General features: G+C 48.4%; 45 protein-coding genes (1 of these 45 only partly in view). 32 read left to right on the top strand and 13 right to left on the bottom strand.

Annotated elements, in window-relative coordinates:
• The first annotated feature begins 541 nt into the window (after positions 1-541).
• The 4 genes from IB222_RS25015 to IB222_RS25000 all read left to right on the top strand — a co-directional run bounded on the left by IB222_RS25015 (position 542) and on the right by IB222_RS25000 (position 3,637).
• On the top strand, positions 542-1,615 hold the full coding sequence (locus tag IB222_RS25015) for a hypothetical protein (RefSeq protein ID WP_022652149.1): 1,074 nt from the start codon (positions 542-544) through the stop codon (positions 1,613-1,615).
• Positions 1,616-1,632: 17 nt separating this feature from the next.
• Positions 1,633-1,833 carry a hypothetical protein gene (locus IB222_RS25010; protein ID WP_022652148.1) on the top strand — a complete coding sequence of 67 codons (201 nt, stop codon included), beginning with the start codon at positions 1,633-1,635 and terminating at the stop codon, positions 1,831-1,833.
• Entirely contained in the window at positions 1,830-2,549 is a 720-nt protein-coding gene (locus tag IB222_RS25005) for a hypothetical protein (RefSeq protein ID WP_015063095.1), read from the top strand. Before IB222_RS25010 ends, IB222_RS25005 begins: the two co-directional genes overlap by 4 nt.
• Before the next feature lie 266 nt (positions 2,550-2,815).
• The gene (locus IB222_RS25000) at positions 2,816-3,637 is read left to right on the top strand and encodes a hypothetical protein (RefSeq protein WP_149384807.1); all 822 of its coding nucleotides are present in this window, start codon (positions 2,816-2,818) and stop codon (positions 3,635-3,637) included.
• Positions 3,638-3,651: 14 nt separating this feature from the next.
• On the opposite strand, the gene IB222_RS24995 is transcribed toward IB222_RS25000, so the two are convergent.
• Positions 3,652-4,497, bottom strand: coding sequence for a Dam family site-specific DNA-(adenine-N6)-methyltransferase (locus tag IB222_RS24995; RefSeq protein WP_015063093.1), 846 nt, complete (start codon positions 4,495-4,497; stop codon positions 3,652-3,654).
• A gap of 339 nt (positions 4,498-4,836) precedes the next feature.
• Here IB222_RS24995 and IB222_RS24990 point away from each other — a divergent pair, with 339 nt between their 5' ends.
• The 5 genes from IB222_RS24990 (at position 4,837) to IB222_RS24970 (ending at position 13,529) form a co-directional block, all read left to right on the top strand.
• Positions 4,837-5,991: a hypothetical protein gene (locus IB222_RS24990; protein ID WP_022652146.1), complete on the top strand. Its 1,155-nt coding sequence runs from the start codon at positions 4,837-4,839 to the stop codon at positions 5,989-5,991.
• A 265-nt stretch (positions 5,992-6,256) separates the two neighbouring features.
• Entirely contained in the window at positions 6,257-7,933 is a 1,677-nt protein-coding gene (locus tag IB222_RS24985) for a DUF4942 domain-containing protein (protein ID WP_015063091.1), read from the top strand.
• A 14-nt stretch (positions 7,934-7,947) separates the two neighbouring features.
• On the top strand, positions 7,948-8,124 hold the full coding sequence (locus tag IB222_RS24980) for a hypothetical protein (protein WP_022652145.1): 177 nt from the start codon (positions 7,948-7,950) through the stop codon (positions 8,122-8,124).
• A gap of 245 nt (positions 8,125-8,369) precedes the next feature.
• The gene (locus IB222_RS24975) at positions 8,370-10,757 is read left to right on the top strand and encodes an Ig-like domain-containing protein (RefSeq protein WP_022652144.1); all 2,388 of its coding nucleotides are present in this window, start codon (positions 8,370-8,372) and stop codon (positions 10,755-10,757) included.
• 315 nt (positions 10,758-11,072) lie between these two features.
• Positions 11,073-13,529, top strand: a complete 2,457-nt coding sequence (locus tag IB222_RS24970; RefSeq protein ID WP_022652143.1) for an Ig-like domain-containing protein — start codon at positions 11,073-11,075, stop codon at positions 13,527-13,529.
• Positions 13,530-13,852: 323 nt separating this feature from the next.
• On the opposite strand, the gene IB222_RS24965 is transcribed toward IB222_RS24970, so the two are convergent.
• Both IB222_RS24965 and IB222_RS24960 read right to left on the bottom strand, forming a co-directional pair.
• Positions 13,853-14,248 carry a DNA-binding protein gene (locus tag IB222_RS24965; protein ID WP_223203170.1) on the bottom strand — a complete coding sequence of 132 codons (396 nt, stop codon included), beginning with the start codon at positions 14,246-14,248 and terminating at the stop codon, positions 13,853-13,855.
• Entirely contained in the window at positions 14,238-14,510 is a 273-nt protein-coding gene (locus IB222_RS24960) for a hypothetical protein (protein ID WP_022652138.1), read from the bottom strand. The genes IB222_RS24965 and IB222_RS24960 overlap by 11 nt, the downstream gene beginning before the upstream one ends.
• Positions 14,511-14,618: 108 nt before the next feature.
• Between IB222_RS24960 and IB222_RS24955 the strand changes: the two genes are divergently transcribed.
• Positions 14,619-14,777, top strand: coding sequence for a hypothetical protein (locus IB222_RS24955; RefSeq protein WP_022652137.1), 159 nt, complete (start codon positions 14,619-14,621; stop codon positions 14,775-14,777).
• Positions 14,778-14,823: 46 nt separating this feature from the next.
• Here the strand turns inward: IB222_RS24955 and IB222_RS24950 are convergent, their stop codons facing one another.
• Positions 14,824-15,150, bottom strand: a complete 327-nt coding sequence (locus tag IB222_RS24950; RefSeq protein WP_015063087.1) for a hypothetical protein — start codon at positions 15,148-15,150, stop codon at positions 14,824-14,826.
• A 188-nt stretch (positions 15,151-15,338) separates the two neighbouring features.
• Between IB222_RS24950 and IB222_RS24945 the strand changes: the two genes are divergently transcribed.
• Positions 15,339-15,854 (top strand): hypothetical protein, encoded by a 516-nt coding sequence (locus IB222_RS24945; RefSeq protein ID WP_015063086.1) that lies wholly within the window; start codon positions 15,339-15,341, stop codon positions 15,852-15,854.
• A 587-nt stretch (positions 15,855-16,441) separates the two neighbouring features.
• Here IB222_RS24945 and IB222_RS24940 read toward each other — a convergent pair.
• Both IB222_RS24940 and IB222_RS24935 read right to left on the bottom strand, forming a co-directional pair.
• Positions 16,442-17,323, bottom strand: a complete 882-nt coding sequence (locus tag IB222_RS24940; RefSeq protein WP_015063085.1) for a RepB family plasmid replication initiator protein — start codon at positions 17,321-17,323, stop codon at positions 16,442-16,444.
• A 458-nt stretch (positions 17,324-17,781) separates the two neighbouring features.
• The gene (locus IB222_RS24935; protein ID WP_015063084.1) at positions 17,782-20,202 is read right to left on the bottom strand and encodes an Ig-like domain-containing protein; all 2,421 of its coding nucleotides are present in this window, start codon (positions 20,200-20,202) and stop codon (positions 17,782-17,784) included.
• Positions 20,203-20,426: 224 nt separating this feature from the next.
• Between IB222_RS24935 and IB222_RS24930 the strand changes: the two genes are divergently transcribed.
• Positions 20,427-20,894: a DUF4165 domain-containing protein gene (locus tag IB222_RS24930; protein ID WP_015063083.1), complete on the top strand. Its 468-nt coding sequence runs from the start codon at positions 20,427-20,429 to the stop codon at positions 20,892-20,894.
• Complete coding sequence (locus IB222_RS24925; RefSeq protein WP_071787996.1) at positions 20,888-21,292, top strand: Ig-like domain-containing protein; 405 nt, start codon at positions 20,888-20,890, stop codon at positions 21,290-21,292. Before IB222_RS24930 ends, IB222_RS24925 begins: the two co-directional genes overlap by 7 nt.
• 519 nt (positions 21,293-21,811) lie before the next feature.
• On the opposite strand, the gene IB222_RS24920 is transcribed toward IB222_RS24925, so the two are convergent.
• The 7 genes from IB222_RS24920 to IB222_RS24890 all read right to left on the bottom strand — a co-directional run bounded on the left by IB222_RS24920 (position 21,812) and on the right by IB222_RS24890 (position 26,105).
• Positions 21,812-22,510, bottom strand: a complete 699-nt coding sequence (locus IB222_RS24920) for a hypothetical protein (protein WP_022652135.1) — start codon at positions 22,508-22,510, stop codon at positions 21,812-21,814.
• A gap of 84 nt (positions 22,511-22,594) precedes the next feature.
• Positions 22,595-22,894 carry a hypothetical protein gene (locus tag IB222_RS24915; protein WP_032610385.1) on the bottom strand — a complete coding sequence of 100 codons (300 nt, stop codon included), beginning with the start codon at positions 22,892-22,894 and terminating at the stop codon, positions 22,595-22,597.
• A gap of 35 nt (positions 22,895-22,929) precedes the next feature.
• On the bottom strand, positions 22,930-23,184 hold the full coding sequence (locus IB222_RS24910; protein ID WP_022652133.1) for a hypothetical protein: 255 nt from the start codon (positions 23,182-23,184) through the stop codon (positions 22,930-22,932).
• 51 nt (positions 23,185-23,235) lie between these two features.
• Complete coding sequence (locus IB222_RS24905) at positions 23,236-23,499, bottom strand: hypothetical protein (protein ID WP_022652132.1); 264 nt, start codon at positions 23,497-23,499, stop codon at positions 23,236-23,238.
• Positions 23,500-23,599: 100 nt separating this feature from the next.
• Entirely contained in the window at positions 23,600-23,941 is a 342-nt protein-coding gene (locus IB222_RS24900; protein ID WP_032610383.1) for a hypothetical protein, read from the bottom strand.
• A gap of 462 nt (positions 23,942-24,403) precedes the next feature.
• Entirely contained in the window at positions 24,404-25,180 is a 777-nt protein-coding gene (locus IB222_RS24895; protein WP_149384806.1) for a hypothetical protein, read from the bottom strand.
• A gap of 148 nt (positions 25,181-25,328) precedes the next feature.
• A complete protein-coding gene (locus tag IB222_RS24890) occupies positions 25,329-26,105 on the bottom strand; it encodes a hypothetical protein (RefSeq protein ID WP_022652129.1) in 777 nt (258 codons plus the stop codon).
• Positions 26,106-27,074: 969 nt separating this feature from the next.
• On the opposite strand from IB222_RS24890, the gene IB222_RS24885 reads away from it, so the two are divergent.
• From IB222_RS24885 to IB222_RS24795, 19 genes are all read left to right on the top strand, one after another.
• Positions 27,075-27,386 (top strand): hypothetical protein, encoded by a 312-nt coding sequence (locus IB222_RS24885; RefSeq protein ID WP_230145874.1) that lies wholly within the window; start codon positions 27,075-27,077, stop codon positions 27,384-27,386.
• A 63-nt stretch (positions 27,387-27,449) separates the two neighbouring features.
• Positions 27,450-27,746, top strand: coding sequence for a type II toxin-antitoxin system RelE/ParE family toxin (locus IB222_RS24880; RefSeq protein WP_015063076.1), 297 nt, complete (start codon positions 27,450-27,452; stop codon positions 27,744-27,746).
• Positions 27,747-27,754: 8 nt separating this feature from the next.
• Complete coding sequence (locus tag IB222_RS24875) at positions 27,755-28,936, top strand: hypothetical protein (RefSeq protein ID WP_022652127.1); 1,182 nt, start codon at positions 27,755-27,757, stop codon at positions 28,934-28,936.
• A gap of 390 nt (positions 28,937-29,326) precedes the next feature.
• Positions 29,327-29,704 (top strand): hypothetical protein, encoded by a 378-nt coding sequence (locus tag IB222_RS24870; RefSeq protein ID WP_015063074.1) that lies wholly within the window; start codon positions 29,327-29,329, stop codon positions 29,702-29,704.
• A gap of 135 nt (positions 29,705-29,839) precedes the next feature.
• Entirely contained in the window at positions 29,840-30,274 is a 435-nt protein-coding gene (locus IB222_RS24865; protein WP_015063073.1) for a hypothetical protein, read from the top strand.
• 63 nt (positions 30,275-30,337) lie between these two features.
• Complete coding sequence (locus tag IB222_RS24860) at positions 30,338-30,595, top strand: hypothetical protein (protein ID WP_022652126.1); 258 nt, start codon at positions 30,338-30,340, stop codon at positions 30,593-30,595.
• A 115-nt stretch (positions 30,596-30,710) separates the two neighbouring features.
• The gene (locus IB222_RS24855; protein WP_022652125.1) at positions 30,711-31,346 is read left to right on the top strand and encodes a hypothetical protein; all 636 of its coding nucleotides are present in this window, start codon (positions 30,711-30,713) and stop codon (positions 31,344-31,346) included.
• 61 nt (positions 31,347-31,407) lie between these two features.
• Entirely contained in the window at positions 31,408-32,019 is a 612-nt protein-coding gene (locus tag IB222_RS24850) for a hypothetical protein (protein ID WP_022652124.1), read from the top strand.
• On the top strand, positions 32,006-33,274 hold the full coding sequence (locus tag IB222_RS24845; protein WP_022652123.1) for a DNA methyltransferase: 1,269 nt from the start codon (positions 32,006-32,008) through the stop codon (positions 33,272-33,274). Before IB222_RS24850 ends, IB222_RS24845 begins: the two co-directional genes overlap by 14 nt.
• A gap of 175 nt (positions 33,275-33,449) precedes the next feature.
• Positions 33,450-33,758, top strand: coding sequence for a hypothetical protein (locus tag IB222_RS24840; RefSeq protein ID WP_022652122.1), 309 nt, complete (start codon positions 33,450-33,452; stop codon positions 33,756-33,758).
• 76 nt (positions 33,759-33,834) lie between these two features.
• Positions 33,835-34,281, top strand: coding sequence for an antitoxin Xre/MbcA/ParS toxin-binding domain-containing protein (locus IB222_RS24835; RefSeq protein ID WP_022652121.1), 447 nt, complete (start codon positions 33,835-33,837; stop codon positions 34,279-34,281).
• A complete protein-coding gene (locus tag IB222_RS24830) occupies positions 34,278-34,736 on the top strand; it encodes an RES family NAD+ phosphorylase (RefSeq protein ID WP_022652120.1) in 459 nt (152 codons plus the stop codon). The genes IB222_RS24835 and IB222_RS24830 overlap by 4 nt, the downstream gene beginning before the upstream one ends.
• Positions 34,737-35,338: 602 nt before the next feature.
• Positions 35,339-35,671, top strand: coding sequence for a hypothetical protein (locus IB222_RS24825; protein ID WP_022652118.1), 333 nt, complete (start codon positions 35,339-35,341; stop codon positions 35,669-35,671).
• Positions 35,672-35,727: 56 nt separating this feature from the next.
• Entirely contained in the window at positions 35,728-35,991 is a 264-nt protein-coding gene (locus IB222_RS24820) for a hypothetical protein (protein WP_058658227.1), read from the top strand.
• Between the two features lie 229 nt (positions 35,992-36,220).
• A complete protein-coding gene (locus IB222_RS24815; RefSeq protein ID WP_015063028.1) occupies positions 36,221-37,027 on the top strand; it encodes a hypothetical protein in 807 nt (268 codons plus the stop codon).
• A 46-nt stretch (positions 37,028-37,073) separates the two neighbouring features.
• Complete coding sequence (locus tag IB222_RS24810; RefSeq protein WP_015063027.1) at positions 37,074-37,520, top strand: hypothetical protein; 447 nt, start codon at positions 37,074-37,076, stop codon at positions 37,518-37,520.
• Positions 37,521-37,697: 177 nt separating this feature from the next.
• Positions 37,698-40,079 (top strand): phosphoadenosine phosphosulfate reductase family protein, encoded by a 2,382-nt coding sequence (locus tag IB222_RS24805; RefSeq protein WP_044713534.1) that lies wholly within the window; start codon positions 37,698-37,700, stop codon positions 40,077-40,079.
• A 181-nt stretch (positions 40,080-40,260) separates the two neighbouring features.
• Positions 40,261-40,755, top strand: coding sequence for a hypothetical protein (locus tag IB222_RS24800; RefSeq protein WP_015063025.1), 495 nt, complete (start codon positions 40,261-40,263; stop codon positions 40,753-40,755).
• 57 nt (positions 40,756-40,812) lie between these two features.
• A protein-coding gene (locus IB222_RS24795) for a hypothetical protein (protein ID WP_149384805.1) crosses the window boundary here: on the top strand, positions 40,813-40,923 show its 5' end (the start). Its footprint extends 114 nt past the window's final position; only the first 111 of its 225 coding nucleotides appear in the window; its start codon is at positions 40,813-40,815; its stop codon lies off the right edge, out of view.

Here is a 40,923-nt window from a genome sequence, read left to right as displayed (position 1 = left end):
TTAAACTTACCCACCATGTTTTTCCCTTTCTACATTTAGCTGTGAATAGATTATTCGTCCAAATGCTTTTCACGCATTAAACTAAATGCCTTTTCAATTCAAGTAAATGCTTTTCTTATTCGATCAAATGCTTTTCGCATGCACCTGAATGCCGGATCATTGCTATTTCTTTTAAAAATCATCACGTTACAATGGTCGTGATCTTTATTGTTCTCTATTGATCTCTATTGATCTAAAGAATTGATCTATCTTGTGGAAAACGGGGATAAATTCCCTCTGAGAAAGAGCTCTGGCCCTACAAATTTAGGATTGGATACAAACCCTGTATAGAATGCAGCCGGGAAAAATATCAGTTAGCATGAAGTTATTAAGAAAGATAAATTCAAACTATTCAGATTTTCTTTTTAATTTAATTTTTAAAACAGCCTATTTTTGAATTAGTAAGATACCTAACCACTAAAAGAAATTTTGTTTTTTATGCCTTCAGAGTTGTTTGAATCTTAGAGCATTAATGTATCATGTAATAAAAAAAGGTGCTTATATGAATCATTGCGACTATCAGATTATTGAAATCAGCCCAAAAGATCTTATTATCGAGCCTGGATTTAATCCACGGGAAGCGGTAATCGGTGATCTTTGTTACGAACAGGAGCCAGTAAAATCGGCAATTATTTCTCTCAAGCAAGCCTATAAAGAGGGGCGACGTGTTGATTTAATTAAGGTAGTAAAGAAGGACTCCAAGTACGTTGTCCGGCAAGGGCATTGTCGTTACAGAGCATTATTGCTTGCTCTCGCGGAAGGAGCTGACATCCAGCTCTTTTCAGTCGTACTTATGCACTACAAGGATAAAATCGAAGAATACCTAGAGAACCTTGATGGTAACAGGAATAACAGTCTCAATCCCGTTGCACTAGCTTACGCACTCGCAGAGACCCTGAAGCTTGGCTCTACCGTTGAATCCCTTGCTATGCGCTATCAGCGGTCTGGCACAGCGATTCGCAATCAGCTTAAAATCCTTGATATGCCTTTAGAACTGCAACGTTTAATCAGCCTAAACCTTATTAAAAAAACACTCGCGATTGAAATCATGTTGAAGTATTCCAATGATCATGCAAAAGTCCTTGCACACTTGGAGTCCTGTTCTTTTTTAGTGCCATCTTCTGGCGTACTTGATTTATCGAAACCAACAACCGTTGAAACAGCAACAAACAGTGAGCCACTCGAAGAACAGGAAAAACCTCCTGTACATATTAACCCTAAAGACATTAAAACAAAGTCTATCACTCGCAGTTCGTTAGGTATTAAACGTCTTTCACATAAAAAAACTGAACGGTTAAAAAATGAATTTATTGGTTTGATTGATAATGTAGGGTCAACAATGTCAGACAATAATAAACTGACAGAATTAATTTTAGACGGACAGCATTCTAATTTATTTATGAACGTCAGTAACACTTTAATCACAAAAACAAATGAAAGTGTAAAGATCACTTTAGATGAAGCAAAACTTCAACTTGTATTAAGTCTTCTAAATGATGAAAATACTGCAATCATCATTCCAAAATCTAAGGTTACAGAACTGAACGAAATTCGTGACCTTTTGACAAATGAGTAGATAGCTGAGGATAATTTATGGACAAGATTGTACATTTTACCGTCATTAATACTTTTAACGATTTACTTATTGCGAAAGCCTCGCTCGACCGTAACATTGTTGAGATCAACGCTGGTAAGCGCTTTGATCATTTTGAAGAAGGACATGATCAGTATGTACAGAAAGTGACTGACGCTTTACTTATCGTGGAGGGACGTCTGGAGAACCTTAAAAAATGAAACATTCAATTTTTTTTACTCACGATGGTTATTTATTGCCAGCGGTCGTAAAGCCTTTCCACGGTAACGATGGGCACTATTATGCCATGATCACACGTGAATGCTTTGCCTGCGGAGGGACAGGAGAAATCGCAAACGCCGTCTGCGTGACATGTAATGGAAGCAAAACGTCACCGGCCACAGAGGAAAAACTGGTACTGAAAGAGGGCATCGAATTTCTTGAAACTATCCCGGAATTTCGCTGCAATCCCGATCTAGACGCTTGGAAACGTAGGCACAGCGGGCACCTGGCATTGTTACAAGCCGATAATTCTAAGTTTGCAGTAAGCATTTCACAGCAGTTAAACAACAATCTCTTTTTAACAGTTCGTCAGTTAGAATCTTTCTACTCAACTTACCAACCCGTTTCTAAAGATTTGCCAGAAAACGCTGATGTACCTGTTGAGCATTCTTTCAGCATTGGTGATGTAGTGAGTATTGATATCATTTTTACAGAAGTGCGAGCTGCTTTTTCAAAAGGCTCCCACAGCTACTTTTTTACTTTTACAGGCAAAAAGCAGAATGATGGATTCGCATTAACAGGTAATGTGCAGGATCATGTTTTATTGGGGCATAGCTATCATCTTTCTGGAAGGGTGAGAAAGATCCACTATTTTGACTCTGTGCCCTACGCATTACTGACGGTATTTAAATTAACCACAAAGCCTAGTGCGTAGTGAACAGAACTCCCAAATACAGGGTGTTTATTCATTAGCCACAGGCTTTCTGCACTGTCGTGCCGACTCACTCACGTCAAATTTGTTGCTCACGCATCGGGTTTTTACCCGGTTTTAAACTCCGAAAAATATGCCTATTTCTTTAAATTCAACACCCGTTATTAACTAATCTTTTAAATTAAAAATGATAATCTTATTAATTATATATTTAATTTTGTTCTCCTTAACATTCAGGTTAAGGCGATTTTGTTAAAACGGAGTGATGTATGCAAAATGATCTTGGACTTGGGTTCATCTGCAAGTCAGCAAGAGCGTCAGCAAAAATTATATCCCGGAAAGTTACTTTTCCGCTAAATGGCTCGAATACTACAAAACTTACCCTAACGGGACTACAGTGTCATCCATCCTGCCGGTTTCCGTTTTACCAGCTGTCTATGCTAATCCACAACCAGCTCGCTGATCATGCCGCCAACGTTGTCGATGAAAATGCTCCGTTCACTGTATCCATTAACATACATGAATGGCTGAGTCGTGCCAGAGTGGCATTTATTGATTATCACGGTCTGCGTAATACCGATAAAACAGCAATGATCACATTGGATCATCTGGAAGAATTACTTACTCACTTGTCGACTACATTGGCCGTATATATCCCGTATTCAAAGAAGCGCCTGAACTTTAGCTTTCTGACGTCCTTTACACTGATCAAAACATCACAGTCTTATACTTTGATGTTCCCTGGTGTGCTGCGGCCGATCTTGGTGTTACTTGGGGGGTTAATTCAGGAATTTATGACCGAGAAGTTATTGAAGAGACGTAATACCCAACTTGTCATTTTTGAATATTTGCGAAAGTCTCGGCGCCATTCCCATAAAATTACCGATATTGCTAACGCTCTTCAGTTGCAGACGGTGAACGTACGAATCATGCATGTTCTTACCCAACTTGCAGATCTGGGGCTTATATCGTTTATTTGTGAAGGTAAGAGAGGGGAGCGGTCCATCGAAGAGCTTCAGTTTATTCCTTATGCCAGTCGGGACCATTCCGAAGTTTTGAGCTTTGAGGAATGGATAAGCCCGATCGACTAACCACTGACTGTCACTTAACGAAGGACAGCCAGGATCTCTTTTTCCTTTTTTCGCGATTTTGATTGACTGCCGACAGAACGGTAAGCATTGAGAGTATGAATTTCAAAACCGCGTTCTTCATAGAGCTCCAGCGTAAAGGGAGTCAAGCTGTTGGATATGGCCACTGAAGCCCCTTTACGATGAGCTGCCACCAGCATATCCGCCAGTTTAACATGTGCGCTCTTATTGAACGGTATGCCGTCATAACTGACAAAGCTGGTTTTGCTGATTTTATCATAAGGCGGATCGCAATAAATTTGGTCACAACCACCAGCACTCTCCAACGTCAGACCAAAATCTGCGGTTGTCAGCTCAACGCCAGAAAGTCTGAATGAGAGATAATCGACTTTCTGGGGGTCCAGAGTTAACTTGGATCGATTCCCCCACGGAACTGAGTACTTACGTTTCAGATTGTAACGACACAGGCCGTTATATCCGAGTCGGTTCATTGCGTAGAAAAGGACTGCTCGTTGCAGCGGGGCATCATCCAAACTGGTGCTGTTAAACGTGTTCCTCAGCTTTAAGTAATCCTCTTTATCAAATTCCCTTTCCGCCAGAAGATTCACTTCTCTGATGAATGCCGATTTATTCCGCTGGATGTTGCGGTACAGATTGATTAGATCCGGATTACTGTCTGCCAAGAGTGCATCGGTGGCAAACATGTTAAGGAACACAGCGCCCCCGCCGATAAATGGTTCGACCCACCGACGGCTCTGATCATGTGGGAAATGCTGACTGATGAATGGCATCAGTTTGGTTTTACCCCCCGCCCATTTGATGATTGGTGTATGTTTTCGCAACGCGTATTCTCCTTTAAGCATTATCGGTATGTCACCCTTATGGTACCGAAAGCCGGATTACAACCAACAAGGTTTAAGCAGGGAAAATCGCGGGTGTTGTGAAAGAAATTTTCATTCCGACACATTTTTTTATTTTTTTTCACTTTTTGGCAAAAAAGTTAACTACCTTCTTAGCTCGCATAAACATTTGTTTTTAATTGTTTATTTAATCTTTTAGGTCTGAGCATCAGAACGTTTTGCTTCGCGAAATTCGGAATAAACCCCAAAAGTACCTTTTTAACGAAAAAGTGAGATTTTTTTTTCCGGTAGTATTCACGCACAGATGAAAGGTATGGCAAAAAAGAATACAACGGAGTATCTATGAGTGATCTGATGACTGATTCCCAGCAAACTAACTCACGGGTCTTTAAATCACCCCTCGTGTCATTTTCAACAGTGACAGGTTCCGGCCGATTCGTCAGTGGCATGAAGCAGTTCCGCGACGCGAACCCTGACCTTTGTAATGAAGTCACTGAACAAAAAGCTTGGGCTATCAACCCTTCAGTGGTTCAAATCTCGCCAGGCTTCAACTCCCGTGAGATGGGGATGGGGGAGGCATATTACCAGCTGCCGGAAGTCGTAGATCATCTCAATAACATCAAGTGTGCATTCATCCGGGGTGATTACGTTGACCCTATACGCGTTCTGATCAAAGACGGTATTCCGTACGTTTGCCAGGGCCATTGCCGTTTAAAAGCGGCTTTAATGGCTCAGGCAGAAGGACATACTGACCTCACCATTCTTTGCATCGAGATGAAAGCCGATGAGATCAGCTGCGAACTGACGACAATTGACGGGAACCGTGGTCTGGCTCTTTCTCCAGTGGCACTGGGTGAATCCTACAGACGTCTTCAGGCGCTGGGCGGATGGTCGCTTGATCGTATTGCCGAACGTGAGGGCAAGAGTAGTACAACCATTGCTGCTCTCATTCGTCTGACCGGATGCTCTGTCTACATCAAAAAATTAATCCATGCCGATGCTATTTCCTATGTTGCAGTCCTATCCCTTATTGATGAGTTCGGTGAAACGGAAGCCATCTCTCGTATCGAAAAAATGATCGCCGAGCTTGAGAAAGCTGATTCAAGCGGTATCAAGATTAAGAAGACGCCACGTGGCAGTATTCGTGTTGTCCCTTCCGATTTTAAACCGGCACGTGTTCCACCTGTTCTCGCCACAAAAGCCGTAGAAGGGGTCAAACTCATCACTACGAGTTTGTTGCAGAAACTCGGTGATATCCAACTTCCCGAAGTGACCGACTCCAGCGAAGATGAAGAAATTTCCTTTACGTTGAACCGAAGCATGCTGGAGATGCTCAAGAACCTGCAAAGTGAGATCACTGAAGCAGAAAACAAGCAGCTTCGCCGGGTCGAAAATCGGCAAGCTCGATTGAAAGGGGAGAAAGTGACTTACAAATCCGCGAAAAACACAAATACTGGCGGAGAACCACAATCTGAAGCACCACCAGCACAGGCTTGAATTAAGCATTTCAACTTATGAGTAGCACATAATTAGAAGTACGATATTCAAGAACGAGCCACCCAGGCTCTCGCCCATTGCCCCTACTAAGTAGGGGCTTTTTTTTGTCCTGTCTCCGGCACGCTTTCTCTTCATTAAAACGACATCTGTCTGTCCTACCTCCCGCAGCGCAACTTTCGAGATTTTTATGTCGCCCAACCTATTAGCTTTTTGAACGAGGTTGATATCCTGGTAATAGATAATTCCTACATAAAGGACTGATACTATGTCTGCTGTTGAATCTAATTTCCCCCAAATTGGCGCCCCAGGGAACTCTCTGGTCGCTTGTATGCCCCTAACTGGCCTCAGTGTTAACGAGGATAACTTTCTGCCCGAAATGCGGGAAGAGCTTGGCATCATTGCCAGCCAGGTCGAATCCTATAACGAAGAGCTTAGTTTACTGAGGTCCATGTCCACTCAGTTTATGAAATACGGAAATCAGAAGCTCTATTCCTACCTCTCGGGCTATAACCATCTCATTTCAGAAACAGATGCCCTGTACGCAGAAAATGCACTTCGTTCTGAGTACTGGAAGCGGGTAATGGCCCTTACCGATGTGCTGTCCGTGATGTCTGACGAAAAAAAGAACGAATGGGACAAGCAATTTACTGCTGACCGGTATCACCGGCCTCCGCAAGAGATCCCTGAGTTTACACTCGACGCAGTAGTTGCCACGGTTGTCACATTGCTCAATGACCGGCATCAGTTCATTAAAGAGCGCGTCTATGCCGTTTTTCAATCATTAAGCCGTCACCACAAAACCAATAAAGCTTTTGGTTTCTCAACCCGCATGATCACCGTCGGTGTCTGTGAAGGGGTGAAAGACAAGTGGGTAAAACTTAAAGTTGAATTCAAAGAATCAGGACTCATGCCACTGTCGGAACTGCGGGTGATCTGTTCTTATTTCCGGGGAGAAACAGTTAAACCGGTCTATGACACGAAAAAAATGGTTGAGAATATGGTTGGTCATGCTGGGTTCAGAAATTGGATCAGCCTGGATGGCAACAGTATTCGTTTTCGGGTTTACAAGAATGGTTCGATGCACATTGATGTACATCCTGATATTGCAGAACGGCTTAACAACATTCTTGCTGCCATTGTCCCTCTGGCGCTGCCTACTGAACGCTTAGCCCATTACAAAGCCACGTTGCAGGAGTTCCCGGCACTGAAACGCTGCATCGATTTTCATTCACGGATGCAGCTCGCAGAGCTGGAATTCACTCGGAATGAAAAGGAATGGTCCAGCTGGACATCGCTCGGTTATGCCGGTGAGTTCGCTGATAAAACGCGGCAGGTGAACGCGGAGGTTCTGCGGTTCCTCGGTGCCCGGATTACTAGCTACCATGTGACATTTGATTATGACCCGACCGAAGTGATGCGCTTCATCGGTCATATGGGTGCCATGCCCGATATTGTATCCCACCAGTTTTACCCTTCATCGCTGCGACTCAGTGAATACGTCGCATCCATTATTGCGACCGGGGAGGGGGAGCGACTGCTAGAGCCAAGCATCGGGCACGGGGATTTGCTGCAATGTTTTCCTAAGAGCGTCAACGTTACCGGCATCGAACTGGATACACTAAATTGTCTGGTCTCCCGAGCTAAAGGTTACGATACAACGGAGGCCGATTTTCTGGCATGGTCAGCAGCGAACCCAAATCAGAAATTCGACTGCGTGGTGATGAACCCACCTTTTGCTGACAACCGGGCTAAACTCCATCTACTGGCCGCTGCGTCTCATCTCGTTTCCGGCGGGCGTTTAGCGGCCGTCCTGCCGCTATCCCTTCAGGGGATCGATAACCTGCTGGGCGAGGGATACCGTGCTGAATGGATGGACACCTTCGATAACGAGTTTGACAACACTGCCGTCTCCGTCCGTGTTCTGTATGTAGAATGCCTTTAACTGAAGGAAAGACCATGTCTGAAATCTCACCTGGCCTGCCAGAGGACCAAAATGATGTTGAATTTATGATGGATGATTTCCAGCAGAGCCTGGGGAAAAGTAAACCGGTACATGAAGTGCAATTTCTGGGAGAGTCACCGCAAAGTGAAGACTCCGCCAACGCTGCCGATTCGCCCTGGTTTGAAAACTAACCTGTTAAAGGAGTTGGTACAGATTGCTCCCTTTATGGGCTCCCTACAAGATAGCGGGGAGCCCGAGCAGTGGTTATTACTCAGGATGAGATAAACTGTGATTAATAGTGCATGTTAAGCACTTCGCATTCCTGCTTTTATTGGCGAACATTTCACTCTTTTTTTCTTGTTTTTTATATCCCCTTCCCAGAAAAGTTAGCCTTGCTCACTTGGTATTATTGATACCTGACTGGGGGAGGATAATCATGAAATGCAGGGCGATACTTTTAGCACCACTCATAGCTTTTTCGTTTACGGCACAAGCTGAGATTGCAGAGTTAAGATTCAATGACACTCAGAATCAACCAAAGATTGTTGTTCCATCTGTGCAGTGGATTAATCCAGCAACCTCATTCGAGGCTGATGTAATCTCCGGCTTAGACCGGTACGTCCAGTTGTCGTTACTTAATGTCAACGGTGCAAGCTTGTGGAGCACGAAAAGTAGCAAAGTTACGGTTGATGACCGTATGACCTCCAGTAGCGGGTATGACTATTATGGAAAAAGGTTAAGTGTCCCTGCGTTTGGTGAAGATAATTACACCCTGAGGGAAGTGATCACAGATCTCCAAAATAATGAAATTTCTCGCCGGGACTACGTTATATCTATCGACCGCACTCCCCCTAAAACTAGCACAATTGGATATACGCGAAATGGATGGCAATATGGTAGCGAAGCCATCTTTACCAGCGTTCCTTCAGGTATGCAGTATGCCTCTGTTCAGGCTCTCGTCTTTTCAGGCCTTTCAGACAGTCGCTCTGGTCTCGACCGGGCTGAGTACTTTCTTGTCGATTCGAACGGCGTTGAACGAAAGAGAGGGGCTGTAATTAACCTGGTCGATAATTCAGTAACCGTCCAAAATACTACTGCGAGCGATCCAGCCCTGGCGCCAGCTTCTCAGTCTGAATACCGTATGGGCCTTTATGTTTATGACAAGGCAGGAAATAAAGCATCAGTAAGCAGACAAAGTGTGATTGATCGGGTCAACCCTCCTTCTGTTCTACAGGTGCTTAATACCAGGACAAATACCTGGGAAAACTACTCAGCTGGGATAACTGTTTACAGTAATCCAATATCATTGCGGGTACTCAGGAATAAAAGTAACTTTACTGCTGCTAATAAAACAAGCTTTGGGTGGGCAGATGCCAATTATCAAAGTTCTGACAGCACATATAATATTTATTCGTTCAATTTTGTTTTCCCCAGTACCGGTGATATTTATCACGAATTCCAGACACTTGCGGGAGGCGTTCGTCGGTACCATCACTCTGAGTTATCTTTCACTCCTTCCCCAACCATGGAACTTGCACCAAAGGTCACAAGCAAAGAAATTTTTCGTAGTGATACCGGTAAATGGAGCAGTGCTACTGGGAATGTAAGAACTGCCAAATTTACCCAAATACGCGTGACTACCGAACCTCGTAACTATGTACAACGGGTTGCAGCTAATTCGAACCGTAACTGGTACTGCCTTATCCCGGTAGGAAGCACTGGTTGTACCATGAACGTGGATTATACCTTTACTTCCGATAAGGGGATGCAATACATCCATCTGGTCTCAGGTAAAGACGGTACTGCTATTTATGATAATCTGGCTGGGGCATTCGTAGTGATTTGGGATAACAACCCACCGGTTATTAACGCCGTAAAAATTAACCGTATGGATAAAAATGTAACCATGACGGTTACTGATGATGACCGGATAAATGGATGGCAAATAGGAGCATGGGATACCCGAGAATTTGGCGTGGTGCTTAAAACCGAAACGGGGAATGTGATTGACCTACCCGCCAGGACATGGACAGAGAGTGATTTTAAAACAAAAAACGCGGTCATTTCCTATGCTGATCTGCCGGACGGCAAATATACCGTTCTGTCCGCCTATGCAAGAGATCTTGTGGGCAACACGGCAAACTACGTGATAAATGATTTGCTTACCATTGACTCCACTGCCCCTCTAATTTCCTACCGGTATCTGAATGATGATCCTGAAGGCAAACTGGTTAAGGGACTAGAAAACCTCAGAATTAGTGTAGCTGACCCTTCAGGTGACGCCTCGCTTGAATCACTGGTGTTGAGCGGTGGACCAAACAGTGAACAGGTGACATTAGCTTATTCCAGTCAGGGCTCAGGAGTTTATACGCCAGAGTACCCGCGTATCTTTCCCGTAATAGCAAAAGAGGATGGCATTTATACAATTGAAGCTCACGCAGTCGATGCCTCTGGAAACCGGTCCTCGAAAAAGCTCAATTTCCTCTATCAACCAGCAAACATGATCACTCTGGACAGGCTACGTACCCTTGCTACTGCGGCTGCACTAAAGACCACGGATAACCAGCCACTGGCTTTTATCCGGACAAGCGTACTTCGCCGAAAGGATGGTTCTGTCATTACTGGGCAGTTAAACGGTACGCTGTCCGTGCGGAAAGATGCTGACTTCCCGGTAAGTGTAGCTGGCGTAACCGTTGCGCCAGGAGAGACAAAGGCAATCATTTTTGATATGGGGCAGGGTGAAGAACGTATTTATTCTGTCACACCAGGAAAGAGTGGCGTTTCTGGTACATCTGAGTTTGCCGTGGAATTCCCGCAGTTCTGAATAATTTTGGGGTGTCGTTAAGTCGGCACCTTGCTGAAATATAGCCAAACCTCCACCCATATCTTTCAGTTCCCGCACTGTGGCATTTACATCAAAACATGAATTCTTGCTTACTTGTTCGTGTACGAAAAGTCACTTTTTCTCGTCCTGGTGAAGATCCATCTCAATAGTCAATCCGTTGCCAATTTTTACCTCGCCAAAGTTGTTATAACGGACATTTTCAAAAGTTTAAAGCTATGAAATACCTCTGATAACCAGCAAGGTCAGAAGAAATGATTTTGTAAAATAGGGACAAATACATCCCGGGAGCATCACATGCGTAAAATACTGACAGGCTGTATCATTGCCACGGCCATCTCTTCAACTTATCCGGCGGCGGCTCAGATTTTCAGTTATTCCTATACCGACACCAATCAGCTGGCAATGACGCTTAAGCCTGCAACGCAGAGCTATCTCAATCCGGCTGGCGCCCTGACCCTAAACTTAATTTCCGGTCTAGACCGGTACGAACGTGTGACTGTAACCAGGGACAGTGATAAAAAGGTTATGTATTCGGGACTAACGGCCAAGATAAGTGTTGCAGACCGCATTGTTGCTGCCGACGGCACAGAGTATTACGGAAAGGACATGGGGTTACCTGCACTTGGTGAAGGGTCTTTCACGGTAATCAATGACACGCTAGATCTCCAGCAAGCCGTCGTAAGTTCCACAACGTATCGTTTCACCATCGATACTACAGCGCCGAAGTACACCAGCATATACCCAAGCCAGAACGCAGGCTATGACATGGTCCTGAGTGGACCACTTTGGGAGCTCGGTCGCGGAGGTTCTGGCCAGTTTTCCATCTTTGCTGACGGCGTTGATGATGCGTATGGCATAGACAAGATCCGGTTGGTCATCAAGCGCAGCAATGGAACAGTCGTTTCCGATAATACACTCAGCTACGACACGGCGGCAAAACGTGCCTTTTACCCCTGGATAAAGGAAGCGGTCACTCAACCTGGCATGCCCACCAGCGATCTCAATGAAGAATTCACCTTCAATTTTATCATCACTGATAAGGCCGGAAACACGCTGAATATTCCTCCGCAGCGCTTTTTATTTGATGACCAGATAGGTGAATATACGCCCTTTGCGGTCCATGACTCACGAGTCAGTACGAGTGTGGTTCCAGGGATCTCTTCAGGGTACGTACCGTTTGTGCGGGGGCTCTCTGTACTCGAAAACCCGTACCGGATGGTCATTCGTATTCCCCGAACTAACTGGCAGCCATACCGTAACGGCGGCATCACCATTCTTAACAATTATGGCGGCTCTAAGGTTATTTCAGAAGACACGACCTATGTGTACGTAGAAGTGAAGCTCCCACAGGGTACTCTGGATGGAAACTACTATCGCCCTGTGAACAGGTACCAATGGGCCGGTGGCGGTCTGACTCAGTACGCCTCCTGGCTGAACTGGGACCCGGCGGCGGTAAAAAGTCCTGCGTGGGGGAGTCCTGCGATTGAGCGACAGAAGTCTGACGGCACTTGGTTCAATAGCGTCGACTGGAAAAATTTTCTGGCTTCAGATATGCCGGTGAACCTAACCAAGATCCGTTTCACTGTGCAAGCACGCCCCTACGAACAAGCAATTACCGGCAGTGCCACCTGCAAGATCCCTGCCGGGTCAACGTCGTGTACTGTCGACCTGACACAGGCGATTACAAACGGTACCACCGGCTATATACATACTGCCTATGAAGTGCGTTCGACAACCGAGTCCACCTTCTTCATGCCGCTCTGGGAAAACATCGCCTGGCATACAAAGGGGCCCACAGTTACTGGCTACAACTACAATGATGCGACCAACATTCTTCAGGTATTCGTCAACGAGCCAGGAGACGGATGGTATTTCGATGCCGTTAAACTGAGCCGGGTGTGGTTGTCTGACAAATCCCGCAATAACGCGGATATCAACGTGACAGGAAAACAAACGGGGCGTAACACAGCAACCGGGAATTATACTTACGACTTCAACCTGAAACAGATCCCGGAGGGCAGCTATAACGTGCAGCTCAACGCCCAGGATTCTTTCAGCAACACGGGAAGCTTAGCCTACAAAACCGTGACGGTCGATAACTCGCCGCCGTCCATCAGTATCAACTACGAAAACAAACCTATCACCAGCAACGTGACAGTGTTCGGCTTGGAAAACGTCCGAATTCAGCTCGCAGATACTCTGACCAAACCCTCGTTAACTCGCATGACGCTTCGAGGTGGACCGGTATCTGATGCTGTTGAGTTGTCCTGGGTAAATCTCGGAAATGATCTCTATACACCGAATTACCCGAAGATCTTCCCGTCACTTAATGACGGTGAAACCTACACGTTGACCGTGTATGCCAAAGACGAGATGAACAACGTTAAAGAAAGCGCCGTCGAATTTAACTACCTGCCGAACAACCTGGTACGTCTGGAGAACCTTAAGACCATCTCCGTCAGTACCGCCCTGAAAACGTCCGACAACACGCCGCTGGCTGTACTGTATGCCAGCCAGCTGCGCAAGAAGGACGGTTCTATCGCAACAGGGAAACAGGACGCGATACTGACGGTACGTAAGGATGCGGCCTTCGGCGTTACGGTGAATGGGGTTTCCGCAGCACCAGGGGAGAGCAAAAACGTTCAGCTGGATCTGGGTCTGGGTGACAGCCGCAGCTTCCCGATTTTCCCATCGATTTCCGGCGTCAGCGGAACGTCAGAATTTATGCTGAATATCGAGGAACTGAAGTAAAAGCGAGGCAGGGTGACCCGGTACCGGGTCACCCTTTCAAGGTAATGGCACCGCGATGATGATTATCCCATCTTATCCAGATTCCGGTCACAGGTTTATGCACCGTTTTTGTGGATAACCTGATGTCCCATCACTAAAACCGCAAATGAAACTGGCCTGCCGCTCTCTGCGGATCTGCCCATACACCTACCCGTCAGCATGGATCAACACATCATTCACCCGGCATAGTGGATTTGGGCAACTCTCCTAACCGGGAAGCGTGTTGCTTTTCATCTTTAGCCACGAAAACCCATCCTTAAGAGGCGCCTAAACGGGAGGCTTTTTTATTGCTGCGCTGCGCTCCAGGCGTCCAGTTCTTCCTTCGTTTCGAACGACACAACTACTACAGCATCATGATCAGGGCGTTGCGGCTGTCGCACCATCTGAAAAGGCGGCTCAAAGGTCATATAGTAAATAGGCTGTTCCCGGCGTGCCACCCACTCAGCTTGTTTCCGTTCTGCCAGTTCACAGGCCTCATCATACGTGTCAGCCTGAGCCAGCCATGTCGGCCTATCCCACGCCCCGCCGTTCAGACAGTACACGTGAAATTTCTCGTTATGGGTGACGCAGTAAGGATGATCCCACCAGGCATCGAGCTGGGCCTTGCTGCGCTTCTCGTTAGGCGTAATGTCGAAATTCTTCGGAAGTGTAGGGTTGTTCGGGATCTGGTTAGGCATCATGCGCCTCCTGTTCATACACGCCACGGGGAAGCGCCCGCATGTCATCAGTAATGACAAAAAGCGATTCTGAAATCGTGTTGCCTGTTGGGCGCCCGTCCCCGCAAATTACCACGGCATCATTGCCTGGGTAGCGAGCCGACTCAATGACGGCGAATTCTATGCCATCTGCACGGCGAAACCAGTACAGGCTTTCACCTTCCGGTGATGTTTCAATAGTCTTGCGGAAAAACGTTCCTTCCAGTGTTTCGGGGATGTAAGGCATAAACACTCCTTGTGTACGAAAAAGACCACAAGTTGTTACCCCTGCGGCCTGATCGGGCGAATGCTGCCATTAAGACGGTTAATCGCCCTTGTAAGGTGAGGCAACAAAATGGATTCTAACGCTGTAGCTAACATTCCAGTAGGAATAATTATCCCCGCGAACGCGGATCTAAAACTGATCATCTTTGACTTTCCCAGCATCCGTCCGCTGGGCCAGCAGCAGCAAACACGGGTTCAGCAAGGCGATACACTGTACCGGGTACTGTAAACCCCTGTCCTGCCTATGTCGGTCAGCAGGACTGGAGGCGTGAAGTTCACGTGCTGTGGCCATATACAGACTGGTCTTCCCATGACTCACTGTCATGTTCAAGGGGGCCGGTGATCCATTGTGCGGTGCGTGAAGCTCGGGAGCGAAAAGCCCATGTTTCGTCAGGGCCGATAGTGACGTTTTCCTCCGTCAATGAGGCGTTTTCTGGCATTACAGGTAACTTGCGGGTATCACGATCACCGCTTCCCAGCCAGTGTTCTACTTGCGCCTGGGTCTGAAACAAAAAAGCATGCATATGGCAGGCTGTACCGTCATTGATACCGTACATCCGAAGTCCATCATCAAACTCAGCTATAAAAATATTGTGTGACATACATTAACCTCATGGAATTCGCTTTTTCAGGGGCGAATCCTGGTGCCTTAATTAAAGGGTAAAAAGGTAAACGCTCACCAATGGTACAATATAAAAAACCAATAACGTCATCCACGAACCTTTTTTGAGGCCGTAGATGATTTTAAACGTAGTATCTCTAAACTCGTACAAAATGGAGCATCAAAATAATGAAAATAAACATGGGTAGTCTGAAAAGCGCTGCACCGCTCTTTGTTCTTATTGGCTTGATGATCGCGTTTTCGGCCTATGTGAAATCATGGGCATTGTTATACACGTTGCTGGCGTCATCAGTCATGCTCACAGTCATGATATCGTTGCCATTTCTTGTCTCGCCTTTACAGCATTCAAAATTCATAGTCCTGCGAATTTTACGTTTACTGGTTATTACGCTCTGGGCGGTTGGCCTTGTCGGCGTACTCTTTTCAGTTGTGGAACGCCTTGTATGGGTTAATGCTGACAGCTATCCGTCATGGCTGGCGAAGGAACTGGATTCCCCGACCATCACGGATGGTGAAACTTTTATTAAAGCTACAGAGTCTTTTGAGAAGACCTGCGGTAAAAATAAAGGTTCTCTCAGCGTTGTCGCAAGGCATAACGGCATGTTTATGCGCTGCGATGATAGCGTCTCTTTCGACACCTGGTGGAAGGGGGTTTACCAACTTAAAACACCTGAGACTCGATGATGCATTTCTTTAGTGCAGCAACAGAATGGCCGTATTGTGGTTAAGACATTTTCGACGATATCAGCTACTCCACTGTGGCGGGAAAAGATTCCCCTCTCAGCCACCGGGTACGCAATCTTAGTGGCTCCACTATACCGGGTACAGTTTCCACTTCAGCCTCATCGTGCTATCAGGGCCGTTCACCCTTCACGAACCACTTTATCGGGTATATCTTCCTTCCCGTGACATCACGCCATCCGGGGCGGAGGCAGTAACGGGCTCCACTATACCGGGTAAAACTTGCCAACCAGTGCCGCCACATTTCCGGTGCCTGGTTCGCAAGGGGCCTTATCCACTATACCGGGTATGGATCACATTTTCGTGGCTCCACTGTACCGGGTATAGTTCACATTTTGGTTGAAAAACACACAGAATCGTCAGGGTAAGGCTGAAGAGAAAGGGCTGCATCGGAGTTTTAGGGCTGACATTACCCGGTGTAGTGGAGATCCACTGTACCGGGTAAAAACAGAGCGGAAAGGAGAAGAATATCCACTATTCCGGGTAATGCAGCCACCCACGCGGCAGGCAGCTGCATTATCCGGCATCTATCATGGCTTCATGTTTCTTTTCAGAATATTCAGTACATAATCGCCGTTTTCTTTGTCTATGGAGTATTCCAGAAAACCGATCTCTTTAAGCTGGCCCAGCGCCTTTTTAACTGTGGCATTCTGGTTGCCAAGATGTGAGGACAGTTGCAGGCGTTCACGCAGCCGGTCAAATCCGATACGGTAAAAGGTGCTCGGTAACTCAGCCAGATACAGATACAGGGCCTGTGCGGACTCCTTACGGGCCAGTTTCTGCAACGTCTTCAGGTAGAGTCGGGTTTTACCGTCGACGCGATACAGCGTATTGAGCTTCGAATTTGGCTTGATGACGATTTTCCCGGTGGAACTGTCGTAGTACGTGGATTCCACGAGGTGCATGTTTATCGTTATCTGATCGTCTGTACCGGGTATTTTCTTAATGAACGAGATACTGGTTCGGGCAATACGCGTCAATGAAGCATCAAAACGCTCTTTCAATTGCCTATCAATGCGCTTAGTGTCAAAACCGCAGAACTTAGCAAACTCCGGGAAATTCAGCTCCAGCTGACCTTCCGAGTCGAGCGGACGGTTAGACAATGCATAAACGATCCCACACCATGATTTGAAGTCAGAGTCCATGTCGAGGCGCGGGCCATAAATTTGGATCTGGCTGTAGCCTTCACCCTCGACAATGGATAGTCTCGAAAGGGGTTCGGTGGCATCGATGCGGTGACTCTTCCGGCCACCCTTATCCGTGGATTTCAGTGTTGGCACAAACACACCCAGACGGAGTAAAACTTTCGGCTGAATGGTCTGTCTTAGCGTGGGAAGCAGTTGGATAACTTCCCCGGAATCTTTTAGGGACTCTTCAATGACAAGAGATAACTTGTTGTTATTACTAGACATATAGAAAGATCCGTTTTGTGCATAAGATCTACATCCTACCCGGTATAGTGTATCGAATCCACCCGGTATAGTGGATTATGCACCCTGTATAGTGGATGGATTACCCGACATAGTGTATTTCGCCCCCTGTACAGTGGATGGCGATCCGCTGAGAGCCCCGATATTACTGGCCTGCGAGGATCGTTATTCCTTTTTGATCTGCTATTGATCCTATATTGATCTTTATTATTATTCTATCCTGTTGATAACTATGCACAGAGACGTCATGAAGCATTACGATCGAAATGTGAGTAAATTCCGATCCGTTCTAAGAACCGCACTAGCACACTTCTTCCCTTGTAGAAAAAGTTACTTTTTTGACGCAAGCGGCTACAGAGTTATGAGGAGAGAGAGCGGAGAAAATGCAGGAAATGGCGTCACGAAAAAAAGCCGCCAGAGTGACTGACGGCTTTTTATGGTTACTTCAGCTCATCAATTTGGATCATAAACTCAGCGGCTCCGGTCTTGCCGTTCTCTGATGGATAAACCGGCATGAGAAGATTATCACCCATACCCATGTCGATATTAACATTTACAGACTCCCCAGGAGCTGCCTCCGCTCCATTAAACACTATCCCGAAGTTGGCATCCTTACGTACTGAGAGGGTCGCGTTCTGTAAGCCTTTGGCTATTTCACCGTTAGTCTTGCGGAGCATGTTTGTAGACAGATAGGCAAGTGGCACGTTATCAGAGGTTTTGAGCGCCGACTTTACTGCAAGGGTTCGAAGGTTATGCAGCTGTACCAAGTTATTCGGGAGATAACTGAACTTCTGTGTGTAAGTTTTTGTGTTGGACTGGCTGTCCGACACTGTCACACTGAGAGCATAGTTTTCAGAGGGCTCGAAATTCGGGAATATGCGCGGATATTCCGGCGAGTATATGTCTTTACCAGCAGGTGACCAACTGAGTTCAACATTGTCTGATGTCGGTCCGCCAGTTAGCTGGAGACGAGTAATGCGAGGTGTGGTCAGGTTATCGCTCAGTGCAATGCGCAGATTTTCCAGACCATAGACGACGGTGTCATCCTTTACCGGCTTCCCTTCGAAGGTAATAGCAACCGTTGGGGGTGTGGCATCGAGAGCTATCACGCCATAGGTTTTGTTTGTCTGGTTACCGAAACGATCCTGAATATTCACTTCAACGTTGTATTGCCCTTCAGACTGCCGGGAAAGGTCATACTCAATCGTGTAGTTACCCGCGTTTCTGGACTTTTCGACTCCCACAGGCGTCATGCGCTGTTTGGAGTTCTTATCGGTAAGATAGAATCCGAGGAGTCTGAATCCGTCGAACCAATCATTATCTCTGTTGAGATGAGCTTCAACAGTCAGTATCTTAGATGTCGGGCTGTAGGTGATCTCACCAATTTCTGGGACGATTTGATTGTTCCAGCGTGTCATAACCCACTGCTCGGAACGAAGAATAGGGTTCGCGACACTGCGTACATAATAAAGTGTACGGTTATAACCCTGAGTCCCTACCGCCATATCAAAATTCTCAGGAGCTTCGCAACTTGTCTGGCCAACCGGAATGCGGCAGGTTAGGCGTCCCCCAACTTCCTGCTCAAACGGTCTGGCTTCTACATTAAATCTTGCCCGGACGATTTTAATCGGCAATCTGGAAGACAGAACTGTCTCGAAGTCCTTCGACTTATACCAGGTGCCATTGCTATCCTGAAAATCCTCCCAGGTGCCAGTAAAAGCAGGCGTCTTGTTTGCGTTCGGGTTGAGCGTCATCGTGTAGGTCGGGAAGTATCCTGCCCACTGTCCAAAGTTGGCCATACGAGCCATATCCCCATTGAAGGCACCAAATGGCAGCGTCATTTCGACATAGCTGTAGGTGGCATCAGAAGCGATTTCTTTTGCAGCCGAATAAAGGTTAATAAATTCCAGTCCACCCTCTGCATATGCCCGGTAGTTAGATCTCGGGATTTTATACACCAGCCTGATAGGGTTTTCGTTAACCACCATACCGGCTTTATAGGCCGGGTAGTTTTTCACGCCGGGAACGACGCTGGTTGCATCATTTGGATCATGAACAGCGAAAAGGGATATCTCACCAATTGTATTATCAAACCGAAATTTTTGGGTCGGTAACGTGCGGATATTCCCGGCGGTGTCGTAAATTTTGGCTTTTGCCTGAAATTCTTCGTCAAGGTTGCTATCAGGGATGCCCGGTTGCTTCACACTTGCGAAGGTGTAGGGCAGGTACATCGTCTTGTCACCGACGTTGTATTTCATTGGCGTTGAGCTGAAAAGGGTTCCATTAGCGCGATAGATTTCAAATATGCCTTTATCTATTCCAACCGCATCAGCGATGCCCGTTGATAAAAAGCTGTATTGCGCCACAGCTTCAAGACCTAATTTAAATACCGCTCCAGTTCCAGTGCCCAGTGATGTGGTTGCTGTAAGGGCATTTGCAGCCGGAGGTGTGGTGTCTATTGTCCAGTTGTAGTTATACGTAGCTACCACTGACTGATTCAGATCCAAAATGTTGACCTGGACGATCAGTTTTCCTTCCCCGAGAGCGGGTAAAGTTACTTTCTTCCCGTAAAATTCACTGCCGTCGGCTGCTTTTAGCCGATCAGCCACACCGGTACGGGTAGTGGTGGTATTGTACAACTGCGCCCCGGTTTCCCGGGTCACTTTAACGTTTACAAAGCGATCCAATCCAGAAATAAGCGTCAGCGTTACGGTAGAAGCCGGATTGAGTAGCATCCGGGTTGAAGGCGCGTGTACTTCAATGCCATTGGTATCTGTAAAGCTGGATTCATAAATCTGAGCTGTTACCGGAACTGAGACGCCGAGCAAAACCATAGCCAAAGTTATAGTCTGATATTTCATTCAGTATTCCCCTATTGTTTTGTCGTTATTTTAAACGATTCACCTCCGGCACTTTTTCGTTAAGCAGAGTATTTCTGGGCCGTTAATCAGCGGATATTGTCACTTTCGCTGGCCTGGCAAAAGGCGCACAAACGGGCGTTGTTTTACTGAATAATTACACCTCTTATCACCCGGGTGATGAAAACGTTTCGGGTAAAATTTCCTGGCCAACCAGGAGAACATAAATGAAATTTTACAGAGGTCCGTTGATCGCCGCCGTCTATGCGGCACTGCTGTTCCCACTTTGCGGCCAGGCTCAGCTGTACAACTATTCGTACACCGACACACGTGGTACGAAAGTGAATGCTGAACCCTCCAGAGCGTATCTCAACCCAGGTAGCGCAATTACGCTGAACTTGATATCTGGTCTCGACCGCTACGAGCGCGTTACCGTGACACGATCATCAGATAATGTGCAGATGTTCCAGAGTGTCACCGGCCTGGTGACAGTGGCCGACAGGATCACTGCCGCTGATGGTAGTGAGTACTACGGCAAATCCATGGCACTGCCGGTACTGGGCGAGGGGACTTTTGCCCTTAAATCCGAAACCCTCGACAATAAGTCGAATGTCGTGGCCACAACCAGCTACTCCTTCAGCATTGATACCCGCGTATCTTCCCCGCAACAGATGATGCAGATTCCTACGTGCTGACTGCCATAGCAATGGATGAAGCCGGAAACAGCACCACAAAGAGCAGCCGGTTCCGCTACGTACCGAACAACCTGATTGAATTTAATACCATCAAGACGCTGGCTGTGGGCATGGGGCTGAAGACATCAGATAACCAGCCACTGGCGTATCTGCGGACCAACAGCATCCGGAAGAAAGATGGTTCGCTGATCACAGGAGTGCAGACCGGCACGCTGACGGTCCGTAAAGATGCGGCCTTTGCGGTCAGTATGAATGGGGCGACTGTCATTCCCGGAGATTCGAAAGACATCACAATAGACTTCGGTCAAGGGGATGGCATCCTGATCCCGATCTTCCCGGCCACCAGCGGCAAAGTTGGCGAATCCCGCTTCATGATCGAGCTGCCGCAAATCCAATAAACACCACAGAACCGGCCCCGTCATACGGGGCCTTTTCATGGTGTCTTAACGTAGCCAGAAAGAAACGGAACAGGCTGATTTAGTCGAATGTCAGAGATTGCTGAGAAAACGTTTATCACGCATTTCGCTCCACTGGAGAGAATTTGCTATCGCGCTCCCCGGGTGCAGGGTCTCACGCCCGATCGCCATCAAATTCAAATGCAGCTCCAATTTTTGCGTCTTGGCGTCACCTGGTTACCACCCGCACTCGCCATGGCAGAACTGGAACACCTTCTTAAGGGGTATGACGCCGACCACTGTCGGCTACTGGAAAACGTCCTGGATACAGCCCACCGGCATTACCTGGAGTCCTGTGGACCGCTAAAGAGAGAAGGGGGCCGCGTCGGGAACCGCATATCAGGCACCCGCCACGACGAAGCACATTTGTGTGTACGGTTTATGTCAACACGCTATGAATTGGCCACTGAGCTTTGTGCCGCTTATGTGTGCAGCAGGTATGCTTATGGGTGATCGTACCGGTTACTTCTTGTCTTCCAACGAGGCCAAGCGGCTAATTTCTTTCATACCGAGACGAGCGGCCACGCCCATGGCGGAGGCTTCGAGTTCGGCCTTGCCGTGTGAGACGATTTTGTCCATGGATTCCTGCATCAACTGGGTGCTGAAGGCCAGATTAACCGGCAGGTTGGCGATTGCGCCGGACAGAGACTGATATACTTCTTCAAGCTCGCGCTTTCCTGCCTTGCCTTTTGCCACCAGCAAAGCCAGTGCTTTCAGCTTTTCATTCACTTTCGCCATCTCGCGCTCAGAGGCTTCCCGGATCTGACGCTCATAACGTTCGCGTGTCGACTCAATATAGCCAATCTCCGGCTGGCGCTCATAGTCGCCGCGAATCAAACTGTTAATGGTACACGGCACGCCGTCACTCATTCCGAACGATGTGATCATTGAGGCCCACTGAGCCGGAGACAGACTGACTTTCAGAAGTGGGGAACGGCGTCTGCCTTCCGCCAGCCGATGACGGATCACTCCATCGCGCTCAACCTGCTCTGATTCACTGAAGGTCAGCGTAATCACCTCTTTATGAATGAGGTCGGAGGCATACAAGCGCTGCCCCGTCGTTGTCGTGCGGCTTACCGATACCTGCCCGTATGCCGTGTGACGGGTGATCACCTCTTCCATCTCGTTTTCTGTTACCGTCGGTATTACTGTGTTTTCCATTGTCATGCCCTGAATCGAATTAATGTTGACAGCGTCTGGCGTAATACCGATGTGAGACCGGACTGCCTGGGAACTTTACCCGTATCACTCGCTAAATTGGACGCCCGCTGACCGGAGTAACTCTCTGACATCGTCTGCCAGGAAATACGTTTCTGTTGTGTTGCCCGGGCCATCAAAGAAACAGGTCTCGGGCAACTGAATTGCCTGCGACTGCTGCTGTATCTGTTCCCGGGACTCGTTACTTTCGACGATAGCATCGGCAATGACTTCTGTTGCCCAATCGCGATCAAAGCCAGGCATCGTATGGAGTGATGCCACCATGTCGCTGGGTAAGGCATCGATATAGTCCAGAGCCGCCTGAGCTACCGAAATCAGTTCTTTCATGGTTGTCACCTTACTGTTGTGCTCATTCACCGCGCTTAACTCGCGTGAGCCGATTCTTTACGTTTATTGATAAGAAACTCTTCACCGCACGTTCCGCATTTCAAAATGTATTCTGCGTGCCTGAGTTGCTTTAAGGACATTGCTTTGCAAACGGGGCAGGCAAGGTGTTCTGAAAGCCGACGCATCAGTTGATTAATTTCAGAGCATTGTTCTGGCGTTAACTTGTGGCGGGTTTCCCACTTATAGGTCGCTTCCCGCACGACACGAGCCACGATATTTTTACCCTTCATCACTCTTGTCCTCCGGTGCAGCCAGCCATCTTACTCACTTCCGTGCGCATGTCAGCGAATAATGACCAGGTCAGGACCAAAACTGAATCCATCGCCCATCCGGTCGGAATGCTTCGATACATACGATTTCCCGTACTTCTCCAGGTCTTGCAGGCTTGATTTTGCCAGATTCCATGAATACTCATGCCCCCAGATTTCCCCATCCCGATCAGCAAATCTTGCGGGTTTATAGTTGTCCTTGAGCAGAGCATAGACACGTTCGAGAGTTGGTAATTCTGGACTGGTCTTAACGTTAGATGCGTCAGCGTTCGTCATTATTATGTACTCATTCGAGTTGATGGATAGGGAAGGTTGCACGCGAACTGTGGCGCTCCCCGTTTTACTGATAACCTGTCGGTGCTCATGCACTACGAAATTAGAATGATTGAAGGCACGTCACGCTTCCCGAAAACCTTTTCCCGTTCCGGCGTTTAGGAAGCGAGTATTCGCCGTCAAACCGGTAGATGCCGACCTTAGAGCAGGGTCCTCCGTCTTTAACCAATTCCCAGATGAAATCGGCACGGTCACTGAAATAGCCAGGACCTTCGTCAAAGGATGAAAATTCACTATGCACAACACACAGATCGCCGTGCTGACCGTTGATAAAAACGAAGTGACCTTTATGCTTTTCGCCTGGCTTCGCATCGAGGTGTCCAAACGTTTGATACATTACGGAGGCTTGATGTTCTGCCCCTGTCTTTCCAAGTAATTCACGCATCTCACTCCCCCTTTGCAGTTGCGACCATTGCACGGTAAACATCTGCAAGACGCTGGCTCATTAATCGAGACATTTTTCCAGTGGCCGAAGTTATCTGCTTCCGGCCTGCAATTAGCTGTTCCATCGTGGGAACTACCGGGACGCGGGTCATACCTTCCACTTCTCCTGCGCCAGTAGTGGTAACTTGATCAACATACTGCTCAACCTGATGCTGCTCTTCGTCGGTCCTCCATTATGATTTCTTCAATCAGACGTCTTACAACCCAGTTACTTAGGTTGCTTTGTGACGGAAGGCGCTTATACCTTCCGCCTCGGCCATTTCGTTGCCCGCGCTGAGCATTCCAGCGTCGAAGTACGCCATCGTTAATTTTCGGTGGTAGTGTGGCAACATCGCCCATCTGCCTGACTCCTGTCCTGAATTATTTCACTCGGGGCCAAAATACCGCTGTGTTGTTTGCCAGGTTACACCCCTGGCACCAACAGGGACGGGCTGTTATAAGAAAAGCGGTCTACTGGAGCATCTTCAAATCCGTGGTTCGGCGCATCTGGTGTCAGAACAAGGCCGTCATGTGCCGCGTGAATATGCAGCAGTGAATCACTGCCCGTGTCGATGTGCAGCGTCGGTACACCCCGATCGATCTCAAAAATGAGGCCGAAACAAGTCGTGCCGGATTCATTCACCACTTCACACTGAATGTTTTTCTCTTCTAACAACACCTTCACCTGATAGGACTGACAGTCTTCTTCTGGCAGCTGGGTTTCACCCAGTTGCCAGTCCTGTAACGTCCGGATAATCTCTGAAGGCGTTGCCTGCGATTCCGGCGTCAGAAGCGCATACACCCGCTGGCGGAACTGCTGGCTCAACTCCTCCATCAGGGGATTGTCCTCGCCATCGAAATGTTCTTCCCAGCCATCAGGATCAGCGTGCATCCAAACGTTATGCGTCAGAGACGGTAGTGAGTCGTCAGGGTGTACGATGAGATATGGGGAGCTTTCTTTTGTTTCCAGATAGCGGACAGGCTGGCCATCCAGCAAAGCTTCATCAACTGCCGTACCATCGGTTTCCGGCAATGCGATTTCCGTGACATTGCCGCCGCAATGCTCTGCCACAACACGCCCCAGATCCTCCATCAGTGCGCGATGTTTTTCTGGAGAATCCAGCTCGCCCAATAATTCCGGTTTTACCAGTAATGCAGTAATAATTGTTGCCAGTTCACGAGTTGAAATTAATTTAGCCATGATAGTCATCCTTTCATCTGATGTGTTAATTCTAACAGTTTCGGTTTGCTGGCTAATAACCCGGCGTGAAGTTTTTTAAAAATATATTCGCCCTTTAAACAAAGAGCGAACAATGGAATTAAAAAAGGACAAATTTGTAATTAATGAATCAGGAGGCTGCTTTAACTAATAAGCCAGGGCGACCGTTGGTATACCTGTCAGGCGGCGAAATACCGAATTCATGATTCAGGGAGTCAGTTGAAAGGACCATGCCGCCGTGAGCAGCCTGGACGTGCAGAACTGAAGGATCAGTGTCACCCGCGTTTACATGGACCGAGGGAACACCATTTTCAATTAACAACGTCAGGGCCATTACCAGGCGTGATTCCACATCCTGTACTGCCAGCTGGGCATGACCGCCGAGCGCCATAGTAACGATAAACTCTGCTGAAGACCCGGGCTGTTCGTCGTCGAGGTTGCAGTAATCACGCATTCGTACCACCTGCGAGGGAAGATTAGCATGGTTGGTTTGTGTCTGAAGGAGCATCCGCTGGAGGGCGTAGCGGCGAACTGAGCACTCTTTATGCGTCGGCAATTCATCAGGGCTTTCTTCGTCGCTGCCTTTGATATGGTCAAGCCAGCCATCTCGGGCATGGTGACGCCAGACATTATCGGTGAGGGAGTGCATGTCCGCGCCGGGAGATACGACGAGATAAGGGGTTACATCCGGAGAGGTCAGATAATCGGCCTGGCTTGATTCATCGCGATCCACCGGCATGATCACACCGTCAATCTCTCCTCCGCAATGTTTCGCCACCAGCTCAGCGATATCCTGCATAAATGCTTTATGCGACTCCGGTGTTTTTAATTCATTCATTAATGTGGGTTGCACCAGTAATCCACAGACAATTTCCGCAAGCTCGGCAGGTAATAGACATTTTGGCATGGTTGGTTCTCCTCTTTTTTGAATGAGAACACTCTAACATTCCGGCTTATTTTCCAAATAAGTTGAAGGCATTTATTTTTTTAAAAATTCATATCCAAACTATAATTAAAATAGTCCATTTTAATCTCAGAAAAGTAACTTTTCTAAAGGCTTACCGGGAGGGCATTAACGAGTGTTTCGTAATCACATTTGTGCCAGTTGAAAGCCGGTGTGCATGACCATTGTTTCGTGACCTTAAACCCAGGAATCGTCGAGCGTCTGGGAGAAAGGCTGCGACACCTTCGGTTAAGATGGGTCTTGTGAGTGGGGAAGGGACGCTACAGCCGGAAGACAAACTGAATCTGCCATTTCAGCCCGCGAGTATCCCGACCCTGTGCCACCGTTTTATAGCTAACATTTCTCCTTTACTGTAGCATTCTGCCGTTTCGCCATCCTCTCGGAACTTCGGTATACCGCGAGCGGAATATTTGCCAGTCATATGGCCCTTACTGGTAACCGGAAAAAAGCTTCATGAAGGCGGATAGGAAGTTCCTTAGACGCATATGGTGTTTTTAAATTAACACATAAGCATTGCTACTCATAAGGATGTAAAATAACCATGCCCATTAAGGATGTAATTAAGACCTCATTGGTTTTTTTTTGGTATTTGTAAACAGACAATTCCGAAAATATTTCTCAGTAAAATTGAATCCTGCATATATAAACTGCCTTTAGCAGTGCTGCAAAATTATTTTTAAAAATCTTTCATTCAGGTTATTAGCCAGCGAGACCAATCTGTCATGATTACTTCAGACCAAACCTGAGGAATCAAAAATGGATAAATACTTTGACCAGAGCGGAATTGAAATCGACAACGCTAAGATTCAGTGTATTGATTCAGTAAAAGGCACCGGGGAATATATTTATCGGGTCACTTGCAATAAATGCAAAGGCCGTGGTGAGCGTAAACACTTTTATAGGAGCCGCTGCATGGCATGTAATGGTACGGGCTATAGCCTGGTCACAACCCGTACATGTTACACCCTTTCCGCGTTATATCGCACATACCCGGAAGCGGCACGCAAGATTTCAGCAGCTCAGGCAGTAGTGCGTCAGCGTGCTGTACAATCAAAGACTTCCGCGTTCAATCTGTGGTGTAAGAGCAATCAGGAACTGGTTGACGCCATCACACAGCAAGACGGGGAGAACAGCTTTCTGAACAGTCTGAAATCGACGTTATCACGGAAATATCCATTAAGTGATAAACAACTAACGGTCGCAGCCAGAATTCTCGGGATTTAATAAATCAGCTTCAGGCTTTTATAATTCTTATTTAATTTTACTCATTCCATTACGGAGGAAGATATGATCCATTCATTTAAAGACAGACGGCTGGAAAGCTTTTTCCGTAATGGAAAGTCCACAGCAGGTATTCCTGCTGATCTGTTAAATGCGATTTCATGCAGACTGAAAACGTTAAATAATGTAAAAAACGAACGCGAATTGTTATCAAGTAGTTTGCGTTACGAACGCTTAAGGATGACCGCAAACCGGTACTCTTCCATTCGAGTTAATTCAAAATATCGGTTATTCTTTGTGTGGAATGATGGCGTACATAACGTTCACCTGTCGGCGCATGATTATAAATCGCTAATCCATTAAGGTAAAAAATGAAACTTTTCGGTATTTTATCCAGGGATGCAGGCACGGATGCGATGTTTTATATTCAGACCAGCACTAAACAACAGGCAAGCTTCATATTTGATGCCCTTGTCCCCCGGCTGAATGCGCATTGCCAACTGATCGACCCACTGAATGAAACAATTATACCTTCACTAAGCCGGACGACACTTTCTTTACAGCCCTGGTCCCAGAATACCCAGACACGGACGAGTGAGCTGAAGATGACGACGCACGGTCTGACTCTCTCCGGGGCAGTGATGGTGGAACACTCCCGGCAGATCGTCGACTTCTGCGATAACCTGGGCCTGCGCCTCGATGCACCCACCGGGAAACCCAGCTGGACAGAACTGATCAATGCTGACCTTGAGCAGCTTAATTCCCCGCGTTTGTTCCCCGTCCTTACCCAATCTGGCACGGAAGGACAGTTTCAGATCTATGTCCCGGCACCGGCTGTCATTGACGCCGACGTAGTCATTGCAAGCGTGATCGGCGAGTGTTTTAGCGGCGTTACCCCGTACTGCGTGAACGGCACTCCATATCCGCTGACTGAAAAGCCGCTGATCCGGATGGAGGCACACGTTAGTGACATGCATACACGGGTTTTTGAGCTGACATTCGTCAGTTATAACCTGGCCCTTACTGCGACGGTATATGACAACAATCTGCGCCAGGTTCTGATGCTGTGTGAAGATTTTGGTGTCACCCTTCAGGGGCGAGCGGGTGCATCCTGTCATGCCTACATGCGTAACGAATACCGGCGGCTTGCACATGTAGGTGTTTGCTCACGCTCCGGGGCTGAAGACGATGTCCGCGCTTACAGCTCATATAAAGAGGAAACCCTGATCCGGCAGCTGCTGAATCAGGCGACGGCGGACAGCACATTGATCCCGGCGCGACACGGCCAGCAATTTAACGGTGTGCTGATGAATGCCACCCCGTCATCAGCAACCACCGGATTTATCTACCTGTCACAGGAATTCCCGCAAGGCCAGTTTATGATGACGGCGGAAGTGGTGAATGCCAGCAGCACGCCACGGGGGATCAGTTACATCGAAACGGTGGACGGTTACCGTTTTATTGTGACTGCATACGACACGAGAGCGATGAATTCCCTGACCGAATTTCTTGAAGTTAACGAGACCTATTTTACCCCATACCGCTGGGCGTAGCGCCAGCGCACCGGACAGCCAGGGAGGGCATCCGGAAAAGGTGATTTCACGCCATCAACAGAGCGCGAAACTCGCAGAAAAACAGACTGGCCCTATTTTAATACCCGATCACCGAAGCCAATTGCCTTCCGGGCAGAATGCCTGAGTATACCGGGTCTTAGCGACGTGGGATCAGGGCAGCCGGGAAAAGTAACTTTTGAAAAATTAGACGTGGTCAGTCGGCATGGTGTATTAAATTTCAAATCCTCTGGTTATATTCCTTCTTATAAACAATCCTCCTAATTTTTAAAGCTATCAATCACATCATCAACTATTCGGAAAAATTTTGCCGCAGGTTATTAGCCGTCGAGCGCGTCCTGGTATAATTGCCACATACCAACAGGAGACATCATGAATAAATTAGATATCATTTCCAGTCAGCTTAATTTCATTTCCCTTCTTAATGCTGTCGGTTATTCCGTATCTGATGTTGTATTTAAACGTCACGGTGCATCAACCGACTTTAATGCAGGTTTCTGGACGTTTGTCGCGGAGCAGAAAGATCGCTATATCGAAGTGTCGTGCAGCCTGTCACATCCTACCGCAGAAGGCACGCAGCATATCGATGTGCGCATTGATATGTTTGAAGACCCGATTGATGATGAGATCTCCCGGACTTTAGACACCAACACCTATGCCACGAATTATAAATATATTGAGCGAGTGCCGTTTACTGAATCCGTCAAAAGAGAATTTACCACCAGCCTTGGTGATATTATTTCAGAATAGTGCCAGCTTAATTCACGGCATGGATGCCTGAGATTTTCTTCAAAATATTCTCTTCCGGGTTATTAGGTTTTGAACCCAACCTGGTATTATATATCTACAGGCAATGCCAACAAATAATGAAGCGTCGGAGGCGATATGAGCATTCAGGAATTCGATTTTACCACCTGTGATTTATTTTCCATTCTGGACTCTCTGAATTATTCCCGCGAGGATATTAATGGTCTTACTCCGGCTATTTTCCGGGACGGCGAATTATCGAGAGTCTCTCTCTCTGTCGTCCAGTCTACCCGCTCGGCGGAAATCACGATCAGCCAGCGCGTGAGCACCGCCACAGGTCTCCGCTGCTATGTGCTGTTGATTGCGCAGCATGAAGACCGCATCCACAGTGAAGCCCTCAGCCAAGATGCTGAGGCGCAGTATCAGGTGAATCGCTTTATCCGCAAGATGGCTGAAGTCACGGATGCCAGCACCAAATCGATCAAGAAATGCTCTCAGATGATGAAAAAAATCATAAAGGAGCACCAGTTTAAAGCCAATCCTTCTTTCGGCCAGAGTTTCATCAAGGGTTGATTGAGTCTTGCCCCGGACGCCGGGGCAACGCTGAATAAACCCCTAACCAGCCGGGAGGCGCAGATGCCTGAAAAAAACTTCATTGTCAAAATTGTATGCCGGAATGGCGAGTATGAGCATTCCAGCGTGAAGCTTGTCGCCAGCGATACTGAGGCAAACGCCAGCCAGACGGCATTACTGAATGAGTGTCGCGACGAGGTCGAAGCACTGAGTTTTGAAGACGGCGGAGTGTATGATCTTGGCGGGGAATTCTTCTATCAAGTGAAGAGCTGCCAACAGCTGCCACCGGAGGATGCGGAGATCCTACTTCGTTACCTGTGAACCCGTGGACGGTTGCGTCAGCCGCCGTCCGTTGTAACGCGATCTTGCCTGCCCAGCCCGAGGGTTATGTGGTAATTTCCCGGCAACAGAATGATTCGAAATTAAGGTTATCAGTATGAAAAGTAAATTTGCTGAGCTGCCGGTGAAAAACGGGAAATCCGGTAACTGGACGCTGGACTCCTTTGTGATTACGCCAGAAAAAGCGCAGACCCTGAAGCTTCGCGCCGAATATACAAAGGATCAGGATGAATATATCCCGGCAGGCGTCTACCGGCGTTTGTCCTGTGATAACGAAGTGGTGATGTCCAATACGCCGATGGAGATCCGTACCTGTGAAGCTTTCATTGAGCGAGCAACTGGACGCATCCTGATTAACGGACTGGGGCTGGGAATGGTGCTGCACGCCATTCTTCAGAAGCCTGACGTGACCCACGTGACCGTCATTGAGAAGTCTCAGGATGTGATGAACCTGGTTTCCAAAGCATTTGCTCACGATCCCCGCGTTGAAATTATCCTTGCGGATGCTCTGAAATACTGCCCACCGGCAGGCGTTACCTTCAATGTGTGCTGGCATGATATCTGGCCAGATTTTTCGAGATCAAATCTTGATGAAATGGAAGCGCTCGAACGCAAATATCTCCACCTGTGCGACTGGCAGGACTCGTGGGGTAAAGAGCAGTGTGAAGCTGCCCTGATTCGTTTCGCGGCGCTGGAATCGTCACTGGAGTCCCTGATGCAGAAAGGGAAGTGACCTGCTTCACCGTCTTCCTGCGCCCACTTACGTTGAACTGAATCCATTTTAAGGATGACTGATGAAGAGTTGCTTTTCTAATTTACCTGTTAAAGATGGAACATCCGGTGCCTGGACACTGGACAGCTTCGAAATCTCCAAAGATAAGGCGGTTAGCCTTTTCCTCCGTGCCGCTACGGAGGATATCGACGCGGTTTTACAGCCCGGTAACTATCGCCGCCTTTCAAATGGCAGAAATGTGGTGATGACCAATTTGCCATACGAAATCCAACTCTGTCAGGAGTTCATAAAGCGAGCGACAGGGCACGTCCTGATCAACGGACTGGGGCTGGGGATGGTGCTGCACGCCATTCTTCAGAAGCCGGAAGTTAACAACGTGACTGTCATTGAGAAGTCGCAGGATGTGATTAACCTAGTTGCCGAGGCCTTTGCCCACGATCCCCGTGTTGAAATCATCCATGCGGATGCTCTGGAATACTGCCCACCGGCAGGCGTTACTTACGATGTGTGCTGGCACGACGTCTGGGCGGGATTATCGAGTTCAAATCTCGATGAAATGGAAGCACTCGAACGCAAATATCTCCACCTGTGCGACTGGCAGGACTCGTGGGGTAAAGAGCAGTGTGAAGCCGCCCTGGTCCGTTTTTCAAGGATGGCTGATGAGCAACCTTAACAGCGATTTGATTGCGCGGATCTATGCCGCGTCAGACACCCCGTTAACGAACGAAGAGCTGTATCGCGAGGTACAACGCGAAACGGGGATGTCGGATGCAGAACTACAGAAAATGAAGGCGTTCGGCTCGGACAAAATGCGAACCAGCGGCGTCAAGCATCAGGTTCGCTGGTATCAGCAGACGCTGCGGCAGGCCGGGGTGATCGAGCGTGTCCCGGAAAAGCGGGGCGTCTGGCGCTATGCCTTCAAAAATGACAAGAAGCTGCATGAGTCCTGGGACAAACTGTGCGTCGTTGGCTTCTCAACTTCGCTCGGGGCATCGGTCTTCGGGAATGCGTACGCGTTCTTCAGCAACATCAATGAGCAAATCCATCTCTGCCTTACGTCGCCCCCGTTCCTGCTGCGTAATGCCCGAAATTACGGGCACGGCGGCGGACGCGGTGAGCAGGCGTATATTGACTGGCTGCTGCGGATTCTTGAGCCTATCGTGAAGCAGCTCGTGCCGGGGGGCAGCGTGGCGCTCAATGTGACGCAGGACAGCTTTAATCCAGGCAGGCCATCGCGCTCTCTGTATCTGGAAAGACTGACACTGGCGCTGTGCGATAAGCTGGGTCTTGAGCTGATGGACAGACTGAACTGGGTGAACCGAGCGAAACCCCCGTCGCCGACTCACTGGGCGTGTAAACAGCGTGTTCAGCTCTGTTCGTCTTACGAGCCGGTGCTGTGGTTTACTAATGACGCGCAAAAGGTTCGTTCGAACAACATGCGCGTTCTCCAGCCTCATTCAGAGCAGCATCAGAAATTGCAGGCGTCCGGCGGCGAAAACCGCACTACATTTTACGGGGATGGCGCTTACCAGCTTAAAAATGGCGCCTTCGGCAATAAGACAGAAGGGACTATCTCCAAAAATACGCTTATGTTTGGCAATGCCTGCCCGGATACGCGGCTCTGCCATCGCATCGCCCGCGAACTGGGGTTTCCGCTGCACGGTGCAACGTCACCCACTCGACTCGCCGCATTCCTGATCGAGTTCCTCACCAGGCCTGGTGATCTGGTAGTTGAGCCATTTGCCGGTCTGCACAAAGTACCGGTTGCCGCTGAGCGGCTCGGCAGACGTTGGTATGCAACGGACAAAATAATGGAATGGCTCGGGATCTCGCGCAGCCTGTTTACAGAAATGCCGGGATACCAGAGCAGCCCGATACTCGATGACCTGGTTGCCCTTTACCGTGATGAACTGCGGGAAGGGGGATGAGCTGGGCGGTTTAGCCTGGCCAGCAGCCGGAAGTGACGCCAGCGGGGATGTCCTGCGGCGACGGCGCTGACAGAAAATGATTCAGCAACATACCGGCGTAATGGCCACCAGGATTCTTCTCCCGGATGCCTTAAAAACGACGGCGACAATTTTAATCACTGAAGGGAGTGTGAGCATGAAGAATTTGACTGAACAGGTTTCCCCCATTGAACTGCAAAAGGGCGACCGTGTTGAAGCGTACGGCGCATTAATGGAAGTGATGCACATCGTTGAATCCGGCTGTGATGTCCCCGGCGGCGTCCGCGTTGCCGCCTGCGTCTCGCGGGTTATCGGTGACACCACCGGTACTATTCCGCGTGGATGGCTGGAAACGCCCGAACAAATGTCGGAACGGGGGGCAACCTGGGCCGCAGAGCTTCCGGCTGGGCTGTACTGGAACATTCAGGGCAATGCCCATGCCAGAGTCAGCCGGGTGACGAACTGACGTTATGAGAAAGGTGAAAATATTGCCAGTAGTCACCCATATGGTATAATTGACATACCAAATGGGAGGGTCGGTTATGACTATGAAAGTTTTTTCTCCAGATTTATCCAAAATGAACCCGCACGGCTTATGGCAGGTGGTGGGTCTGGATAATGACGGCATTGCGCTGATGGACAAAATTAGCCACGGACTGGAAGGTAAAGTCGCTCATTCCATTTCTGAATGGGCGAACATCACGCCGTCGGAACTGCGCAAAATGTCCGGCATTCCGAACACCACCTTCAATCGCAGCGTAAAAGCCCGTTTCACTGCGGATCAGAGCGAACGTCTGGTGCGTATTATTCGCGTCATTGAACGGGCTGTAGAGCTGTTCGAAGGCGACAAAGAGGCAGCACAGAAATGGATGAACGAGCCAAACCGTGGCTTGAGCTGGAAGACTCCGGCAGATGTTGTCTCTTCGGAAACCGGCGCACTCGAAGTGATGCGCCTGATCACCCGTATTGAACACGGAGTCTATTCGTGATCCTGTATCGGATGACCAAGACCCGCTATATTACGACTGCATGGTCGGGATTAGGTGCGAAAGAAGCGGGAGGCCGCTGGAACAGTGTCGGCACAGCACTTGTCTATCTGTCCGAGACGGCCTCTCTGACCATGCTGGAGACGCTGGTGCATATCAATGCCCCGCAGCTTCTGGACGCTTACACGCTGCTGAGCATTGATGTCCCGGATGACCAGATCCAGGCCTTTGACTTGAACCTGCTGCCGCCGGGCTGGGCAAGTGAAGATGCGCCCGCAGAACTTGCCCTGTATGGCGATAACTGGGCTGAAAGTGGCTCTTCTGTTGCCCTGCGTATTCCCAGTGCATTATCTCCGGTGGAGTTTAACTACCTTTTAAATCCGGCTCATCCGGCGATTTTTGATCTGATGAAAACCGTCCAGAAAATTCCTTACCAGTACGACACACGGCTGAAATAGTTTCAGGTTTATATAACCTCCTGGATTGAGATGATAAATGATGACAAGCGAAAAAATCTTTAAAATCAGTGTATCGCTCGTTGTGTTATTTTCTTTCGTTTACTGGGGGCTTGATCCCGAATTTATCTGTAAATTTGCCAGTGACCCATCCAGTACCTGTGATTATTCTGAGCGTATTCCATTGCTTAACTTTATTTCTTCAGTATGGGCATTGATGCTGACTGTGACTCTGGCTGGCATTCTCGTTAAGTGGGTCAGAAAAAATTAGCCGCAGCTTTTGAACCGGGACAGGCTCTTCATAACGTCTTGTGTTCCGTCTGGTATTGCAACCGGGGCAGAGAGTATTTTACTTCAGATAATAACCTGAATATTTGAAATATACTTTTATACCAGACGATGCAGGTTCGTTGCGTACTTAATTCCGAATATGTCAAATGTGAAATGAATTGCAATCGGATAATGTGATTTTGCTGTTTCCAGATTTGTTCTCTTCCTGTTTTATTCCTCTATTTTTAAAAATTTCGCTTTGTACTTATTAGCCAGTGAACCGACTTTGCTAAAATATCCCTACAGCAACCCAACTGACGGTCGAGGTTAATAGTATGGAATCCGAACAGCTCATCACTAAAATTACTCAGACACTGAAACGCCCCGACGGCTCTGAAGTGCGTATTGTGGTGCAGCAGTCATTTGGCTTAGGCCTCACGCCTTCGCTGGGTGTGTATGTCCTGCGTCGCCCGACCACTGTCGACAACTGGCAGTTGTGCAAAAACACACCGCACAAGGACTGGCGCACCATGTCGGTGGATGAATACCAGAAACACGGGCGTTCTGAAATGCTGCGGTACGTCTCCATCGGCGAAATCCTTCGCCTAAGCGCCGCGATTGGCAAACCGATGAGCTACGTTGATACCTGTCCGGGTTTACAGGGCTGATGGTGTATTTTACCCGTAGCAGAACTGACAAATTTAAAAATTGCAGACGGAGAAAAATGATGATTAACAAACAGGGCAACGCTGTAAATCTCCCGGACTTAAGCCGACTGTATATTATCTCAGGCCGCATGATGTTTGATGATGAGGAAGAAGTGATGCTGGTTGAAGCCGACTCCTCCGGTGAAGCAGAAGCGGCATTCCGGCGACATATCGCCGACGGAGAGGCACACATTGAAAAGGCACTTGTCATTTCGTCGGCGTCCCTTCAATCACTGTTACCAGACCGGATCATTGTTTCCGCCCTGACACATACCTTATAACTGAATCTTTCCCATTTAATAAATGCCGCCCTTGTGGCGGTTTTTTATTTTTTCCGCATAATTACTTAATGCCGCCCTCTAAATAATGGCTGGATTAATAAATATGGCGCCTGTCTTCTCTATAAAAACTTCGAAAATATTTCATTTCGGGTTATTAGGTGCGGGTATCTGTTTTGATATTATCTATTCACAGACAGCAATCACACTTAATTAAATAAGGAGTTATGCAATGGCAAATAATTACACTCAGGCATCCTTCACAATTCTCTGTTCACAGGAACAGGCTCAGATGGCTCTGGACGCGATTGCGTATGTTACGGACACGGATGTGTCGGAAGGTGATCACCTGCTGTCTAAACCTGCTTCAGAGTGTTCCCTCACTGAACTGCTGGTCCTGGGTATTATTCAGAACCACCCGGAGTGCGATCCGTTTGAGCCGACTTTTGGTCAGCCGGAGTCACCAGAAGACAATTACGAGCTGGAACTCAAAGCGGAAATCACCGGTAGCGGTCTGGCAATCAGCCATGATGAAAGCATTAACCTCGACCACGCAATCGCGGTAACAACTGCCGTGTTGTCGGTGTTTAACCTGCCTGAAATGGTCACAATCAATGCCGCTTTCGTCTGCGACCGACCACGCGAAAACGAGTTCGGCGGTGCGACAATCGTGGTGACTAAAGATACACACCACTATGAGGAAGGCTTTAATTTTTCCCGCCTGATGAACGAAGCCCATGATGCCGGTGTTCAGTATGCGTTGGTGAAAGTGAACCAGTATAACCACGAAAACACATACACAGAATGCTATCTGATGAGCTGCAAAGCGTCTGAATCGCCTTATGACGTTGCACGCCACCGCCTGGCCTCGGACGAGAGTACTTCTGACGATCCTGATGAGGATGGAGTCATCATTCTCAGCGAAGAAGACAACACCAGCATGGCGCTTCACAGCGTCACCGAACTGACGCCCGTCGTGTACGACAGCCTGAGCAAATTGCTGCCTTCGCTGGACGTATTGTGCCCCGTGACTGCCTGATAACCCTAGATTGCCACCGGGACAGCCGGTGGCATGGAGAGCTGAAATGTTCAATAAACTTTTGATTGCGTCCGCTAGCTGCATCAATGAATTTGCGAGTGAAGTCCCGCAAAGCGTCTTCTTTTCCATTGATACATCGCTGGCTCAGCGTATCCGTGAACTGGCGGCATACGTGAAAGAGAATGATTTGTACGTTGCAGAGTTTTTCTTCTATGACTGCCTCTGGTCCGAAACATCGGAAGAGGACATTGAGGAACTCATGGCGAAGGCTGCATTTATTGAAAGTGACAGTAACGGGCAGGAAACCATGCTCCGGGACGTCATGCCGTCCTCTCGCACGGAAACAACTTCCATCCGGGTCATGAAAGAATCATTTCAACTGACGGCTGTACCCCGCCATTGCGGTGATGACATGATGCTCAATACCCCCAGAATTCCGTTGGCAGAGCTGGAATCAAATACGACGGTTTTAATTACCCAGCAGTATTCGTGAGAGCGTGGTAAAGATAATATATTTATTGCCGCGTAATTCTATTTATTCAGTGCTATTTAGTTAAATTGGCATAATTCCAATTTAACTAAATTTATCTTCACATATTGCACTGAAGATATTAGATGGGTTTAATAAATAACGCGATAATGCAGCGAAAGCCAAAATTCAGGAAATAATATGTATATCGAAATAAAAGAAACATTCCTTGAATTACCCTCAGAAATTCAATTTTCTGAGGCGGCTAACGCTGCCATTCTGACGCAGGATAAATGGGGCGATGTCTGGCAAACACTGAAGACCGATGCGGATCTGAATTATACCGATGCCGGTGAGCCGGTCAGTCTCGCATCGCGCGTGACGACGGCAACCAGTGCCATTTATCATGCGATTACCGAAGGCTGGACCATGTGCGTCGGCTACAGCGGCGGGAAAGACTCCCACTCGCTACTGCACCTGTTCCTCATGGCCCTGATCCGTGCCGTACGGAACGGGTCGAACGTCAGCCAGCACCACTTCATTCAGATCTCCAACACCCTGATTGAAAACCCTGAGATGCATCATCAGTCCACGCAGGTTCTCAGCCAGCTCCGAGCCTTTATTGCCGAACAGCAACTGCCCGTGACCGTCCTGGTGGCCCACCCGTCCATGACCCAGAGCTGGGTCGGACGCATTCTGACCGGGCGCGGACTTCCGACCTGGACAAATTCCAATACGCGTCAATGCTCTACAGATCTCAAACGCTCTCCACTGCGCCAGGCCAAAGCCCGTTATTTAAAAAATGCACCAGCTTCCGTCCGCAACAAAGTGTGCCTGATGCTGGGTTCCCGCGATGATGAGAGCGCCCGTCGGGCAGGCAACATCCTCAGAATGGGCGGGCAGTCGGACAGCGTCTCGCTCACGGAGCTCGGCGGCGAACTGTACCCGGTGAAAGAGTGGCGGACACAGGATATCTGGTCATTTCTGATGGCCTGTGGTTCGCTGGCGCGATTTCCGCTGCCAAGCTTTTTGCCGGACAACTTCAGCCTCGCCACGCTTTACAAAGACGCGACCGGGGAATGTATCTGGACGCCGGAGAAATACACGGCCCGGTCTTCTGCCTGCGGCGCTCGCTATGGATGCTCGCTATGCTGCGCCGTCGGCATTGACCACTCGATGGAAACCTTACTCCGCACTGATCCTGAGAAGTACGGCTACCAGGCTGGTCTAAACCGCCTTCAGCGTTTCCTGACCAAAATCCAGTACGACTGGAGCCTTCGGGATTATATCGGCCGCAAAGTGTTTGAGGGCGGGTATGTGCGTCTTCAGCCCAATGTTTTCTCGTCGTCCCTGACCGAACGACTGTTCCATATCTGTTGCAGCCTCGATTACGTGGAGGCCCAGCGGGCCGCAGCGGTGCGGGAAAAGTTACTTTCTGGCGAGGTCGAAGATACGGCGCATAACCGCCGCATGGCGGAGCCGCAGTTTCGACTGGTGCAGGAAGCCAACGTGCTGCATATCGACTTTCTCTGGTCACTGCATTGCTTTAACCCGCGACCATTTCGCGCCATCGAACTTTACCGCCAGGTGTGGGAAGGGGGGGCACTGGATCTGCTCGACGATGAGCCAGCTATGCAACCCGTACCCCGCACGCCGATGCCAGCACCACGCTGGATGAAGTTGCCGGAAGGCCGTATCGGGACGTCATTTGACGGGCTGTCTGATCCGTCTGCCGAAATGGCCTATTTTGACGGTCGGGAGGATGACCGTGCTTCCCGCAGCCTGCTGAGCAGCGGGGAAAGCCTGAACATCGTTGCATTCGAAGAAGAGGATGAGCTGACGGTCGATGAAGACACTGCGTCCTGGATTATCTGGCATGAATATGACGGATTACGCCAGCGTGTGTCTGACGGTGAGTTTACCCCCGTGGCGGCGGCACAGTACCTGCTTAGATACGGCGCCGTCCGAATTTCCCGGGGGAAAGGTGCGGTGTACCACCGCCTCGCTCAACGCGGGCAGGCCTTTTCACGTCTTGGCATTAACGACCAGACGCCGCTGCCGTCCCTGCTCGTCAGCCACCGTTTCAAGATCCTGACCGACTGCGATTACCGCCTGCTCGTTGCCCGTAAACTGCGGGGGCAGCGGCAGAAACTGCGCTTCTGGTGCTGTGTTGCGGCCTGTGTGGCGCTGCACACCCACAACCGAACGCCTCTTGGGGCATGGATCACGACGCAACTGGAGAACGAACGCCAGCAACATCTGGCCCGGACGGGTGACGAACTGAAAGCCGGTCTGCTCGACGCTGTACTGACTCTCTGTAACCTGCGGATTAAGCCTCAATCAATGCAACCGGAGGAACGGTTGTATTACCGGGCTGTCAGAAAACGCTTTCTGACGACGTTAGCCAGGTGTATTTCCCAGGAGTACGACGAAACCTTACGGGAGGTTATTTGGGCGCTGAGGATGCTGTCCGGTCCCCAGTCTTCGAAAAAGACGGGATTCCGGCATGTGGATGATTGCCGGGAGAGTACTGCGGCACTGTTAAGGCCTCTGCTGAATCGTCTGGTCCGCCTGCTGGCGTGAGGCAATTAGCACAATCAGACAGACCTAAAAAAGCGTGAAAATAGCCCCGTTAACGGAAAAATAGATGAAATGTGTGTGGTGTAATGCTCGCAGGGGTGAAGTCCGTTACGGTGCGGGTTTGAAAAGTAACTTTTTTCATCAGACTAACAACATCCATTTTAAAACTATTAGGGACTGATATATGACCGATAAAGAGGATAAAAAAAGGAACTTAAGGAAGATAAGGGGCATTTCAATCAACTGGGAATTTAATAAGCCCACTGGTAAGGAACACCTGCTATTAATTATTGCCATAGTGGCATGTATTTTCCCTAGTCAGATTTTTTTCAATTCCTCTCTATGGAGCGGCTTCCTGTATTTAATTTGTGTTGCGGGTAGTTATGCATACCTGGCTATACCTCATTTTAAACATCGTAAGGAAATCTGGAAGGGATGGCTTGACCAGTCGCTGAAAGAGTACCAGCCGCTTGATCTGCAAGCTTGGGAGGTTTTTAAGGCCCGCGTTAGTGAGGAAGGCATGACTTATGTTGCTTTTGAATCATGGATGAATACTGAGGCTAGTGCTTTATATAAAGAACCCAAACAAGAATGGTCATTTGTCGACAAAACACCGGTCGGAGAAAATGATCAGTCAGAACCTGTTCAACAGATTTCAGTAAGTAATAAAAAAGAATAGATAATTTTAATCGAAAACCGTCCTGAAAACAGGGCTAATTATCCAGAGGATTGCACTATGACTATTCAAGAAAAAAATACCGTTTTCATTTTTAATGCCTGCCACGCTGACAAGGCCACTGCCTCCAGCGCCAATGCACTTTACAGCCTGGAAGTTGAATATCCGATG

Origin of the sequence: Citrobacter sp. C13 (assembly GCF_014596815.2) — a bacterium.
GTDB classification, from domain to species: domain Bacteria; phylum Pseudomonadota; class Gammaproteobacteria; order Enterobacterales; family Enterobacteriaceae; genus Citrobacter; species Citrobacter portucalensis.
Note: the sequence above shows the minus strand (reverse complement) of the source record. Positions and strands in the feature narration are given on the sequence as shown.

What these genes read in the sequence shown, in the direction of transcription:
- IB222_RS24835 (WP_022652121.1), top strand. Translation starts at nt 33,835, where the DNA reads ATGACTATGAAAGTTTTTTCTCCAGATTTATCCAAAATGAACCCGCAC.
- IB222_RS24885 (WP_230145874.1), top strand. Translation starts at nt 27,075, where the DNA reads ATGGCATGTAATGGTACGGGCTATAGCCTGGTCACAACCCGTACATGT.
- IB222_RS24820 (WP_058658227.1), top strand. Translation starts at nt 35,728, where the DNA reads ATGATGATTAACAAACAGGGCAACGCTGTAAATCTCCCGGACTTAAGC.
- IB222_RS24985 (WP_015063091.1), top strand. Translation starts at nt 6,257, where the DNA reads ATGTCTGCTGTTGAATCTAATTTCCCCCAAATTGGCGCCCCAGGGAAC.
- IB222_RS24840 (WP_022652122.1), top strand. Translation starts at nt 33,450, where the DNA reads ATGAAGAATTTGACTGAACAGGTTTCCCCCATTGAACTGCAAAAGGGC.
- IB222_RS24860 (WP_022652126.1), top strand. Translation starts at nt 30,338, where the DNA reads ATGCCTGAAAAAAACTTCATTGTCAAAATTGTATGCCGGAATGGCGAG.
- IB222_RS24905 (WP_022652132.1), bottom strand. Translation starts at nt 23,499, where the DNA reads ATGACGAACGCTGACGCATCTAACGTTAAGACCAGTCCAGAATTACCA.
- IB222_RS24845 (WP_022652123.1), top strand. Translation starts at nt 32,006, where the DNA reads ATGAGCAACCTTAACAGCGATTTGATTGCGCGGATCTATGCCGCGTCA.
- IB222_RS24970 (WP_022652143.1), top strand. Translation starts at nt 11,073, where the DNA reads ATGCGTAAAATACTGACAGGCTGTATCATTGCCACGGCCATCTCTTCA.
- IB222_RS24955 (WP_022652137.1), top strand. Translation starts at nt 14,619, where the DNA reads ATGGATTCTAACGCTGTAGCTAACATTCCAGTAGGAATAATTATCCCC.
- IB222_RS24865 (WP_015063073.1), top strand. Translation starts at nt 29,840, where the DNA reads ATGAGCATTCAGGAATTCGATTTTACCACCTGTGATTTATTTTCCATT.
- IB222_RS24945 (WP_015063086.1), top strand. Translation starts at nt 15,339, where the DNA reads ATGAAAATAAACATGGGTAGTCTGAAAAGCGCTGCACCGCTCTTTGTT.
- IB222_RS24990 (WP_022652146.1), top strand. Translation starts at nt 4,837, where the DNA reads ATGAGTGATCTGATGACTGATTCCCAGCAAACTAACTCACGGGTCTTT.
- IB222_RS24815 (WP_015063028.1), top strand. Translation starts at nt 36,221, where the DNA reads ATGGCAAATAATTACACTCAGGCATCCTTCACAATTCTCTGTTCACAG.
- IB222_RS24920 (WP_022652135.1), bottom strand. Translation starts at nt 22,510, where the DNA reads ATGGAAAACACAGTAATACCGACGGTAACAGAAAACGAGATGGAAGAG.
- IB222_RS24980 (WP_022652145.1), top strand. Translation starts at nt 7,948, where the DNA reads ATGTCTGAAATCTCACCTGGCCTGCCAGAGGACCAAAATGATGTTGAA.
- IB222_RS24870 (WP_015063074.1), top strand. Translation starts at nt 29,327, where the DNA reads ATGAATAAATTAGATATCATTTCCAGTCAGCTTAATTTCATTTCCCTT.
- IB222_RS24895 (WP_149384806.1), bottom strand. Translation starts at nt 25,180, where the DNA reads ATGGCTAAATTAATTTCAACTCGTGAACTGGCAACAATTATTACTGCA.
- IB222_RS24875 (WP_022652127.1), top strand. Translation starts at nt 27,755, where the DNA reads ATGAAACTTTTCGGTATTTTATCCAGGGATGCAGGCACGGATGCGATG.
- IB222_RS24935 (WP_015063084.1), bottom strand. Translation starts at nt 20,202, where the DNA reads ATGAAATATCAGACTATAACTTTGGCTATGGTTTTGCTCGGCGTCTCA.
- IB222_RS24915 (WP_032610385.1), bottom strand. Translation starts at nt 22,894, where the DNA reads ATGAAAGAACTGATTTCGGTAGCTCAGGCGGCTCTGGACTATATCGAT.
- IB222_RS24960 (WP_022652138.1), bottom strand. Translation starts at nt 14,510, where the DNA reads ATGCCTTACATCCCCGAAACACTGGAAGGAACGTTTTTCCGCAAGACT.
- IB222_RS25010 (WP_022652148.1), top strand. Translation starts at nt 1,633, where the DNA reads ATGGACAAGATTGTACATTTTACCGTCATTAATACTTTTAACGATTTA.
- IB222_RS24850 (WP_022652124.1), top strand. Translation starts at nt 31,408, where the DNA reads ATGAAGAGTTGCTTTTCTAATTTACCTGTTAAAGATGGAACATCCGGT.
- IB222_RS24880 (WP_015063076.1), top strand. Translation starts at nt 27,450, where the DNA reads ATGATCCATTCATTTAAAGACAGACGGCTGGAAAGCTTTTTCCGTAAT.
- IB222_RS24950 (WP_015063087.1), bottom strand. Translation starts at nt 15,150, where the DNA reads ATGTCACACAATATTTTTATAGCTGAGTTTGATGATGGACTTCGGATG.
- IB222_RS25000 (WP_149384807.1), top strand. Translation starts at nt 2,816, where the DNA reads ATGCAAAATGATCTTGGACTTGGGTTCATCTGCAAGTCAGCAAGAGCG.
- IB222_RS24900 (WP_032610383.1), bottom strand. Translation starts at nt 23,941, where the DNA reads ATGCGTGAATTACTTGGAAAGACAGGGGCAGAACATCAAGCCTCCGTA.
- IB222_RS24975 (WP_022652144.1), top strand. Translation starts at nt 8,370, where the DNA reads ATGAAATGCAGGGCGATACTTTTAGCACCACTCATAGCTTTTTCGTTT.
- IB222_RS25015 (WP_022652149.1), top strand. Translation starts at nt 542, where the DNA reads ATGAATCATTGCGACTATCAGATTATTGAAATCAGCCCAAAAGATCTT.
- IB222_RS24995 (WP_015063093.1), bottom strand. Translation starts at nt 4,497, where the DNA reads ATGCTTAAAGGAGAATACGCGTTGCGAAAACATACACCAATCATCAAA.
- IB222_RS24890 (WP_022652129.1), bottom strand. Translation starts at nt 26,105, where the DNA reads ATGCCAAAATGTCTATTACCTGCCGAGCTTGCGGAAATTGTCTGTGGA.
- IB222_RS24805 (WP_044713534.1), top strand. Translation starts at nt 37,698, where the DNA reads ATGTATATCGAAATAAAAGAAACATTCCTTGAATTACCCTCAGAAATT.
- IB222_RS24965 (WP_223203170.1), bottom strand. Translation starts at nt 14,248, where the DNA reads ATGATGCCTAACCAGATCCCGAACAACCCTACACTTCCGAAGAATTTC.
- IB222_RS25005 (WP_015063095.1), top strand. Translation starts at nt 1,830, where the DNA reads ATGAAACATTCAATTTTTTTTACTCACGATGGTTATTTATTGCCAGCG.
- IB222_RS24910 (WP_022652133.1), bottom strand. Translation starts at nt 23,184, where the DNA reads ATGAAGGGTAAAAATATCGTGGCTCGTGTCGTGCGGGAAGCGACCTAT.
- IB222_RS24930 (WP_015063083.1), top strand. Translation starts at nt 20,427, where the DNA reads ATGAAATTTTACAGAGGTCCGTTGATCGCCGCCGTCTATGCGGCACTG.
- IB222_RS24810 (WP_015063027.1), top strand. Translation starts at nt 37,074, where the DNA reads ATGTTCAATAAACTTTTGATTGCGTCCGCTAGCTGCATCAATGAATTT.
- IB222_RS24940 (WP_015063085.1), bottom strand. Translation starts at nt 17,323, where the DNA reads ATGTCTAGTAATAACAACAAGTTATCTCTTGTCATTGAAGAGTCCCTA.
- IB222_RS24855 (WP_022652125.1), top strand. Translation starts at nt 30,711, where the DNA reads ATGAAAAGTAAATTTGCTGAGCTGCCGGTGAAAAACGGGAAATCCGGT.
- IB222_RS24825 (WP_022652118.1), top strand. Translation starts at nt 35,339, where the DNA reads ATGGAATCCGAACAGCTCATCACTAAAATTACTCAGACACTGAAACGC.
- IB222_RS24800 (WP_015063025.1), top strand. Translation starts at nt 40,261, where the DNA reads ATGACCGATAAAGAGGATAAAAAAAGGAACTTAAGGAAGATAAGGGGC.